Source organism: Methanosarcina baltica, assembly GCF_055394095.1.
The window spans coordinates 1038083-1095753 of the sequence record NZ_AP042463.1; the positions used below are offsets into that span (position 1 = coordinate 1038083).

Genomic DNA, 57671 nt, shown 5'->3' on the forward strand with positions numbered 1-57671 from the left:
CAATATCAACAGGATCCGCGAGGAAGTGGGGATGGTTTTCCAGCGCTTCAACCTCTTCCCCCACATGACCGCCCTTAAAAACGTGGCAATTGCTCCCATGAGAGTAAGGGGCCTCCCCGAAAAGGAGGCTTACGAAAGGGCCCACGACCTTCTCAAAAAAGTGGGCCTGGAAGACAAGGCCAACGTTTACCCGAGCTCCCTTTCAGGCGGGCAGCAGCAGAGGGTAGCCATAGCAAGAGCCCTTGCCATGCGCCCGAAGGTTATGCTCTTCGACGAACCAACCTCGGCCCTTGACCCCGAAATGGTGGGAGAAGTCTTAAACGTCATGAAGGACCTGGCCAGGGAAGGTATGACCATGGTTGTCGTGACCCACGAAATGGGCTTTGCCCGGGAAGTAGGCGACCGGGTGCTCTTCATGGACGGAGGCGTAATTGTCGAAAAAGGCACCCCGAACGAGATTTTCAGCAACGCCAAAAACGAGAGGACAAAGGCTTTCTTAGGAAAGATTTTATAATTCTGATGCATTTTTCCCCTACTCATTTTTATCCGGAATCCACCACTCCCACCACCACTCGTTTTTTATAAATATATGGTGCTGAAAATATGAAAGAAACCCTGAAAGCCTACATCGACCTCACGCGGGCCCACTTCTTTTTAGCCTGGCCCCTCCTCTTCTGTTCAGGCCTTGTGCTTGCCTTTGAAAACTACGGGGGCTTTTCCTGGCTCCTTCTGCTGAAGGCATCCTTAATCGCCCTTCTGGGTTTCGAGGCCGGGCTTGTCTTAAACGATTACGTGGACCGGGACCGGGACAAAAAAGGCTTCAGACCGAAAGACCCCTTCAATAAATACTGGAGACTTTTTAGCAGGAGACCGGTGGCCGAGGGGCTGATTTCCCCTAAAAGGGCCCTTATGCTCTTTCTCGGGCTTGCGGGCCTTGCAGCAGCCCTGATTTTCACCCTGCCTTCCCCTAACTCCTATTACGTCTTTGCAATAATGCTCTACTCCTACGGGATCGAGGCCTTTTACCAGATGAAAAAGAGAAAACAAACCCTCCCTATAGCCCAGCTTGCAGGGCGGACGGATTTAACCCTCTTTCCAGTGGCGGGCTACCTCTGCTATGGGCAGCCGGATATGACCGCACTCCTTTATGCCCTTTTCTTTTACCCCTGGACCATGGCCCACCTTGGGACAAACGACCTTATAGAAATAAAAAACGACAGAGCCAGGGGCCTGAAGACCATTGCCGTACTCTATGGCCTGAAAGGGTGCGTGTACTGGACATTAGGTTTTACACTACTTCATTTCCTTATGGCCGGTTTTTTCCTGAAAGAGTTAGGAGATATAGCCCTCTACGGTTTTGCCCTGGCCTTCCTGATACTTATAGGGGCAAACCTTTACCTGCGGGAAGAAAAGAGTCCCGAAGCCGGAATGAAGGTGCTTCCGTTCTTCCATGGGACCATGGTGATTTACGCGCTTTCGATCATTCTTGATTTCTTTTGCTGAGTTTTTCCTCTTTTTTAAGATTTTAATATTTTAAGACTTTCTTCAGTTTTTGTCAATTTTTCTTTTTTGCGAGGATTATGGTGTTTGTCCCATCCCCGCTCAGGATTGCCTTCAGGATTTCAAAACCCCGGGCTCCCAGATAAGTTTTGAGCTGATCAAATGAATATTTGTAGGTAAAGCCCATGCGGATGCAGTCCCCTTCTTTGAAAGCCACGGCCCTCGATCCGACCTCAAACCTGGTGTCCTTCAGGATATAGAGGGTCTTTTTAGTCCTGTAGAGCTGGCCTGCGATATTGGATTCCACCGGAGCAAGCAAAAGCTCGAAATCGAAGTCTTCCGGGACCATGCCGTGCTGGAGCAGGGGATACATGTTAAAGAGCGCATTTTCCCTTGAGGCGTAGGCGCCAACAATGGACCTTTTTGCGGACCAGAGAGCTTCTTCGTCGTCTGAGGAGGGGAGAATATGGGCGTCAAAAAGGAAGAGGTCCCCTGATTCCAGGTTTTCGCAGATAAGGTTCAGGATGAAATCCGGTTCGTAGTTGCAGAATGTATTTCCGAGAATGCAGAAAAGGAGAGGCGGATGCAAATATTTTTTCAGAAGGGACAGGTCCTCGAGAAAACCCACGATTCCCTTTGTTTCAACGGGCAAGTCCCGGACTTTTTCAAGGGCCATCTCCACGAACTGCTTATTTACATCAAGAGGATAATACAGAAGGAGGTGCCTTCTTGCAGAGGCCGGAGTTTCGGCCAAATTTTTTTGGAGAAGCCCTTCGATAAGGACCCTTTCCTTATCTCCGCTCCCGACCCCCACACTCACCAGATTCATGTTCGAGGGGATGAATTTTACCAGTGGGGCAATATTTTCCTCAAGCAGAATTTTCAGGCACCTGGCCACGGGAAATGTGCTGGACCTGTCAAGGGTAAGCCAGTTTTTGGCCCCTTCGGCCCCCATGTAAAGGAGGTAATCAGGCAGTTCATGCCTTTTGAGGTTTTTATACAGCTTTTCTTTAAGAACGTTTTCGGTGATGAGTTCGATTTTGCCACCGGTTGCCTGAGCGTGCTCAAGGCCCTGTTTCAATCCTGTGTCCCGTATTATTTTACCACCTCCTCTGGTTTACCAAAATTAGCATTCCCTTCTCAGTCTTTTAAGCCGGGACGTATCCCGAGCTTCATAGGCATCCCGAGGACCTCTCCCCCGTACAGATATCTTTTGAGAACAGGCGGTGGGGAAAAAAGCTTTTTTTTGTCCGGATTTATATACTAGATCCCCAGAATTTCAAAAAACCGAAGAATATTATAAGATAGTTGGAGGGCATTATTTAATAAATATTGCTTTTTGAAAGCTGAATTTTAAAGATGCCGGGCACTTATGAAGTTATAAGAAATTGAGGGCCCTTAAATATAATTATACTGTTCTGCGATTATTTCCATAGCTGATCCCACAATTTTTAAAAAAAGTGGAGGAGTCTCAATAAATAAATGGCTAAAATTGACAGGCGGATTTGTATTATTATTAACCATAGTTCTTGTCCTGCTTGCAGCCTTATGGGGGCAACATACCGATAAAATGTATGATAATCACCTTGAGAGCAATTACGGATACGAAATCAGCATAACGGGTAGTTCCGAGCTGCAAAACGCGACCTTTTACCTGCCAGTCCCAGTTTTTGAAAATGAGTCCGAGAAAGGCCTGGCATTTGTGGAGAAGGACTTTTACGGCAGACCTCCTGACTGGAATTTTAGCATTGAGGAGACCGAACATGGCCCTATGCTCAAAATCGAAGCTGAAAAAATCCAGCCGGTTTTCCATTCCCTGCCTGTAGCTATTTCGGAATCCGAAGTGATTGAAGAGGAGGTCATGGAAGAGGAAATGGGACCAGAGCCCCCGGCGCCTCGACACTTTAAAGAATCCGACGAATATTCAGAAGAATTCCCGGTTCTGATCTCGTTTTATTTCGAGGATTACCAGGAAGCAAGCAAGCCCATTAACACAAGAAATCCGGTAGGCAACGAGTTTCTGCTTCTCCCAAAATATGACCTGAAAGAATCCGAAAAAGGCTCTATAGCCCCCAACTCCAAACATATCGGCCCCCGGTATTATGATTACGAAAGCCGCGTCTATGCAAGCTATGAGAGCTCTTCCGAAACTATAGTGGAGATATACGTCTGTTTTGGAGGGTCGAATGAGTGGTGGATTTACGGCTGGAAAGGAAATAGTTACGATGACTGGTTATCCGTCAGGCTGACAGGCCCACAGGAGGGCTGGACCCCGGCAGAAGGAGAACTTATTACGGCCGATGGGGTATATAGAAACTAAATTATTATAATGGGTTGCCGGCTTTTTGTACAGGGGGAGATATTTCAGGAAGCCAGCCACCTTCGTCTGATTTCAGGGTTTCAGGATGTTTTCCGAATTTGATTATAAAAATGCCCGACATCCTCACCGGCCACATGCCGGCCTTTTCGTAACTGAAATGGAAAAAATGTATCTCAAAAGTACAGACCTGTTTTTTGAAGAATGTAATGCTCCAACCAGATGCATAGACCCATATTAACAAATGCTAAATACAGGCCAATTCAAATAAAAGACGGGGAGATAGAATTGGTTTCGGTCACAATTATCCTTGTTTTCTGTCTGGTGGCATTTGCAGCCATTCACAGTCTTACGGCAAGCCTGCCCTTCAAACGCTTCGTCTTGAGAAAGGCAGGGGGGATTTCCAGGGTAGAAAAACTGTATATGCCGATATACAGCCTGATCGCATTTGTAACAATTGCGCCTCTTGTCTACCTGCTCATCAAAAACCCAGGGCCAGTCCTTTATGTGGTGCCTTCCCCCTGGCGCTGGCTGATGGTCGGGGTACAGGTAATTACGGCAATCGTTTCTTCGAGAGCCATGCGGGACGCCCCTCACAGGTTCAAACTACACTCACAGCTTGCCGCTTCGAAGACTCCCGAAGCCGGCCCCCTGGATATAAAGGGGATTTACCGCTGGATAAGGGACCCCTTTTTGTTCTCGGGCCTGATCATTATCTGGCTCACCTTCTTTATGACGGTCAACCTGCTCGTAATATACGTTCTGACCAGCATCTATCTGTATCTGGGGTCCCTGCACTGGGAAAAAAGACTGGAGTCGCAGTTCGGGGACGAATACCGGGAATACCAAAAAAAGGTCCACAGGATAATTCCCCATTCGGGAGGATATCGTTAAAAACCTATAATGTTCTTCAACCACTCCCCAGCCAGTTCCGCCAAAGCAGGAACTGTTGAGGAAGAGGTATTCTGCTACTTTAGATAAAAGAAAAGTTAAAAGCCGCCGGAGAGATTTGAACCCTCGACCTGCTGATTACGAATCAGCCGCTATACCGCTAAGCCACGACGGCGCTAAAGAATGGAAAAATGATGTAGACCTTAAAATATCAATTAAGGATATAACTATTTCGCTTGTCAGGCAGACACACCCCAGTTTTGGGCCACAAATCCGGAGAAAATCCGGATTACTTCCCTATTTTATTGAAATGTCTGAAATAAAACCAGAGAAAGATAAGCATTACCAGAATGGAAATAGCTATTGCAACGTAGACAAAGGAAGACACCTGAAACTCACTCCTGCAACATAAATCAAATTATTAAGAAACAAAAAGAAACCTTCTCCTGAAAGGTCCCGGAATTATCATTACATACCCTTAATGTTTAAACATTTCCATTTTTGTCAGTCCTTTATTTGCCGAAAGCGGCCACCCATTGAAGGAAGAGCCGGAATACATAATTTCCGGCCCCTTCAGCCCTTTTTCTCAGCCCACAAAAACCCGGGCCCGCCCAAAATTAAAGAATCCGCACCTCGATACAGATATTGTACTGATGGGGCGCATACGAACGCACGGTCCGCGTTTCCAGAACCTCGATTTTTCGGCCGGCCCTCGTAGCCGCGGCCCGGATAAGTTCGATGGAGCTCTCAAAAAGGTCGTCTTCCGGAGTCATCCCGTAGTAATGGATGATGCCACCGGGTTTTGTGAGGAGAACGGCCGAATCAAGGAACTCGTGAGCACTGTGGGGGAGGTTCATGAGCACATGGTCGGCCAGGCCCGCAAACTTCAGAGCCTCTTCCCGGGCATCTCCCTCGATTGCCTCGATGTTCCGCACGGAATTGAGAGCAATGTTTTCCCTGAGATAGTGAACAGCCTCCGGGTTTTTGTCGATTGCGAGGACCTTTTCAGGCCTGGCTTTTTTCGCGATCAGTATACTGTAAGGCCCCACGCCCGCAAACATGTCAACGACCGTCTCCCCTTCCCGGACCCAATCCAGGACCCGAATGCGCTCGGTGGAGAGGCGGGGAGTAAAATAGGCCTTCGCAAGGTCCACCATATAACGGGAACCGTGCTCCCTGTGAACAGTCTCGGTCCTTTGCTCTCCGGCCAGGATCTCAAACTCCCGGACCCTGAACTCCCCTATAACCGGGGTCAGAGGCATCATAACGGTCTTTACGCGGGGATGAGTCTCAAGGATGGCTCCGGCAGCCTTTCGGGCCTCGGCAGGTTCAAGCTCTTCTTCTTCCAGAAGAGCAATGTCCCCGATGACCTCAAAGCGAGGGAAAAAACCCAGAATTTCTTCAAGGGTAGGCTTTCTCTCCAGGGGCTCAAATTCGAATTCCGCAAGCTCAAACCCGACATTTTCCGGAAGTCCTGCAAGTTCTGAAGCTTCCGGCTCCCCTGAAAGGGGGAGGTAGAGATAGGAAGCATCCGAAGCTATCCTTACGGAATGGTCAAGCAATTCAAACTCAAGTAAAACCTTTCTTACGGATTCACCTTTCTTTTTGGGGACCTTAATACATCTATTTTTCATGGATTTGACACCTTTCCTGACCGATAAACCGCGTTTTTGGATTTTAAGTTTTCTCGAGATTCCGAAACTCTGGCAGTGAAACCTGAATCCGGACTGAAGTTTTGCAATCGCTTCTTTTTAGACCCTACCAAAAAAAACGGCATCCTGCTTAGGAATGGTCGAACTATAACTTCAAGTTTTCAGTTTGGGAATAGCCCTATATTTTGGTGTGTGAATTCAAACCACGGAATACACGGAACACACGGAAAAAGAACGAACGGAAGACGACAAGTACGGTTGCTCTGGCGTTTTTCGTCCTCTTGAGGGAGCGTAGCTCCCGAAAAGGACCCCGTGCTGTTGCACTTGCAGTGCAACTCCCAGGAAATCTTCGATTTCCTGTGATCCCGAAGCGGAACTCGGGTGCCGAAGCGGAACTCGGGTGCCGAAGCGGAACTCGGGTGCCGAAGCGGAACTCGGGTGCCGAAGCGGAACTCGGGCTACGAGAGCAGAACCGGATTATTGTAGTTCAGGGCAAACCAGGCCCCGAAAAGCACCAGGAAAATTCCGCAGGCGTAAAGGACCTTTTCGTGCATTCCACGGGAGAGCAGGGTTTTTCCCCGGCTGAAGGATGCGGAAATCGCGGTGAACCAGCTGAGGTCCGCAAGCCAGTGTCCGAGCACGTAAGAGACTGCAATAAAGGCCCCCAGACAGTACTCCTGAAGCACCAGAGCACTTCCCGCGGTCAGCCACCAGATCCAGAAATAGGGATTGGAAACCGAGGTCAGAAAACCCGCAAGAGCGGGGCTGGAGGCAAAGTCCTTCCCGCCTGTAGAGGAAGAAAGGCCCGCAGAAGCAGCGGCTTTTGCGTCTTTGATTGTCAGCAGGCCGAAGGCCACGAGCACGAGACCCCCGAGGAGGGAGACTGTGGAAATCGTACCACTTCCGACAAGAGAGGCCGCTCCGTAGAGGATCAGGACACAGAGCACGACTTCAATCAGCATATGCCCGAGGACGACCTCGGGACCGGCCTTCCAGCCTTTTTTAAGCGAGGCCTCTATGGTTGCAAAGAGCATGGGACCGGGGACAAGGGCACCTGTGAGCCCGACCGTGAACCCGAGGAGGAGGGCTTTGAAAACATCAAGAGAAAACATAAGCACCAACTTTTTTTAAGAAATTAATCAAGATATGGAAAGTTAAGCTGAAAAACTCAAATTACAGGAAACGAAACCATGAAAAATTAATCCGAAGAGCTGGCTGAACAAAAGCCTGCCCAAAAAATCGGCCTGAAAAAAAAAGGAAAAAGGTGAAGAAACTTTAAAATGAAGAATCCTTAAACCTTAGAGGATAATCTCGATATCCAGTTCTTCAGCAAGTTCCTTGTACCTGTTCCTGATGGTAACTTCCGTTACCCCGGCCACATCCGCAACTTCCCTCTGGGTCCTGCGTTCTCCGCAGAGAATGGACGCGATATAGATTGCGGCCGCAGCCACTCCGGTAGGCCCTCTTCCACTTGTAAGTTCCTTTTCGGAAGCCTGTCTCAGGATTTCAACGCTCTTGGACTGGACTTCCCCTTTCAAATTGAGCCCTGAGCAGAATCTGGGCACGTAGTCGATAGGAGAGGTCGGCATGAGCTTTAAGGAAAGTTCCCTTGAAATAAAGCGATATGTCCTTCCGATTTCTTTCCGACTTACCCTGGACACTTCTTCGATTTCATCAAGGGTACGGGGCACACTGCACTGCCTGCACGCAGCGTAAAGGGCAGCAGCCGCAACCCCTTCAATACTCCGGCCCCGGATAAGGTTCTTATCCACAGCCTTTCTGTAAACAACGGCCGCAGTCTCACGGACAGTCCTCGGAAGACCTAAAGCTGAAGCCATCCTGTCCAGTTCGGATAAGGCGAAAGCCAGGTTTCTTTCCGTTGCGTTGCTGACCCTGATTCTGCGCTGCCACTTTCTTAACCTGTAAAGCTGAGCACGGTTTTTGGAGGAGATAGACTTTCCGTAAGAGTCCCGGTTCCTCCAGTCAATCATTGTGGAAAGCCCTTTATCGTGGATCGTATAGGTCATGGGTGCGCCCACACGGGAACGCTTCATGCGCTGGTCGTGGTCAAACGCCCTCCACTCAGGCCCTTCGTCCACGAAGTCGGCATCAATGACAAGTCCGCAGTCCCCGCACACGAGTTCGGCCCGCTCGTAGTCGTGTACAAGATTCCTGCTGCCGCATTCCGGACACACTACCTTTTCTTTCTCGAAATTTTGTTCATTTTGTTTTTCTTTGCGAGCTTTAATCATGGCCCTGATTTTTTCTCGCTCAAGAGTGTCCGAATAGCGAACTCTTTCGACTTCTACCATTTCATATCACCTTTTACCATAAAGTAAATAAACATAAATACATAAACACCGATACACAGACACGATCAGTCAGGCAGAATGCTCGTGACTTTATTCGTGGGAGAAATGCCGTTAACTTTCAGGCATGTCGTTCCACGTTTGGATTTTTTCAATCTGCTTTTGAAACGAGTTCGTGGCAGATAACGCAGTTTTTAACTGTCTCCCCTCGCCAATGTTGGATTGCTTATCATGTGTAGCACACGGCCCCTGGTTCTCAGGACTTTTAATACCACACGAGAGGGAATTGGACTGAGGAAACATCCAAAGGCATCATGACATATCCAGGCCGGTCAATCAGGACTTGCCGAAGCAAGCCCCCCACTTTAGTGGAGGGTTATCGACACAACAGCAGAAACAAATTGGCACTGTTTTTATATAAACATAGTCGTCCAGTCACCCAGTCTCACAATCATAACACATTTACACAGTTTTAAACGCCGCCATACACATCAGGTATTTATAGAAATTGAAGTAGACTTCGGCCCTGAAAAAACACTGCCCGTTTTAAAATGCAGTTTCGAAAAAGATGAATATTCCCGAATATCAGAGATTTTACCGAACATAAATCCGTTCATTAACCAGACCCCGAAATTCAGAATCCGGAATTTTTTTAAAACCTTTTACTAAAAAATACGGATGATCCACAGGACCAAAAATACTGGCGATCGTACCAATGTTATTCAGGGTTCTGTCCATAACAGCCGAATTCATTTTAGGAATATCGCCTGAGATCTTACTGGATTTGACCTCATCTCCTCTAACAATAAGATTTTTGTTACCTGATCTGTGTAACACAATACCGAGTCTTTTCATAGTAGCCACAAATGAACAGCCTTCCTGGCTTCAAAAATTCAGAGCTTTAAGCCCTGCCTTGCGTTATATAAACCCCCAGCCCGAATAAATAATACATACCCCGGACTGAGAAGCATACGTACTTCACAGTTATAGTATATAAATATATCGCAAGACCTATATTACACATACCATTTAGATCGACAGATATATAAAAAGAAAAAGAGTGAAAGGTAAACCACAAGCTTATATATGAAATAGACATTGTTGGCAACGACCAGGCCATATAAATGGTTTGATTTTAGACGACAATAATCCATTAATAATCCATTGATAGATCTCGTTTTCCAGGGAGGAGATTTATTGTCCAAATTTGTATATTTTTTCGGAAATAATGACACTGATGGCAAAAGTAGTATGAAAGACCTGCTTGGAGGCAAGGGTGCAAACCTGGCTGAAATGGCCAATTTAGGGATCCCCGTGCCACCTGGCTTTACAATCACAACCGAAGTCTGTGTACTGTACCTCAAAAACAAAGAGTATTCAGAAGAAGTAACAAGACAGGTAAACAAAGCAATCGAAAAGCTTGAAAAAGCAAACAACAAAAAGCTTGGAGACCCGGAAGACCCACTACTCGTATCCGTACGTTCAGGGGCAAGAGTATCCATGCCAGGAATGATGGATACTGTTTTGAATCTGGGCCTTACCGATATATCCGTTGAAGGGATTGCGAAGAAGGTAAACGATAAAAGGTTTGCCTATGACTGTTACCGCAGATTCATTGCAATGTTCGGAGACGTGGTGCTCGGGATCGAATTCAGGAAGTTCGATGCGCTGATCGGAGACAAGAAAAAGCAACTTGGAGTAAAATACGACACCGATCTGACTGCGAAAGACCTTAAAGAGCTGGCTGAGAAGTTCAAGGAAGTAATCAAACTCGAAAAAGGGATAGAGTTCCCCCAGGACCCGAAAGTTCAGCTTCAAATGGCAATAGACGCTGTTTTTGATTCATGGAACAACTCGAGAGCCATCAAGTACAGGGAAATCAACGACATCGCCGACACCTGGGGAACAGCCGTTAGCGTCCAGACCATGGTCTACGGAAACATGGGTGAGACTTCCGGTACAGGAGTTGCTTTTACTAGAAACCCCTCGACCGGAGAAAAGCGTTTCTTCGGAGAATACCTGCTCAACGCCCAGGGCGAAGACGTGGTTGCCGGAATCAGGACTCCGAACCAGATACAGAAACTCGGAGAACAGATCCCTGAAGCTTACGAGCAGCTCGTGGACATTTGCCAGAAAATGGAAGCCCACTTCATGGACATGCAGGATATTGAGTTTACCATTCAAGAAGGCAAACTCTACATGCTGCAGACCAGGACCGGAAAGCGAACCGCCGCTGCTGCCGTAAAGGTTGCAAGGGATATGGTTGAAGAAAATCTGATCGACAAAGAAACAGCGGTTACCCGTGTACATGCCGACCAGATAGACCAGCTCCTCCACCCGAGAATCAACCCTGAAGCCAAACTGGAAATTATCGCAAACGGGCTTCCCGCATCTCCGGGAGCAGCTGTCGGAAAGGTCGTGTTTACCGCGGAAGAGGCGGAACTGAGGGCCGAACTTGGCGAAAAGACCATCCTTGTAAGAGGCGAGACTTCCCCCGAAGATATCGGTGGAATGGCAGCCGCTCGGGGAGTCCTGACCGTCCGGGGAGGCATGACCTCACACGCCGCAGTCGTCGGAAGAGGCATGGGTAAACCCTGTGTTGTTGGTTGCGGAGAAATCGCAATTGACACGAAAAACGCCCTCTTCAGGGTAAACGGCTACACAATAAAAGAAAACGATCACCTCACCATCGACGGCAGCACAGGAAACGTAATTCTGGGAGAAGTCGAGCTTATTGAAGCCGAACTTAACGAGGACCTCCATGCCGTCCTTGTCTGGGCTGACGAGATCCGCGAACTCGGAGTCAGGACAAACGCTGATAATCCGGCCGACGCAAGCCTCGCCCGCGAACTCGGAGCTGAAGGGATCGGACTTTGCCGGACCGAACACATGTTCTTCGGGGAAGACAGGATTCCCGCAGTCAGGGACATGATCATGGCAGAGGACGAGAAAGCCAGGAAAAAAGCCCTGAAAAAGCTGCTCCCCATGCAAAAAGAAGACTTCATCGGAATCTTCCGCAGCATGGAAGGTCTGCCCGTGACCATCAGGCTGCTTGACCCACCTCTCCACGAGTTCCTGCCCTCCAGAGAAGAACTTGAAGAAAAACTCAAGGAATTCCAGGCCGCGTCTGACCTTGACGGAATAGAAAGTATCAACATGATGCTCCAGCGCGTGGACGCTCTCAAGGAACTCAACCCCATGCTCGGGCACAGGGGCTGTCGTCTTGGGGTCACCTACCCTGAAATCTACGACATGCAGGTAAAAGCCATCATGGAAGCTGCCTGCGAACTCGCAGCCGAGGGCGCAAAGGTCGTACCTGAAATCATGATCCCCCTCGTGGGCCTTGTAACGGAACTTGCCTTCTCCAAACAGAAGGTCATTGAAATGGCCGAAGCCGTCATGGAAGAAATGGGCACGAAGGTCAACTATAAAATAGGAACCATGATCGAGCTCCCAAGAGCCGTGATCACCGCAGACAAAATCGCCATGGAAGCGGAGTTCTTTTCCTTCGGGACAAACGACCTGACCCAGACAACCTTCGGTTTCAGCCGGGACGACGTGGGCAAATTTATTCCAATCTACAAAAAAGAGGAAATTCTCAAAAACGATCCCTTCGCGGTCCTCGACCAGGAAGGCGTTGGCGAACTCATGAAGATCGGAATAGAGAAAGGCCGCTCAGTCAAGCCCGACCTTAAAATAGGCATCTGCGGAGAACACGGCGGTGAACCCTCATCAATCAGGTTCGCCCACAGCATAGGAATCGACTATGTAAGCTGTTCCCCTTACAGAATCCCTATCGCAAGGCTCGTGGCCGCTCAGAGCACCATCGAATCCAGGAAAAAATAACCTCATTAAAAATTCAACCCGGTGGGACCAAAAAGTCCCACCACCCGAGTTCCGCTTCGTCACCCGAGTTCCGCTTTGGAGCACGGGGTCCGTTTCGCTCGCTGTGCGAGCTCAAGCGGACAAATATCCCCGTCAATCTTTTTTGGGTAAGTCGGGAGGATTACTTCTCCTCGGACTTTTCCATGATCTCTTTTTCAGAAAAACTTAGCGGAAAACCAGCCCTCTTTTTAGAAAAAACGACCGGAAAATCCGACCCTCTTTTTCAGAAAAACCCACATTTCGATTTCTGGCATTTCTGTACAAATTCATGATACAAATGTGATATTTAGTTGATTTCGTATCAATTAAATAACCAATATACATGAATTATTTTCCCCTATTGGCAGGGGGTCGAAATGTCGAGAAAAACGAAACCAGAAACCGGCTCCCATCGAATTTCGGCGCAGCCCCCGAAAATATCGAATCCAGAAACCGGGGGGTACAAGCTGAAAATCTAATCTGAAAAAAACAGGCCCCACAGAGAACTGAGAGCTAAAAAGAAAAAACAGGCCCGTTTCTTGAATAGAAAATTCAACGAAACGAACGCGTTTGGCCCTAGTGTCGCGTCAATCCTCAAGTGTCGGATAAAGACGCGATAATTTTATTCTTGCATCCTCGGTTGTGAATTGCCAATTAACCTTCGAGTTTTTGTTGTTTCTGAATTTTTGCCAAGCCAATACCTCTTTCCTAACAAACTCGATGTTGTCAATTCTCCTTTTTAAGCACTGACCTGTAAGCACATTCAATTCAATCTCTGCCATATTCAACCAGCTTCCATGTTTTGGGGTGTACACAAACTCAAACCGATCCCATAGTGCCTTCGCCTTCTCTGGCGAAAACTGTTCATAAAGAGATCCAGGAATGTGTGTGTTTAGATTATCCATTACCAGCGTTATTTTGTATGCGTATTCATATTGAGCCGCGATTTCTTCCAGAAAACAAGCCCAATCTCGCTTGGTTCTACTTTCGGTAATTTTTACCATGCGTTTTCCTGCCAATGGTTCACAGGCAAGGAATATATTGCACGTTCCACAACGCTTGTATTCGTAATCATACCTGGCTGGTTTCCCGGGTGAACCCGGGACAGGAATTCTTGTTTCTGCAATCAGTTGTTTTGGAGATTCGTCCATACATACAACAGGATTTAGTGGATCAAATGGACGCTTATAAACATCAAGCACCATTTCCATATTTGCAACAAAGCTACTGTTTTGTTTCGGTGGAATTAACCATCCTTTTTGTTGCCAGGGTTTAATTTCGTTTTTTTTAAAACACGTCGAACGGTTTCATGAGAAATATTATCAATATAGCCAAGCTCTACAACCTGATCAGCTAACAACCTCAAAGACCATATTGCAAAACCTTCGGGTGGTTCGCTGCAACTTAAGGCGAGTAAATGGGCTTCAAAATCACCATCAACTTTTTTTTTGTAAATGCGGCTTCCTTTTTTTCCGTTAAGGGTAGCTTCAAGACCCTCTTCAACAAACCGCTTCTTAACTCGATCAATTTTTCTCATGCTTATATTCAGGACACGTGAGATTTCTTCGTTGGTTGAATGTTTGTCATTCCATTCACCTTTGTCGCAACCAAGCAAGATAAGAGCGTTGATAATTTTATGTGAGTTATGGTTGCCCTTTGAGGCAAGTTCACAAAGATCTTTACGTTCATCTTCAGCAAGTGTCACAGTGTATTTATTCATAAGAAATCCTCTGGGATTCATATGAACAACATGCAATATATCTGTTACGTCATTTTACGCATGACGCGACACTAGTGTCGAGTCAATCCTCAATGATTAAATGATTCTGAATAGTCGTAATCGATTATATACGACATTTTATTGCTGACGCGACACTAGATCATATATTATAATCCAAAGCTACGAAATAGTCCGCTTGAGCTCGCGAAGCGGGCGAAACGGACCTCGTGCTGTTGCACTTGCAGTGCAACTCCCAGTAAATCTTCGATTTACTGCGATCCCGAAGCGAAACTCGGGTGCCGAAGCAGAATTAGGGCTGTTAGGGAAATTAATAGTTCCTGTCAATCATATAATCGGCAATCTGAAGGAGAATTTCCTTCTCGGGGCAGTCGGCAAGAGCATCGAGCTCTGCCTTGCCCTGTTCAACATATGAGATTGCGAGATCCTTGACATAATCAATGGAACCGGCCTCAGTAAGGAGTTTTACTGCCTCTTTGATTTCCTCGTCGCTGGCTTTACCTTTGCCGAAGATCTCGAGCTGCACACCCTTTTTGAAAGCGTCGATTACAATAAGAGTATGTTTGCCTTCCATGAGATCGCTGCCGTGCACCTTGCCGAGCACTTCCTCGGGTGCAGTCATATCCAGGAAATCGTCATACATCTGGAAACCGACTCCAATCAGGCGGCCAAACTCGGAAAAGGCTTCGGCAAGCTCATCGGAGGCCCCGCCGAGGATGGCCCCGATTTTAGCGGCTGCGGCGTAGAGCACCGAGGTCTTTTTTTCGACCATCTCAAGATACTCGGCCTCCTCGACCCGGTCCCTGGTCTCGAAGTCCATGTCCATCCACTGGCCCTCACAGATTTCTGTGCAGGTCTTTGAGAGGACACCCATGCATTTCAAAATTTTTTCCGGCTCATTATCGATCCTGGCAAGGATCTCAAAGGCTTTGGAGTAAAGGGTATCGCCCGCAAGGATTGCACCCGCTTCACCCCATTTCACATGGACGGCCGGCATTCCTCGCCGGACATCGTCCCTGTCCATTATATCATCATGAACAAGCGTGAAATTATGAACGAGCTCCACCGCAACAGCTGCAGGGAGCACGGACTCAACGTTTGAGCCAAGGGCCTCGGCGACAAGGATGAGGACCGCTGGCCGGAGGCGTTTACCTCCGGCGTCCACGAGATAGCGGGAGGCTTTGTAAAGCTCCTCGGGCTCTGATAGAGGAAGCATTTCATCAATGGCGGCATCCACGTGGACAGTTCTTTTTTTAATTTCATCGATCAGCGTCATAATCATCACAAAAACGGAATTGTTTTTCTTATACAATTACTCTTCGATATATAACACTTCACCGTTTCTGAGAAGGTGGACGGTGTCCCCGAGCACGTAACCCGCATCTTCCGCCATCTCGATGTACTCACCGTGCATAACAATGTTTCCGTGGGCCGGGATGACATGTTCCGGGTTCACCATACGCAGGAGTTCCCAGTGGTCTTCCCTGTAAGCGTGACCTGAGACGTGCACATCATCGTAGATCCTGGCGCCCCTCATCCTGAGCTTTGTCTCAAGGGCAAAGCGGTTGGCCTGGGTCATGGGAGTGGGAATAATGTTTGCGGAAAATATTACGCGGTCTCCGGGCTCGATCTCGTAGGCGGTCTCCCCATTTGCGATCCTGGTAAGAATGGACCCGGGTTCACCCTGGTGGCCCGTGACTATGGGCAGATACTTGTTCTTGCCTGCCTGCATGATCCGCTTAAAGGCCTTGTCAATGTCTTTCCTGTGCCCGTAAACCTCTACATTGGCAGGAAGGGTAATGTAATTGAGGTCCCTTGCGGCCCCGACGTAGCGCTCCATGGAGCGGCCCATAAGCACAGGGATCCGACCCATTTCTACCGTGGCCTCAACGATCGCATTGATCCGGGCGATATGGGAAGCAAAGGTCGTGATGATCATACCCACATCGGTCTCTTCGGTCCCGAGCAGCACGTCCCTTACCATGTCCTTTGCAATCTTTTCGGAGGGAGTCTTTCCGGAACGTCCGGCGTTTGTACTCTCCGTAATCATTGCAATGACCCCTTCCCGGCCAAGGGCCTTGAGGCGTTCGAAGTCCGGGGCTTCTCCCATAGTGGGGGTCCGGTCAAGCTTGAAGTCACAGGCATAGAGCACGGCCCCTTCCGGGGTATGGACGGCCGCAAGTACACAGTCGATAATACTGTGCTGGACCCGGATGAACTCAATGGAAATATCGTCCGTAACCTGATAGGTCCCGCCTGCCTTGAGGGGGATAATCCTGTTGCAGACCTCAAACTTACGCTCGGACTCGATCTGCTGTTTTATGATGGCGGCAGTGTAGGGGGTCGCAAGAATAGGCGCATTGTAACGGTGGGCAAGTTTGGGAATTGCCCCAATGTGGTCAAGGTGCCCGTGGGTACATACAATGGCCCGGACAGTCCCGTTGATCTCCTTCATGATGGTGTCATCCGGAATGGCCCCCATCTGAATAAGCTCAAGAGAATGCATTCTATCAACTTCAACGTCCTCGTGGATCTGGACCCTATCGAGCCGCAGTCCCATATCAAGGATAATAATATCTTCACCAACGATTATCGCAGTCATATTGCGACCCATTTCATTGTAGCCGCCAACTGCGACAATTCCTATTTCAGTCATGTTTTAAACCTCTTATTTGATCTTATTTGATTTTATTCGATCTGAATCGATCCCTGATCCCGATTATATCGGAACCTGAAATTTAGAAACTATGATACCTTTGAGAGATAACCTGGATTTGAAAGCATAATTATGGAAATCTGAACGCATAATTATGGAAATTGGACTATGGAAATAACATTCCCGGAGATGAATTACAAAACCTGATTACGGTAATGAGAAACCGGACATAAGAATACATGAAATCAAATGCCCATTAAATAAGCTGTAAATAAGCCCTTCAAATAATTCTGTAAATAATTCTGTAAATAATTCTGTAAATAAGGCTCATACCCTGGATGACTGCCCACATGTGATAGGCAGAAAGCCCAACTGTTTAGCGTGAGGTAGTTGACAAAGAGTTTCCTGGATACAGACATATCACTTATAATATATATTTGTTTACGTATACAAATCGGAGCCATCAAATCTTATCCAGACAAATCATCAGGCCAATAGTCTCAGGCCCGAATAAGCCTGCTAACTCTTTTTTCCGGTGATATAATCCTTAAATACTGATTTTTCTGCTTCTTTTACTTACACTATTTTACTCGCTCATTAGAGATTTACACTTCAGGCATTCTGGCCTTAAGTCCTCAGGCAAGCCTGCATATATTTCCCAGCTTGAAATCTTATTTGACGAATAATGGTTTCCTCCACCACCCGTTCAAATAACCGGGGAATTCCCTTACACTTAGTATCCGGAAGGATATCAGTTTCCTTTGTACATCCAGAACCGGCAACGGTTCAAGCTTCTCAATGATTCCATTTCCTCGAGAGTTCCAGCTTTGGTGGAACTGGAAGATGTGGGAGAAATGCACCCACTTTCTGAAATTACCTGCTTTAAGGGATATGCAAGCCCCTTATACTAAAATCAAAGATTTTAGGGAGGGGAAGTTGACATGATAAGATGACATTGACCAAATAATGATTCAGGCCCCGGATATTCACAGTATATCCCGGAGCGCCGAGTAGTCCTTTACGTTAAACCCACGCTGAGTCAGGTATTCGAGAGTCCAGCCCGTGATAACCGCAGGAGCACCATGCAAATCCGAAATGTTTCCGCATCCGCAGAGGAACATGGCGGTTCTGAATTCGGCCAGCATACAGGAGAGCACCTGAACCACAGCGGCTTTGCCCTCCAAAGCAGGCCCTACGAAAGGCAGGGCTGCGCTGGCCACGCTTGCCCCGAGAACAATCGATTTTGCAATATCTACCCCGGTCCGGACTCCACCTGTGGCAATGATAGGGAGGGAAACTTTTGACTCAATAATGCTTGCGACCGTGGGGATTCCGAAGTCCCAGAAAAGGTCGCCCAGGTGTCCAGAGAGGCTGTCTCCCTGGTCCCGGGTCCGGTAAACCTCGACCCCGGCCCAGCTTGTGCCGCCCACGCCGCCTACATCAATTGCCGAAACTCCGGCATCCAGGAATTTCAAAGCGTCTTCCCTTGAAATCCCGGCTCCGGTTTCCTTTACTATCACCGGGACGTCCAGCATGGAACAGATCTCGGAAATCATTGCAAGGCAGCCGGTCGCATCTCTGTCGCCTTCGGGCTGGATTGCTTCCTGTAAGAAATTAAGATGAATTGCAAGGGCATCGGCATCGATCATCTCGACAAGTTTTTCCATGCCTTCGATCCCGTACTCCCTGATCTGGGCGGCCCCCACGTTGCCATAGACAAAAGCGTTTGGGGCTTTATCCCGTACGACCCGGAAAGATTCCTCCTGAGCCGGGTCGTCTATCGCAGCCCTCTGGCTGCCCACGCCTATCCCGAGCCCAAGCTCCTCGACAGCTTCGGCCAGTGCGGCATTTACCGGCAGGGTGTCCGGATGCCCGCCTGTGACGGAGGCAATCAGGAAGGGGGCCTGCAAGTGTTTACCCAGAAAATCCACTGAAAGATCAAGCTCATCCATATTGAGCTCGGGAAGAGCCCTGTGAACAAGGGTAACGTCTTCAAAACCCGCAGTCACATTCCGGGCTTCCACCGGGCTTTCCGCACATAATTTTAAATGTTCGATCTTTCGCTTCGAGGTAATGTTTATCATATTCAATTCCCTTTGTCCGGAGAGATCCTGGTCCCTATGGCTTCTCCAGCTAAGAACCTGTGTATGTTATCTGCCTTTCCTGCATTGAATATATGTGAAGTAATACATGATGTTTTGCACAGGTCCAGGAGTTCCCGGACTTTTCCGAGCATCCCACCGGTCACATCGGTGTTTTCCGAGGCCCCGATATAACGCCTGAACTCCTCAAAGGTCCCGGGAGTGATCTCAGGCACGGCTTTTCCGTCCATTCCGAGCACCCCGTCCTCCGCCGAACCAAGCCCGAGCCTCGAGGCTTTCAGGGCCTTTGCGAGGTAGGATACTATCTGGTCCCCGGAGAGGACGCAGCCCCCTATTTCGGAGTCCATAACAACATCCCCGTGCAGGACAGGTACAAGTCCGTTTTCAAGCATGAGCCTAAGGTTTTCCAGGTACATGCTCTCAATCCGTCCGTTTTTACAGACCGTACAGCCCATGGGGTGCACCGCCACGGCCCGAATCCCGAAGCGGTTCAGAGAGTTCACTACCGCTTCTGAAAGCTTTTTTACGGACTGGTGGGTAACTATGCCCCCTTCCGGATCAAACTGCCTGTCAAGCCCGTATTTTTTCGCGTAGGTGTGCCCGAAAGACCCGGCTCCGTGGACCACTATCAATTTACCCCTGTATTCCGAAACTTCCCGGGCTATGCGGAGGAGTTCGGTTTCCCTGACAACTCCGGCGTCCGCGCCTTTGTCGGTAATCACACTCCCGCCAAGTTTCAGTATAACAAGTTCGGATGAAGCACTCATAATATATCTCCAGTGAAATGCAAGAAATTCATGAAACAGATTTCATGAACTGAATATAAATTTTGAAATTAAATTAAATTAAATTAACATTGGATCACAGGAAGCAGGAAAATGCCATTCAGCCCCGGAAGAAACCCAGACTTTGGGCACTTTTGTTTCCTGTAGACCTTTATTCAATCCTCAGGCCCTGCTCCGTTGCTTTTGTAACAATAACCTTTCCACCTGCTTTCCGAATAGCTTCAGCCACAGGCCCACAGTTTTCCGGAGCCGTAAGAGCGACCATGCAGCCTCCTCCTCCGGCCCCGGTGATCTTTGCCCCAAAGGCGCCCGCGTCCCGGGCGACGTATATGAGCTTTGAAAGTTCGAGGCTGCTTACCCCGAGGGCATCAAGCAGCCCATGGTTCACGTTCATCAGTTTCCCGACAGATGCATAGTCCCCTTTCCCAACCAGGGCCTCTCCCAGTCCGGAAATTTTGCCAATCGAGGACATGAGAGGCACTATAAGCTCCGGATAACTTTCCTTTAGTCTGCGCACGTTTGCCACAAGCTCTTTTGTGGAAGAGAAAACTCCGGTATCCCCGATCACAATTCCACAATCGGGAGTTGCCAGTTTCCGCCGGTCGGGAATGGTAACCACCCCTCCAAAGGTTGAAACATAGGTATCGGTAGGGCTTGCGGCCCCCTGGACTTTGATCTCGATTTCATGCCCCAGCTTTGCTATTTCTTCAGGCCCGAGCCCGCAGCCGAAGAGTTCGTTAAGAGCCCCTATAGTCGCAATAGTCACAGCCGCAGAAGAGCCAAGCCCCGAGCCTACGGGAATGTCTGACTCCACTTTTATGGAAACCCCATCAATCGGAGCAAATTCTCGCATCCTTTCAATAACCGCAGACACGTAAGGGTGTTTTTCAAAATCAAGGCCAGTGACGGCAATCTGTGACTCGATTCGCAGAGAATCCGCCAGCTCCGCCCTGACCCGGGTCCGAAGGTCAACAGCGCAGGCAATGGCAGCTTCTCCATAGACAACCGCATGTTCTCCAAAAAGGTAAACTTTCCCGGGGACAGAGCATAAGACCATGAATTATTCCTCTTCAAATTAACGAACTTCAAATTAACGAACTTCAAATTAAAGAATTTCAAACTAAGGAATGAGTCAAATATAATATCAAGTATTTTCGTTTACCATTCATTAACCACGGAACACACGGAAGGACACGGAAACCGGCCTTTGGCCGGTGAGTAAGTTGGACTTTATATAATCAGATTCAAAAACACTCCCTGATTTCTGAAAGAGGACTAAAAAAGGTCATAATAACCTTAATTATCGTCTTCCGGTCGTTCTTTTTCCGTGTGTTCCGTGTATTCCGTGGTTTGAATTTACACACCAAAATATAGGGCAATTCCCAAACTGAATATATGAAGTTATTTTTCAGCTATTCTTAAGTATTATCCAGAAATCCATCAAACATTAACGATAAATGTAGTGAATGTTTTGGAGTTTCCTGATAAATAAAAAGAAAACTCATAAAAAAAATGTTGCTGAAGTTCCCACTTATATTACAAAACTTTTTTCGGAAAATTTCGCATATATTGCAAGATTTATAAAACTTATTTCAAAAACCGAATTTCTGAATTAAATTTCCAAAAACTCAGCTTCATTCCACGAGCATTGCAGCGTATCCGACAACAGCGTCCATATCTCCGGACACGTCTCCGCTATTTGCGTATTTGAGAAGAGTTCCGTGAGTGGCCCCTAACTTTTTAGAAGCCGTAAGCATCGTCGCAATAGGCCCATAGCCGCAGACAGAGGCATTTTTCCTGTACAGGTATTCATACATGCCGGAAACGTCCATTTTCAGGATGGCTTCGATCATGTGCCTGTCTGTCTCCCAGGCGGCCTCAGCCGACTGGTAATGCGTAAAATCACTGGAAGCGATAATAAGCACCTTTTTATCGCTTTTTGAAAGGAGTTCGGCAATCAACTCTCCGAGTTCAATGGCCGTTTCCTCATCCTGCATACCCATGCAAATAGGAAGGATCTTAAAGTCCTTTCCGAAACGGTACTGTAGAAAAGGGAGCTGAACCTCTATGGAATGTTCGTACCTGTGCCCCAGCTCATCGAGGTCGGCAATACTGCCCAGAAAACCTTTTCCCAGATCCAGGTCAGGTTCAATAACCCCGAGAGGAGTTACCCACGTTTCCTGAGATACGGAAACCGGAGAACCGTAGCCTGTATGGTTCGGTCCGATTAAAATATAGGTATCGGCTTTCGGAAGGGCCGCATAGACATGGGCCGCCACTTTCCCGGAATATACGTATCCGGCATGAGGGCACACCGCCCCGAATACCTTTCGTTCCCGGAACTCAAGGCCTTCAAAACAAATATCCAGTTCCTGTTTCAGATCATCAGGGCGTAAAGGATAGAACTGCCCTGCAACCGATGGCTGTCTCATCGAATCACATATGATAAAAACCCCATTGCTTTAGCAAGGGGTAGTTTGTTACGGAAAACTTGCGTTATTACAATAACAAATCATATAACTTTCATCAATTCTTACTGGTTTTTTTACCTGTAATACAGGTCAAGAATTCGATGAAAATAGAAGAAATATCCACCTTTGGTAATATAAAATTTATTATATATAAATGGGAATAGAAAGTCGAAAACTTTTAGCCCCCACCTGCCAGCTTTTGGCTGTTGAGGAAGGGACAAAAGTTTCCGGCCTTAGAGCGGAGTCTCGAAATCGGCCATTTCGTAATTGAAAGGAATACTATTGGACTTAGCGACTTCCCGCGCAAGCAGCCAGTAAATCAGGGAAAGAGCTTTTCTACCCTTGTTGTTTGTGGGGATCACAAGATCCACGTTGGAAACAAGGTTGTTGGTGTCACAGAGTGCGACAACAGGCACACCAATACTGGAAGCTTCCTTCAGCACCTGTGCATCTCCCGCAGGATCCGTTAAGACCACGACTTCGGGCTCACAGAAGCTTTCGATCTTGGGATTTGTAAGGGAGCCAGGGATAAACCTGCCAAGCACTGACTTTGTCCCGAGTGATTTTGCGAACATCCTTGCGGGGTGCTGCCCGTACTGCCTGGAAGATACAACCAGAATCCTGGAAGTGTCGTATTTGGAAAGAAGTTTTGAGGCGGTCCTGACCTTTGCGTCCGTGGACTGAATGTCAAGCACATATAAACCGTCGGTTCTGACACGGTATACGAAACGCATCATGTCCTGGGTCTTCTGCTGGGTCCCGATGTGAACACCTGCTGCAAGATACTCATCAATGGTAACAAGAGATGCGGATTCGTCCCTTACGGGAGTTACAGGCTCTGCTTCAGCTACAGGTTCTGCTTCAGCTACAGGCTCTGCTTCAGCTACAGGTTCTGCTTCAGCTACAGGTTCTGCTTCAGCTACAGGTTCTGCTTCAGCTACAGGTTCTGCTTCAGCTACAGGTTCTGCTTCTGCTACAGGTTCTGCTTCTACTACAGGTTCTGCTTCTGCTACAGGCTCTGCTTCTGCTACAGGCTCTGCTTCAACGGGATTGTTCTCTGCTACAACGGGCTCGGTCTCTACTACAACTTCTTCCTCAGACACAGACTTGGTTTCGGGCTGTGCTTCGGTTTCTTCCTGCCCTGTTTGCTCAATTTCCGACATAAAGTCACCTCATAAATCGAATACAAAATAAAATATGTTCAGTCAAGAAAGATATCCTGCGGCGTTTTCAAACGCATACGAACAGGTCTATCATTAATTAATGAGCTATTCGTTTAACTGTAATAGGAATAACGCCGGATTCCAATTCAGCAATGGCGACGTCCAACGGGGTACCTCTCCCGTCATCTTCAACAAGGACCGGGGCCCCCATTGCAATCTGGAGCGCTCTGGCACCTATGATCCGAGCACGCTCGAACCTTGTATAATTCTCCTCGCCCAACTGATCACCCTGAAAAGTAAAAATTCTCCGATGTAATTCCAGATGAATTGAAAATCATGATAAATCGTTCTTAATGCTGCCTATGTAACCCTGAACCAGCACACCCGTATAAAAAATAGGGAGTGGGACCGCTGAGATTTGAACTCAGGTACCGGCGTCCCGAACGCCGAAGGATGGACCAGGCTACCCTACGGTCCCTTACTGGTATGGTGAAAGCACGTCAACAAGTTCAACATGACTGAGGAGCATCCTGCGGCAGCAATAACGGGTGATCCCTAGATCATCCATTACAGCCGCCGGGTTTTCCCCGGCTTCGACGCGCTTTTTGTAGTCGATCCAATAATTTGAGACGACTTTTCCACATGAGAAACATCGGACTGGAATCATGGTGTCTTAACCTTATATGTTTACCTGTAAGATTTCTGGAATTTAGCCCTTGCGCCAGGTCCACCGAAATTCTTGGATTCCTTCTGCCTGGAATCGCTCACAAGGAGATTGCGGTCATAGGCTGTGAAGGTATCCCTGAGCACCGTGTCGTTTGTCCATTCCACGATACCTCTGGCGATAGCGGTTCTCACCGCGTTTGCCTGCCCAATAATTCCGCCACCCCGGACCTCTACATTGATGTCAAACCCGGATGCAATTTCCTCCCCTGCGATAAGAAGAGGTTCGAATATTTTTAATCTTGCAAGCTCAGGGGTAATGATTTCGATAGGGGTCTTGTTGACTCTGATTTTGCCAGACCCTTTCTTAACCGTTGCCCTTGCAGTTGCAGTTTTATGCTTACCTGATGAATTGACTACTTTGACCATGAAGAATCACCCTTAATACTTTAGAACTTTGCTCCCAGCTTCAGGCAGATTTCTCCGAGCTGCACATACTTTGGAGAGCTCAACCGGTTCATGCTTGCTTCCTCAATGGAAACTACTTCGGCACCCTTTAATTCAATGGGAACGCCAACATAGACCTTAAGCCTGGACATTGCGTCTCTGCCCCTTGCCCGCTTGTAGGGCAGCATCCCACGGACCGTCCTTTTCAGGATACGGTCAGGACGCTTGGGGTAGGAAGGACCTAATTGTTTTTCGCCTCTTTCCCGGGAGACTCTGTACTCATCAAGCGTTGTTTTCTTTGAGCCGGAGAGTATAACCTTTTCGGCATTTACGATACAGATCTTTTCGTCTCCGGAAAGCAGCTGTTTTGCAACCTTGCTCGCAAGACGCCCCAGAATAAGCCTATTAGCATCGATAACAATCATTTTAAACACCTCAGCGGAAAATCCTGATTCCTGAACCTTTAGGATTTGCTTCAATGATCTCTTCGATACTCAGGCACTTCCCACCGGCTTCTGTAATTTTTACTTCGGCAGAAGTACTGAAGTTAAGCGCAGCAACTGTTACCGCATGATCCAGGAGGCCTGCGCCCAGGACTTTCCCCGCGACAAGAATAACATCATTCTCAGTCGCATGCCTGTTGATCTTGCTTATGTTAACAGCCGCGTAGTTCCCGGCAGGAGACTCAAGGCGTTTCGCAATATCTCCCCAGATGGGGGCGTTGCCCGTATAAGCCCTGTCTTTGAGAGTGAGAATCAGGGAAACGATTCTTGGATTGGTCTTTCTTGTAAGTTTTTGTAGTGATTTCTTGCCCATGATGTCCCTCCGCAAGATTTGCTTTAGAAACCTCACTCACGCGGAACCAGAAGATTTCGCGTTCGAACAATCTTAAATTACCACCTGCCGACCGTCAATCCGAAAAAAGAAAGCCCTGCACAGGAAAGCAAATCAAGAATTATTTGATAAATGATTCAATTAAGCGTGATAAGGTAAGATCAAAATAACACTTCTAGTACATAAAGATTATGCGTTATCCGGAGGCAAGCGAAAGAGCCTCTGCACAGAGCCGCTCAGCCCAAGGCAGGAGTCCCGAAAACAGCCTCTGAAACCCTGACACTGAGATCTTCAGTACCGCAGCCCATTTTACCTGCCACAATCAAAGCGACAATTCGGATGTCAACGAGATAAGAAAGCCGGTCCTGCGTAGAATTAATTTCGGAGACCACAGCCTGCTTATTCAGACCTGAGTTTCCAGCAATGAAGTTTATTATATTTTCAAAGGAGATTGCCCCGGCAGAAGCCTCAGAAAGAGACCCTACAAAACCATTATCCCCGGAAAGCGGCCTTTCCAACCCCCCCTCAAAACCTTCCGAAGGCCTGAATACCTGGGGAAGCCGGATGCCGTCCAGATCAAAAGCCGGGACCAAAAGCTCCCCCTTAAGATCCAGAAACCCCACGGCAAGCCCCCTCTCCCTTACCTTTGAAGCGACCCTCGGAGAAAACCATTTAAAATCAAAAGCAAGCGATAATTCAAAATCCTTTCCTGAAAGAGAAGAAACAAGGTTTTTCTTAAAAGGAGCGGATACAATACGTTTGAGTTCTTCCATTAATACTGACCCCTAAATAAAATATCATAAATAAGAACATAATAAGGAAAAAAAGAGGGAAATGTCCGGAAAACGGACAGTTCCTGCCCCGCAGAGAACTTACCATCCCGCCTTCGAACAAAATCCTATTCCAGTCGTTTTTCACAGCACAACAAGTTTTGCGTCGAGGATACCCGGCACCTGTCTGAGCTCTTCGAGGATGGCCTCTGGAACATCAGAATCGACATTTAGAGCCATCATTGTGGTCCCGCCGACTTCTACCCTTCCGACCTGCATGCCGGAGATGTTGATGTTGTTTGCCCCGAGGGCCATACAACAGGGCCCGATCACGTTCGGCCTGTTGATGTGCTTTGCAAAGATCATGCGCCCGGCCGGGAAAATGTCCACTCTGTCCCCGTCAAGGGCAACGATCTTGGGCTCTTCCCCGACAACGGTTCCGGAAACCAGCTTTGTTTCGTCGGCCCTGGTCATGCGGATGGTGATGGTGGATGCGTATTCCTCCGCGGACTCGGACTTGCTCTCAACGACTGCGATCTTTCTGGCCTTGGCAAGGGCAGGGGCGTTGACGTAGTTGACTCCGGACCCGAGCGCCATTTCCAGAAGGCCCTTGAGGGCGGAAACGGTAAGGGGTCTTGTGTCCTTTCCGGAGATTTCCCCATTGTACCCGATTTCAACCTTCTCGTAGCTCCTGTCCATGAGCTGGCCTGCAATCTTGCCCATGATTTCCGCAAGCCTGAGATAAGGAGCGAGCACAGCCATGGCTTCCGGCCTGACTGAAGGGATATTGATTGCGCTTTTGGCAGGACCGTCCCCCAGAACGGAGATGATTTCGTTGGCGATATCAACTGCCACGTTAACCTGAGCTTCTTCTGTGGAGGCCCCGAGGTGGGGAGTCACAATAACATTGTCAAAGTCCAGAAGCGGGTTATCAAATGGAGGTTCGCTAACAAAGACATCCAGAGCCGCGCCTCCGACCTTACCGCTTTTGACGGCTCTTGCAAGGGCTTCTTCATTGATAATGCCGCCTCTTGCACAGTTGATGACCCTGACTCCGTCCTTCATGAGGGCGAACTGTTCATCGTCAAGGATGTTCCGGGTTTCCTTGATAAGGGGGGTATGCACCGTGATATAGTCCGCTTCCTCTGCGATCTCGTTTACCGTACAGAGCCTGACCCCGAGTTCCACGGCCCGCTTCTCGGAAATGAATGGGTCGTAGCCGAGCAGGTTCATCTCAAGCCCTGCGGCCCGCTTTGCGACCTCGGACCCGATTCTTCCGAGCCCGACGATTCCGAGAGTCTTGCCTTTGACCTCGACTCCCATGAACTTGCTCCTTTTCCATTCCCTGGCCTTGAGGGAGGCATTTGCCTGGGGGATGTTCCTCGACATTGCCATCATCATGGAAATGGTATGTTCCGCTGCCGAGATCATGTTCCCTTCGGGGGCATTGGACACGATGATCCCTTTTCTGGTGGCTGCGTCAACGTCGATATTATCGACCCCGACCCCGGCCCTTCCAATGATTTTGAGCTTGTCGGCCGCTTCGATTACCCGCTGCGTTACCTGGGTACTGCTGCGCACAACTAGAGCGTCAAAATCCTTGATCTTTTCCACCAGTTCATCCTCGGAAAGCCCGGTGGAAACATCAACGGTAAAATGCTGCTTTAGAATCTTCACACCTTCGGTAGAAAGTGAATCACTTACCAATACTTTCATACTAATATTCTCCAGATTAAGATATTCAAGATATAAACGTGAAATAATTTAATTGTTATAGTGGATATCAATCGAGTTAATTACACTTAAACATTATCAAGCTTACCCGTTTTTTTACCTATACCGGGGCTTTCAGGAACGTCCCCTATTTAAGTTTGATCCGCTCAGGCAAAAGCCCGGAACTTTTCAGCCGAAAAAGCCAGAAACCCGCTTTTCCAAAAGACCGTTTTTCAACCCACCGGCCGGATGACCCCTATCCTGGGTTCATAACACTGTCCATCGGCAAGCAGGGCCCGGACCGCCTCTTCCACGGTTTCTTCAGGAATTCCCCGGGAGACGGCTTCTCTGAGGAAAGTTCCATAGTCCACCCCTTTTCCTTCCCCCATTTCTCGCATGAGTTCGAGGGCAAACTCCTTAAGGTCAGCTTCAGCCCCTTCAGCCCCTTCCGCTCCCGCAGAATCGAGATCAAGGGCCCGAAGGCCCTCTTTCAGCGCCCCCTCCATCTGCCTTAAAAATTCACATGGATCTTGCTTCCTCCCTCCTTCTTGCTCAAGGGCCAGGGAAATCCCTTCGGCAAGTTCGGCCGGAACTCCGGTTTTTTCCAGGTATTTGGAAAGTTCGGGGCCGAAAAGGCTGCTCGAAAGGGCTCTGGAAAAGGCTTCAAGCCGCTCAACCGTCTGTTCCGCGGTATCCACCACCCAGCGGTTCCGGAGTCCCTCGTCCACAACATTGACCTCCTCGGCCCTTATAGAAACAAAGACAGCCCCCGCTTCCGGCTCATAAACCCTGGCCTTCCCGCTAAGCGCAACAAAAACCGGGGCCTCGACCGTTGAAAAGAAAATGGAAGCCTCGGGCTGGAACTGCCCCGCATACACGGTAAAAGCTCCGGTCGGGTCAACAACCCTGGCCTTCCACAGCTCGTTCTGTTCCCCCACACTGTCAACTTCGGTAAGGACGCCCACAACAAAAACCCTGTTAATAAGCAGCCCCAGGGGGCTTATAAGGAAATTGGGGGATTTGGAATCCTTTTCCTCCGCACTGTCCTCCGTTAAGGAAAGCCTTTCACCTCGGCCCGGAGCGTCAAGACTCCTGGCCGCTTCAAACTCTTTTGCAAAAACCCTTTTTGCAACTTCCCGCTTAAGCATCTTCCACCTCCCTTTCCTTCCCGACCTTCGGGAGACTCCCACCACTGCCACTTGCCCGGACTTCCTCTATCAAATCAAGCCTGTGCAAAAGTTCCACGGCCCGGACCGCAAGGTCGTCTCCAGGCACCCGGACACTTTCCGCAACAAAGGATACCCCGTACTCGGTCCTTGAGGCATTACCCCGGACGGAAAGTACGCGGCCCGTAATAATCCTCCGGAGGTCTTCGAAGACCGCGTCCTTTGATATATCGGAGTACATGAGGGCTTCGGCTTCCTCCAGGGTCTTGCCGTAGATCAGCTCAGAAAGTTCTCTGTTAAACATCACTGGGACCGTGCCCGTGCCGTCGTCAAGGATTGCCTTAATGCGCATGTCCCGGACGCCAGTGACCTTGCCGTGCACCCTACAGCTCCCTTTCTGGACCACCCTGCCGCATTCCGGGCAACGGGAGATGACCCCCGATCCGGGCCGGATCGACACGACGTTTCCGGAAGTTACAACATCAAATAGCCCGTCTCTGGCCTCTACCTCCCTCATTTTCAGGGGAGCAGGGTCTTTTTTTACGGACTCGAAAGAAAAAGCAAGCTCTCCGGCCTCAGGCCCTTCGATAAGAGAAATCCGGGCCCCTGCCAGGAATTCCACGGAAGGCACCCCTCGAAACATCCGGACAACTGCGGCTTCAAACCGGATTATACTCCCTATATCAACCCCCGGAAGCGCCACCCAGGAAGTGAAGGGCAGCCTTGCGGTCTCGTCCGCAAGCACCCCGCTGATTACGGTAGCCTGCCTGCCCTTTGCGACCACTTCCCTGTGGGAGAGCTGGAGCACAGAAACTGTGGCACTTACCGAGAGGTCCAGGGAACTGATATCCCTAAGTTTCTTTACGGGGCTTTTCGAAAGTTCCTTCAGAGAAGGCAATGGAGACCCCTTTCCCTCATCAGGAAGTTTTGAAACAAAAGAGCGTTCCTTGATAGAGAGCCTGACCCGGTTTTTCCAGACCCGGGTATGGGCATTCTTTACGTTAATAACTTCCCCAACCTGGCAGGGGATTTCCTGCCAGGAAGAAAAGGGGACCGAACCCGTTTCGTCCGCAAGCACCCCGATGTAGAGGGTCGTGGGCCTGCCCTTCGAAGCCCCTTCGGCCTGTTGAAGAGCTTTTTCGGAAAGCTCAAGGATTCTGCCGTGAATCTCAAAGTTTTTCAGGTTAGGGGCGAGGTCCTTTACCTTCAGCTTCTTTCTCCCGGTTTGCTGTCCTCTCCCGAACTTCCGGAGGAGGCTCTGCTTTGCAACTTCAGGCGGTACCCGGAAAGCGAGCAGTTTTTCAAACTCTGCCCGGATCCCTGTTGCCTCTATATCTCCAAGCGCCCTGGTTAACTCCTCCAGGTGGGGCGCAATTTTTTCATCCATCTTAAGGCCTCCATACGTGAGACAGTTTTAAAAATTAATTTGAACTGGTATGACAGCTTGCAGAAAGTTCTGCAAAACATGTGGAATTCCAGAAAATGTAGATCCTATTTACGAATAAATATCCAGAAGCTATTAAAAATTAATTATCATCCGAACCCTCTTATATTAAACATTATCAGTAATCACCTGAGAAACATTAATACCATTAAAAATTAATAAACGATGTTGACCCCTGAGTTGCCCTCCTCGGGCTGCCAGGCCGACGACCGGGAAAAACGGGAATATAAAAGGAGGAGATTTAAAAATGAAGAGAAAAGAAAGAAAAGGGATGAAAATTGCAGCTAAAATCCTGTTTTTAATAATCGTTTTAGGGCTTACCTGGCCCACGGCATCCGCCGCAACAATCACAGTAGACCCCCTGGGAGAAGGGGACTATACCAGTATACAGGCCGCCATAGATGCCGCAAACCCGGAAGACACGATCCTTGTAAACAGCGGGACCTATACTGAGAACCTTAAAATCGACAAGTTACTGAAGCTCTGGTCCGACTCAAGAAACCCGGGAGACACCCTGATACGGGCTGCAAACTCTGCTGAACCCGTTATTGCAATCAGTTCAAGCCGCACAACCTTAAACGGGTTTGGAATAAGCGGGTCCGATGAAGCAGGGATTTACCTTGAGGGAGTTGAAAAGTGTGAGGTGAGCAACAATGAAATATCAGGAGCGAAAACGGGCCTCATTCTCAAAGATTCCAGGGAAAATATCCTGAACAATAACGTAATGTCCCTGAACGAAAAAGGAATCTTGCTGGAAAACTCAAACGAAAACAAGATCTGGAAAAACACCCTCGCTTACAACTACGAATACGGGATATCCCTTGAGGAAAGCACCGGGAACAAGATTTACAACAACTACCTGAAAAACACAGAAAATGTTGAGAAAAGGTCCGAAAACCTTGAAAACACCTGGGGCCTTTCCATATCAAGAGATAAAAACGTGGTCGGTGGTCCCTACATATCCGGCAACTTCTGGGCCAACCCCGAAGGCACAGGCTTTTCCGAGACCGGCGTGGATGAAGACGGAAACGGGCTCTGTGACAGCCAGTACGAAATAATGGAAGGACTGTTTGATGAATACCCGCTCTACCCGAAATACCCGACAGGCGTTGAAGCCCTCGAAAACCGGCTTGATGCAGAAAGCTATGAAGCAGGGCTTGCCGGAAGAGAAGGAATGAATACGGAAGAGGGAACCGGGGACGAAGTGGAAACCACGGAAGTAAATGAAACCGAAGTGGAAGTTCCGGAAGAAGATGAAACCGAAGCAGAAGCTCAGACCCCTGAAGGCGAAGAGGGAGATGAAACGGCTACGGAAGAAAATGGAGCTCCGGCCCCTGGCTTTATGATTACGGCCGCCGTTCTTGGAACTGTGTATTTGCTGAAAAGAAGAAGAAACTGAGCCTTACGGAAGGTTAAAAAAGAAGTAGGGGGAAAAATATTCCCCCGCCCGAAAAAAGAAAATTCAGAAAAAAATCACTTGTGGGAAAAGTAAGCCACAATCTCTTTTTCACTGACGGAATCGATCCTGCAGAAGCCGAACCTTTCGAACTGCACGACCTTATCCAGCTCGTTCTTAATTCCGCGTTCTCCGATCCCCTCGATGAAGCCCCCGGGCCCGAGCACTTTTACGGATATCCCGTCTAAGGGAGCCCAGTGGAGGATCCTGCCCTTTGCCTCACGGAGCTGCTCAATGGAGTTGCCGGTGTACTTTGCCTGTAGCGGGGAAAGCGAGGAAATTTCCACGTTGTAGAGGTCCTTTAAGCGAAGCACGCTTCCGACTTCCAGTTTCTCGACATCGTCTCCTGCAAGGAGCACCCTGTCCTCAACCGGGATTTCCCTCATACCCCTTGTGGTGTCGGTCGGGTGGAGAGGGACTTTTGCCACGGTGGACTCGGCCCCAATGATTTCCAGCTCCACGGGGTCCCGGACAAAGAAGTAGCGGTTGGCTATGGGGTCCACGAGTTTCCGGTTCTCGGCATAGAGGGACTCCATGCTGATACTCACGTCCGTCATCCCGAGCCCCATTTCGATCATGAACTTTTTGAGGGCTTCGGCCCGGATACCCCGACGGCGAATGGCCCTTATAGTGGGAAGACGCGGGTCGTCCCAGCCGGAATAGACCCCGCCTTCGATGTCTTTTCGAAGCGTGCTTGTGCTGAACTTCCCGAACTCGTGGATCTTGATCCGGCCCCAGTGGGAGGTCTTCGGGTAATCCCAGCCCAGGTATTTGTAAATGTAGCCCTGACGTTTTTCACTGTCCATGAGGTCTTTTCCCCGGATGATGTGAGTCATGCCAAGTTCGTGGTCCTCGATTGCCCCCGCAAAGTCCAGAAGGGGCCAGACAATGTACTTTTCCCCGATCTCCACCCTTGGATGGGACATCTTGCGGATACGGAAGGCTCCCCAGTCCCGAAGCGCGGGGTCCTTGTGCTCGATATCGGTCTTTATGCGGAGCACGGCCTCCTGGTCTTCGAAGCCTCCTGCAAGCATCTTTTCCCAGTATTCCAGGTTGAGCTCGGGGCTCTGGTCCCTGTGAGGACAGGGCTGTTTGGCGTCCTTGAAGGTTTTGAAATCCCCGCCCTGGCAGAAACAGACATAGGCCTTGCCCATTTCAATAAGTTTCTTTGCGTAATCGTAATAGAGGGGGAAACGGTCCGAGGCATAGACCACCCTATCAGGCTCAACCCCGAGCCATTTGAAATCGTCCAGATACCATTCATAGGCCTTGAGCATGGGCCGCTTTTTGTCAGGGTCCGTGTCGTCAAAACGCAGGATGAATTTGCCCCCGTACATCTTCACGTACTCGGAATTGACAATCATCCCGCGGGAACTGCCAAGAGTCGCAGGCCCGTTAGGGTTCGGGGCAAAGCGCATGACGACTTTACCTTCTTCGGCTCCCTCAAGGGGTTTAAGGCCTTTTTCAGGCACCTTTTTCACACTCAGGGCCTCGATAAGCTCGGGCGCGATTTCCGAAAGCCGGGCTTCCCAGATTTCGGGGTTTCCCTTCGCAAGCTCTGAACAGACTTCTGAAAGCCCGACCGAGACGGCCTTCGGGTCCTGCCGGAGCTGAGGGCATTCTCCCATAACCTTGCCCATAACGGCTTTCGGCTGGGGGGCTTTTCCATATTTCACGGCATTTTGAAGTGCGTATTTTTCGATTGTTTTAAGGTCTTCAGGATTCAGACTCATAAATGACTCTCCGGATAAGAAAAAACGGTATGATGAAAATAAAGGAACTCAGCAAAAAGGCTGATTATTCCAGAATAATTTCGGCGAATAATAGAAAGAAGGATAGAAAAAGGATTATAAAAAGTAAACGTATCCACAGTATCCAGGAAAAATAGGGAACAGAGAAAGTTAAAATAAAGGAAGTTATTTCGGAATCAATGCCTCTATGCTATGAAAAGTCCTAATTAGTATCACAAACTATTATGAATTTGTGATATAAACTGTTCTTTGTATAGTGGATTAACACTAACAGGGTGAAGCACAACACCCTCTATCCCCTCTGCAAAGGCATTAGGGATTGCTTTTCTAATCATATTATATGCTGCATTGACATCAGCGTTAAGAAGAACTCCCGTGGCACTTCGGAAAAGCCCTCTTTTGACCCGTTTTCCGAGATATTCTTCATGGTGTTCCATTAGCTCATTATCAAGGAAAGAGCATTTGCTTGTATAGGACTCTTCGATCCGTTCAACCGAAATTCCAACCTCTCCAGCCTTGTACTCGACCATTGAAATAAAGGTACTGTGAGGGATCTGAGCAAAATTCTGATTATTTTTCTTGCCCATGTTGGTTTTCTGTTTCCAGAAAGGGTTGCTTCCGATAATGATATTCTCCACGTTCATTTCCAGAGCATAGTTGACTATTGCCCTGCTCAGTTTGTGGAGTACGTCTTTAATCCGTGAGTTTCGTTTATGGGTAAGTACTTCTATACTCTTTCCGGTCTTGATCCCATGCTTTTCATAAGTGCTCTGTAGCTTTGCTTTCTGCTTGTTGTAAAATTGATTTACTGACTTGGCAACCCCGCCCTTAACAATAATTGGGTTTTCACCAAAATTGTTTGCAATAGTTGCAAGGTTGACAACTCCAAGATCAATTCCCAGGACTCGACCAGAAGTAAGAGGTATGGGATCTTCGATTTCCTTTTCAAAAACAATTTCACAGGTGTATCCTGCGTGTTTTGGAATGATCCTGACTTCTCTCAAATTAGTATCATCAGGAAGTCTTGTCTGGATGGATAACGGAACTACTTTGGGAAACTTGAGCTCCCCGTCTTTGATACTGACCTGTTGATTTGTAAAAATTAACGTAACTATTCAGCCATACTTTGAACAAAGGCAATTTTTCCTCGTTTCGAGGAAAAATTGCATATAAAATAACTCTATCTCTTCAGTATCATGCTTACACGTGAAGAGATTCTTGAAATCTATGAAGAAGGCCCTGAAGCAGTCGTTGCTGTAATTCAGAGACTTGAGACTATCATAGAGAAACAGGCTTCTCAAATTGCTGAACTTGAGGAACGTGTAAGGGTTTTAGAGGCTCGTCTAAATCAAAACAGCCAAAACAGCAGTAAACCTCCTTCTACTGACGTTTTTGTGAATGAAAAACCTAAACCTAAGAGTAGCCGCACAAGAAGTGGGAAAAAACCTGGTGGTCAAAAAGGTCATTCTGGAAGTACTTTCGAAATGGTTGGGGATCCTGACCATATAATATTTCATTCCCCTCACTGCTGTGAAAATTGTGGTCATGATCTTGAAGATACTGAAGTTCGGGACTGTGAACGCAGGCAAGAAGCTGATATTCCTCCTGTGAACATCATATTTACCGAACATCGTGCTGAGTCCAAGAAATGCCCTCACTGTGGGAAAATAAACAAAGGTACTTTTCCAGACTCTATAAAATTCCCTATTCAATATGGACCTCGCCTTTTATCCTCTCTTGTATATTTAAGGAACTTTCAATTGATTCCTTATAAACGGATTTGTGATTTGTCAGAGGACTTTTATGGAATACGTATCAGCCCTGCTACCATAAAAAGAGCTGAAAAGGAATTATTCCAGAAATTGGAACCTTTCGAAAAAGCTGTTTTCGAACATCTACGGGTAGCCTATTCTGTACATTGTGATGAAACAGGAATGAGGGTTTTAGGGACAAAATGGTGGCTCCATGTTGTTTCAAACAGTCTGTGGACATACTATTTTGTACATCCAAAAAGAGGATCAGAGGCAATGAATGCTTTGGGTTTTCTTCCAGAATACAAGGGGGTAGTAGTTCATGATGGTTGGGCATCATACAACAAATATGGATGTGAACATGCTCTCTGCAATGCTCATCTTAAGAGGGACCTCACTGGAGTTGAAGAGAATTTTGAGCAGCAATGGGCTAAAAAAGTAAATGAACTTCTGAGTGAAGTAAAAAAATATACCGACGAATGCAGAGAAATGGAAATTCCAATAGATCCAATAAAAGTCAGGGCATTCGAGGAAATATACGATAAAATAATTAAAGAGGGAATTGAAGAAAATCCACCTCCTGACCTCTCAAAACAGGTTAAAAAAAGAGGAAGACCAGCACAAACAAAAGCAAAGAATCTCCTTGATAGGTTCATAAAATACAAGGATAGGATTCTGAAATTCCTCAATGACCTGAGAGTTCCATTTGATAATAATCAAGCAGAGCGAGACATCAGAATGATGAAGCTACAACAGAAGATTTCGGGAACTTTCCGAAGCATCGAAGGAGCGGTAGCTTTCTGCAGAATTCGGGGATACATATCCACTATTAGAAAGAATAGCTTGAATGTCATGGATGCTATTCGAGCGGCGCTCAATGGAGCGCCGCTATTATCCGATAGTTGCAACATTAGCTGAAACTATGCTTTTTTTATCAGTAGGCTGAATAGTTACAAATTAACAAGTATTCCCCGTTTTTTTCCAGATACTTTGGAGGCTTTGGTTTGCCTGTGAAAAGTTCAGGATTATTTTTGTAAGATTTTAAAGCTTCGAAAAAAGATTTCCAGTTACGGTCAAGTACTTTCAGAGTCTGTTGAGCAGATTTAGCAGGAAGCTCTTTGTAAGGCTCAGAGGCCTTCACAAGCCCATAAAGTTTATTGTACCTGATCCATTTTCCGTTATTGAAGAACTCCTGTCTGATAATATAATCAGAGAAATTGTACAGGTTTTTGGACTTATGGCACAAATCCCCTATTTCCCTGGAATGAAACTGGATTTGCTCAACACGTTTAATTATCAATTTGGCTCGACCTCGATTTCTAACCTTTTTTCTTTCTTTTCTTTTGTTATAATGTTTCACAGAATAATAATGAAGCATTGAAATTATTTCGTCAAATATTTCTGATGCTTAATGTATTTCTTGATACCTTTAGCAGATTGAGCACTTCTTTTGCATTTATGGTGGATATTATATAATATAATCTGGATACTAATTATGTCTATTGGGTGTTTTTACGTACTATACCCCTTATCCGGGCAAGTTTTTCATTAAGCTTTTCGAGTACCCCATCAAACGTCCGCAGGAAATCTGGCACGTTGTCCCCGGGAACCGCGCCCTGGGCCGAGGCTTTTATCAAGCCGGACTGTTCCAGCACCCTGAGGGAGTAGCGAACCTTGTGGTTCTGCATCCCGGTCTCTTCAGCGAGTTTCAGAATTCCGATCGGGCTTTCTTCAATTACTTTTTTTAAAACGGTCAGGTGGCGCTCGGTAAGCTCAAGTTCCGTTTCAATCTGGTCAAGCAGCATCAAATAACCTCATTTCTTAATGTCCCGATCCCCTCGATCTCCACTTCAACACAGTCGCCTCTCTGCATTTCCCCGACTCCTGGAGGGGTTCCGGTAGCGATTACGTCTCCAACTTCGAGGGTCATTATCCCGGATATGAACTCAAGCAGATAGGGGATGTTAAAAATCAGTTTGGACGTACTGGACTCCTGCCTGAGTTCCCCATTTACCCGGCAGAAAATTTTAGCATCCGAGAGGTTTATTTCTTCAGGAGAAGCCAGGTAGGGGCCGAAAGCCGCAAAGGTATCGAAACTCTTGGCCCGGGTCCACTGCCCGTCCTGCTGCTGGAGGTCCCGGGCGGTCACATCATTAAAACAGGTATAACCCGCAACAATATCCCCGGCCCGGCTGGCTTCTACGTTCTTGCAGCGTTTCCCGATAACAACTGCAAGTTCGGCCTCGTAGTCCACGCGGGAACTGCACGCCGGATAAAGGATTTTGCCCCCGTGCCCGATAACGGCCGAGGGGGGTTTTAAAAAAATTAGAGGGGTTTCGGGGACTTCCATGGAAAGTTCTTCCGCATGGTCCCTGTAATTAAGGCCAACGCAAATAATTTTAGAAGGGTTTGAAGGGGGAAGGACCCGGAGTTCCGAAAGCTCAAAAGTCCCCGGAGGACCGTCTGCTGTCGGATATACCCGACCGTCATCAATTTCCCCGTAAAAGACCTCATCACCTGATCTAAACCTGCCGATCATAAAATATCCTTCCTTTTTGTCCGCTTTTTTTAGTATATCGATTCCAAAATATGAGAATTTACTGGAAATTCGTTGATCTATGGATTGTTCTCCAAAATTAAGATTTGTGAACGTACATTGGAATCGCAGTATTAGTTCAATCTTTCTTATTTTTTTAAAACATATATGCGCCCTTAAATTTTAACTCTTCGCCCGCTGGCATCCCGGGTATATTTCCCGAACTCGGATTCAAGGAGCTTTTCCCCGGAAAAAACCGGTCCGTCCTTGCAGACCCGAAGCCCATAAGGATCCAGGCAACAGGCCCCACAGACTCCGATTGCACACTTGAAATAACGGTGAAGGCTGAACTCGGCCCGCTCAACCTCGCCTTTTCCTTTGAGCACATTAAAGACCGCGGCCATCATGGGCTCAGGCCCGCAGACCGCAATTTTTCCGTATTCAGAGACATCCAGGCCCTCGAGGACAGTCGTAACAAAGCCCTTTGTGCCTTCGGTCCCGTCGTCCGTAGTGATATCGAGAATACCGGCTTCAGAAAACCTTTCCTTTAAAACCAGTTCTTGAGCTGACCTGGCCCCGAGAATGGTATGGACCTCAGCCCCGGATTCCCGGCAGGCTTCAGCATAGGGAGCAAGCGGGGCGACTCCGACTCCTCCCGCAACAATCAGGACCTTCTCGTCCGGAGAAGGAAGAGTAAAACCGTGTCCAAAGGGCCCCCGGAGCCCGAAAGAATCTCCCTCATTTAACTCAAATAGTTTCGAGGTAGCTTCCCCGATCTTCTGGACCGTTATCGAGTTTTTGCTCGACAGGCCCATTGGCACCTCATCAACGCCCCGGACCCAGACCATCACAAACTGCCCGGGCTCCGCGGCCTCAAAGCAGTGATCGAAAACAAAAGTCCTGGTCGAGGGAGACTCCTCGATAATCCCTTCTATAGTAACATTAAGCGGACGCATCAGACCATCTCATGGGCAAGCCCTATAATATCCTTTACATCCCCGTAGCCTTTCCGGCCGAGGAATGCCTCAATTCCCGCACTTATTTTGGAAAAGATGTCCAGCCTCTCGTAGACGGCCGAGCCAACCTGTACGGCGGATGCTCCCGCCAGCATCATTTCCACGGCATCTTCCCAGGTTGAAACTCCTCCAACCCCGATGACCGGGACCTCAAGGGCCGCATAGAGGTCGTAGACACACTTTACAGCAACCGGTTTTACGGCAGGGCCGGATAGCCCCCCGGAACGGTTCCCAAGGATGGGATAGCCGGACTCGATGTCAATTGCCATCCCTTTCAAAGTATTGATGGCAACGACCGCGTCCGCGCCCCCGGCTTCGGCGGCTTTTCCGATAACCGTGATATCGCTGACATTCGGGGTCAGCTTGACCCAGACCGGCAGGTCCGAAACTTCCTTAACCGCAGCCGTGATGGCCTCCACCAGGCAGGGGTTTGACCCGACCGCCGCCCCGTAGCCTTCCGCATGAGGACAGCTCACGTTTAATTCGAAAGCGTCAGGTTTTCCGGGGAGAAGCCCTTCCGCAACCTCCGCAAACTCTTCAGCACTGCCCCCGAAGATGCTCGCAATCACAGGAACATCCGCAGAAGCCTTTGCGATTTCAAGTTCTCCCGTAAATTCGGAGTAAGAGGGGTTCGGGAGCCCCATGGCATTTAAGAACCCGCATTCCAGCTTTATCATGCTGGGGTTCGGGTGCCCTTTCTTGGGTTCCGGGCCGATTGACTTGCTGACCACGGCTCCGGCTCCCCCCTCAAGCGCAACCCTCTGCAAAGAAGCTCCGGTTGTGCCGAGAACCCCGGCAGCGAGGATGATAGGGTTTTTCAGTTCAAGACCGGTGAGTGAATACATGCTTACTCCTTAATTTCCCTTAATTATTCCTTAATTATTCCTTAACTTTCCCTTAATTATTCCTTAACTTTCCCTTAATTATTCCTTAATTATTCCTTAATTTCCTCTGAAAATTCAACAGTCCCAGTTTTCTCTAGAAATAACCAGTAACGCGGCTTCGGCAAGTTCCTTGCCACCCATATCTGCAAGTTCCTGCCCGAGTTCCCTGGCTTTTTCCAAACAACCGAGCATGGGGATAACCTCATCGACCTTTATGGTTTCCGTGCCGTCCAGGGAAAGGACCTCGGCCCTGACCCTTATGGTTTCCCCGGCTTCGAGGAAAGTGGCATAGGAAGCAACCGGTGTCGTGCAGCCTCCTCCGAGTTCCATGATAAGGAGCCGCTCAAGCTCGGTCTCGATCCGGGTCTGCGCATGGTCAAGGGCAGAGACCGCTTTTTCGGCCTCAGTCCCGGCCAGCGTGGACATGGCGATGGTGCCCTGGTTGGGGGAAGGACAGAAAAAGTCGGGGTTTAAGATTTCCCCTTTAATTTCGTCCACCCAGCCCATGCGCTCAAGCCCCGCCCTTGCAAGCAGGATGCCGTCGTACTGGCCGTCCCTTAACTTCTGAAGCCTTGTATTGATATTGCCCCGGAGTTCCTGGATAACCAGATCAGGCCTGTACCTGCGCATCTGGGCAGCCCTCCGAAGAGAACTTGTGCCAATAATTGCCCCCGTGGGAAGCTCGTCCAGTTCGGTCCCGTCGTAGGTGATCAGGACGTCAAAGGGAGAATCGCGAGCAAGCACCGCAGCTGTCGGAAGTTCCTCGGGCCGGATGGTGGGCATATCCTTCATGGAATTAACGGCAATATCGATTTCTCCCGCAAGCATCACGTCGTCAAGCTCGCGCACAAAGGCTCCCACGCCTGAAACAGCGTGCAGGGGTCGGTCTGTGAAACGGTCCCCTATCGTTTTTATAACCTGCCTGGTCGTATCAACACCCCGCTCTTTTAAGAGGCGTTCAACGGTTTCAGCCTGTGCAAGCGCTAATGCGCTGCCTCTTGTTCCTATGATCATGATGCAGTCCTCAAATTTCTCGAATATATCGGAAGTTGGGCGTTTTCAAATAAAATCCTTAGAGGTTTTCCTTATAGGCCTCAAGCGTTTTTTCGAGGTCCTCTTCCGTGTGGGCGCTCGATATGAAGTTGGTCTCGAACTGGGAAGGAGGCAGGAAAATTCCACTCGCAAGCATCCTGTGGAAGAAGGTCAGATACCCTTCCTTATCGCATTTCAGGACGTCCTGGTAATTTTTGGGTTCGGCTCCGAAGAAGACCTTGAACATGGAAGCAATCCCGGACACGTAATAGTCAAGCCCTTCGTCTGCGACGATATCCGAAAGGGCTTTTCGGAGGAAGTCTCCCGTTGCGTTCAGTTTTGCGTGCAGGTCTTCCTTTTTCATATAATCGAGGACGGCAATTCCCGCGGCAACCGAGCAGGGACTTCCGCTGAAGGTCCCGGCCTGGTAAACGGGACCGGAGGGGGCAATCATTTCCATGATTTCGCTTTTCCCTCCGAAGACCCCGATGGGAAGGCCTCCGCCCACGATCTTGCCGAGGGTGGTCATGTCAGGCACGACTCCGTAGTATTCCTGGGCCCCGCCCATGGCAAGCCTGAAGCCGGTGATTACCTCGTCAAAAATAAGGAGGACGTCGTTTTCTTCTGTGAGTTTCCGAACTTCCTGAAGATAGCCGGGCTCCGGCAGGATAGGACCAACGTTGCCCTGCACAGGCTCCAGGATCACGGCCGCAAGGTCGTCCCTGTTCTGTTCCACAAGAGAGGTCATGGTCTCAAGGTCGTTGAAAGGTGTCTGGAGGGTGTACTTCGTAAAGTCAGTCGGGATGCCCTGGGAATCAGGTTCCCCGAGTGTGCTCGCCCCGGAACCTGCCTTTACCAGGACCGCGTCGTGGGCCCCGTGGAAGCCCCCTTCAATCTTGACGAACTTATTTTTCCCGGAATAGCCTCTGGCCAGGCGGATGGCGCTCATCGTAGCTTCCGTGCCCGTGGACACAAAGCGGAGCATGTCGATGCTCGGATAGTAGCCAGTAATCTTTTCGGCAAGGGTGACCTCAAGTTCGGTCGGGGTGCCATAGAGCCAGCCCTTATCCAGCTGGGAAACGATAGCCTCCTTTATGACCGGGTTGTTGTGCCCGAGAATCTCAGGGCCGTAGGCCAGGCAGTAGTCAATATACTCGTTTCCGTCAAGGTCCCTTATTTTCGAGCCGTTGCCCGAGGTCGTGTAAAAGGGGAAGGGCTTGATCGCACGTACCGGGCTGCTAACCCCGCCCGGAATCAGGGCCTTTGCCTTTTCGTACATCTGTTCGGATTTTTCAAGTGTCATGAAATTCACTCCGGATTTTTCAGAAAAAATAATTCAAAATTTGTAGGTATGTAGGTCTGTAAATCTGAAATCAGTAAATCAGTAAGATTTGTAAGGTATGTAAATCGGTAAATCGGTACGTAACATAGAAGACTTCCTATTTTTATCTTCCACTGCCTTTCCCTATAAAGAAGTTACCGGGAAAGCTGAAAATCAAAAATGAAAAGAAAGGGCCCGAAAAGCAGCAGGAAAAAAGAAAAAAACCTGCCGCCGGAGAGGTGTCCCGTGGTCCTTCTGGATTATTTCGGGAATCTACCATGGGCTCATGGGCTCTGTCAGCTCGGAAAGGATACGCACGCCTCACCTGAGCCTGCGGGCGATATCCTTTGCGAAATAGGTGATGATAATGTCCGCCCCGGCCCGCTTTATTGAAAGAAGGGCCTCGTAGACGGTCTTTTCCTCATCGAGCCAGCCTTTTTCCGCGGCCGCTTTGAGCATGGAGTACTCTCCGCTTACGGCGTAGGCAGCAGTCGGCATTTCAAGCTCGTGCTTTACCCGGTACACGATGTCCAGATAGGGAAGAGCGGGCTTGACCATGAGGATGTCCGCGCCCTCGGCAACGTCAAGGACAGCTTCCCGGAGGGCCTCGTCACTGTTTGCCGGGTCCATCTGGTAGCTTGAACGATCCCCAAAGGAATAACCGGAATCAGCCGCTTCCCTAAAGGGGCCGTAGAAAGAGGAATGGAACTTTGCGGCATAGGACATGATTGGGATGTCTTCGAAGCCCTGTTCGTCCAGGGCTTTTCGGATTGCGGCAACCATGCCATCCATCATCCCCGAGGGAGCCAACATATCGGCTCCGGCTCTTGCGTGGCTTAACGCGATTTTGCCCAAGATTTCAAGGGTAGGATCGTTCAGGACTTCTTCGGCTGCGAAGTCCACGATCCCACAGTGCCCGTGGTCCGTGTACTCGCACATGCAGATATCGGTGATTACGACAAGTTCGTCTCCGACCTCGGCCTTGATCCTCCGGACAGCTTCCTGGATTACGTCGTGTTCCCCGTAAGCGGAACTGCCTCCCGCGTCCTTGTGCCCCGGGATCCCGAAAAGAATAACCGCGGGAATTCCAAGGTCTACGACTTCCCTAGCTTCCTTTGCAATTTCCGAGAGTGGGAACCTGCATACCCCAGGCATGGAGGAAATTTCCTGAACCTGGTCAATGGTCTCATCCACGAAAATGGGGTGTACAAGGTCGTCGAGGGAGAGTGAATTCTCCCTTACAAGGTCCTTGATCTTTCCTTTTCTTAATCTTCGCATCCTTATTTCCGGAAACATAGGCATCACTCGTTTCAAATAATTAGTATTATTCTTCCATATTCAGGGGTTTTCCACCCATATCCAGAGATTTTCCACCCATATTCAGGGGTTTTCCATCCAGTTTGAAGACCCTGGAAACCGCATCAAGGAGTTCCTCATTTTCAAGTTCCGCGGCCTGTCTGAGGATTTTGGTGGGCTCGGCCAGGATCTTGTTTGCGATGGAATGGGTAAGGTCGTCCAGGACCTCTGTCTCGATTTCCCCGATGGTGTGGTAGGCGCTCAGACGGTTTACGGCTTTTTCCCGCTCCTGGCGCCGGACATCGTAGACCCGCTTGTAGAGCTTTGAGATAAGATCATCAGCCCTGCTGCGCTTGTACTGAAGTTTCAGGTTCAAAAACTCTTCTTCGATTATGGCTTCCACCTTTTTGGCTTCTTCCTTCCTCATCTTCAGCGTCTTTTCACTGATGACCCTGAGGTTATCTATATTGCAGAGTTCCACGTTTTCAAGTTCCCCTGCAGCTTCCTCGATATCCCTGGGGTTTGCGATGTCCACCAGAAGGAGTTTGTTCATCCTCCCCTCCGTCACCCTTTCAATATCGGCCTTCGTGAGGATCAGGTGGGGGGCGCCGGTTGCACTGATCACGACATCGGCATCTTTCAGGTAGCTGTCAATGTCGTCCAGCCTGACCGCATGTCCCCCGAGTTCGAAAGCGAGTTCCTCGGCGGTTTTGAAGGTCCGGTTCGCGATGTAAATGCCCTCGATGTCCCTTTCAGCAAGGGCCTTTGCAACCAGGATACCCATTTCTCCGGCCCCGATAACGAGCACGTTCTTTCCCTTAAGGTCTCCGAAAATGGCTTCGGAAAGCTCGACAGCGGCCGATCCAATGGAAACAGAACCCTCGTTAATCCGGGTCTCGGTCCGGACCCTTTTTCCGAGCTGGATTGCCTTTTTAAAGGCCAGGTCAAGGGTTTTGCCTGCCGTCCCTTTTTCTTTCGCAAAGGCGTACATCTCCTTGATCTGTCCCAGGATCTGATCTTCTCCCATGATCATGGACTCAAGCCCACAGGAGAGCCTGAGGAGGTGGATCAGGGACTCATCGTGCCCGTAAAATTCGACAATGTTGGAGGAGACACCCTTTTCTTTTGCAAAGTTAAAGAGCACGCTGCTACCTCTGGGGGAAAGGACATAGATCTCGGCCCTGTTACAGGTCTTCATTATAACACATTCGTAAACCGAGTCTTTGGAATATAAGTATTGAAGTAAGCTCTCAAGATCCCCCCCATGCCACAGACATTCCATTTCTTCAACTTTCGCTTTTTTGTGAGAGATGATCATGCTAGAGATTTCAGTCAAGAGAGAGGCCTCCGAATAAATGATTTCTAAGCAGTTTAAACGGTGAATTTGACGGTTGTAAGCAAGCTGTAAATTAAATGTAAATTAATGTAGATTAAATGTAAATTAATGTATATTAAATACGAATTAAATATGAATTAAGCAAGCTGTAAATTAAAGTTTCTTACCGAAAGTAATTGATATACGATTGATGCACCTCTGTTTACCAGGCACAAATCAACTAAACCCGATTAAATGAGAATACATATTATTAATACGTATTTGTTAACCGATAGCTCCCGGGCTTATATAAGAATCAGTTCCTATTTTTAAAGGCTGCCCCCCGTGGGGACTTCATTCAGTCAGAGAAAATGGACTCAGGATTAAGATGTCCGGCAACAAGAGTATACGCAAAACGAACCGCTTCTTCGTATGATTCGGCGAGTTTTTCCCAGACCTCTTCATTGTCAAGGACCTTCCAGAGGATTAGCTGCCTTCTTTTCTGTTCCGCAACATGCTCTTTGAGGTAGGCCCGGAGTTCGGCCTGAAGCCTTATCATCCCCTCGTACTCCGGGGTGATGACGCTTTCTATATTTTTACGAGTGAACTTCGAAACCGCAGGGCTCTGCCCGAATGTCGAGATCCCGATCATCAGTGGGCCCCTCCGGATAATCGAGGGCACAACCGCAGGCCCCGCAAATTCCACGCGGTTTACAAGGCTTCCGCCCCCTTCCGCAAGGGCTGCGATCCTGTCGTTTAAGGAGAGGCTGCTGGTTGCCGGGATAACTAAAAAAGCCCCGTCCATCAGGGCGAGGAGGTTTTCATCCGGGACCCCGGAAAGGTCCAGCTCAAAGAGTTTTACCATTCCGGCCTCCTCAAGTTCATGCAATTTTTCAGAAAAACCCAGGCTTGCGACTATCGTGTCCGCAACTTCGGAAAAGAGGGCGGCCTTTCGTTCCCCGACCGAGCCCCCTCCGAAAATAACGACCTTCCGGCCTGAAAAATCAATCATAAGAGGAAGATAACGTTCTGGCTCCTGCACGACTTTTTCACCCCTCAAAATCCCAGAAAGATTATGAAAAATATTATGAAAATGTTATAAAAACGTTGCGGAAATATTTTTATAAATATAATGGAAATATTATAAGGGGGCAGCCGGCTCTTTCAGAGCCTGACCCCGGTTTTCTTAAATTCCCATTCACTGAAAAGCAGCTTGTATTCCTTTATGCCCGTAGCCTCCGAGATCCGGGCGGCCACTTCCTCACACTCGGCTTCGGTGTAAGAATGCACCATGGTAAAGAGGTTATACGGCCAGTCAGGAAAACGCGGGCGCTGGTAGCAGTGGCTGACCTCCGCAAAATCGGCCATGATCAGCCCGACTTCTTCGACTCGCTCGTCGGGTACGTTCCAGACACACATGGCATTTGCCGTAATCCCTATGAGCCTGTGCCCGAGAGAGGCTCCGAAACGCCGGATCTTTCCTTCTTCCTGGAGCTTTTGGAGACGCTCCACAACTTCTTTTTCAGTCAGGCCCAGTTCCTTTGCGACCCCCGCAAAGGGAGAACGGGTAAGGGGGATACCGTCCTGTGTGAGTTTGAGAAGCTTTATGTCTATTTCATCCATTTTTGTTACCCTGGTTTCCAGGCCCTGCCCGAAAAAGTAAATTAATTTGATATTGAAAAATTACCGGATACTGAACGTATCGAATATTGAAAAATTGCTATACCACTTACCTGATATTAAACTTCACCCTGATCTTGAACTGCTGTAGGGTGGGAAGGTCCAGCATCGGACAGCCGGATTTTGTTTTTATGCGTTCTATTATAAAATCGAGTTCCTCCTTGCTGTGGGCCGAGAGGGTGAACCAGAGGTTGTAATCGCCTTGCCGCTGGTAGTTATGGGAGACTTCGGGGAAACTGCTTATGAAATCCGCGACTATTTCGATTCGTTCTTCCGGCACCCTGAGAGCGACAAGCGTACTTACACTTCCCAGTTTCCTGGAGTTCAGAACAGGCCCTATGCGCCGGACAGCTCCTTTATTGTTCAGGGCGTTCAGCCTCCTTAAAAGCTCTTCCTCGGAAAAACCAAGCTGCCCTGCAAGGGCTCTGAAGGGTTCTTCCTCAAGAGGAAAATCGGGTTGAATCGCGTTCAGAATGGCTTTATCGACTTCATCGAGCTTCAGACCTGTTTTCCCCTCTCCGCCGCAGAGGGGCGAAAAAGAGGTGTCGGATTTTACAAAGACCGCATTATTTTTATCAAGTTCAATCATCCAATCCCTGTCCTTTTTTTCGTGGGGTATAGACACAGTAGGGTTCCGCCTCAAGGTAGTCCCCGGTAGCCGCATAAGCCCGGGCCCGGCACCCTCCGCAGACGAGTTTATACTCACAGACCCCGCACTTTCCTTTTAGCTCCTCCGGGGCCCTGAGTTTCTTAAAGACCTCGGCCTCCTCCCAGACTTCCCTGAAAGGCTGCTCCTTAATGTTTCCTGCAAGAACTGGCAGGTAGCCGCAGGGGAAGACCTCCCCTACACTTGACACAAAGCAAAATCCGGTCCCACCGAGGCAACCTTTGGTCATAGCCTCATAGCCGTGGGTCTTTACCGTGATCTCGATTCCTTCCTTTTTCGCCCTCTGGCGCATGATCCTGAAATAGTGGGGGGCGCAGGTCGCTTTTAACTGGATATCCGTAGTTTTCTGCTGATCGTATAACCAGTTAAGGACCCTTTCGTATTCCACAGGGGAAACTTCATCCGAGTCCTGTCCTCTTCCCGTAGGCACCAGGAAAAAGACGTGATAGGCAACGGCCCCTATTTCCTTTGCAAACTCGAAGGTGGCCGGGATTTCCTCAAGGTTGTGCTTTGAAATCGTGGTATTGATCTGGAAGGGAATCCCTGCGGCTTTCAGGACTTCTATCCCGGCAAGGGAACGAGAAAACGCTCCGGGAACTCCCCTAAAACTATCATGGGTCTCAGCTATTGCCCCGTCAAGGCTAACGCTAACCCGCTGGACTCCGGAGTTTTTAAGTTTTTCTGCAATCTCAGGAGTCAGAAGAGTGGCATTTGTCGCAAGCACGACCCTGAGCCCCACCTCTGTGCCATACCTGGCAATCTCAAAGACGTCAGACCTTGTGAGGGGTTCGCCTCCGGTTATTATGAGTATGGGGTTTCCGAATTCCACGACCTCATCAATGAAATGCTTTGCTTCTTCGGTTGAAAGTTCCCCTTCGGGGACCCGGGATGTGGAAGAGCCCCTGCAGTGCACACAATTCAGGTTGCAACCCGAAGTAATCTCCCATGCGATAAGCCTTGGTGCTTTAGTCATGATGATCAGTATATTTAAAAAGAAACTTTGGATCTGAATAATAATTAGAATAATCTAGAGTTTGTTTATACCTGAGAGGTAATATTAATATCCTGTCATTTAGAAAAACGGACAGGAAAGAATACCGTAATTATTCTGCCATGCTAATAATACAGGAAGTAAGAGGTCATATTAATATCATTTCATTTAAGAATATGTTGAAAGTTAAGAAAAATACCGAGTTGGAAAAGGGAAAATGAAGAAAATGGAAAAGAAAGAGAAGGAAGGAAAGGAAAACTTCAGAAATCACTTTCCTCAAGCAGAGTTCTCGCGTTTATAAAACCGCTCCTGAGCATGTGGTCCGCAAGTACGAGCGCGACCATGGCTTCGGCCACGGGCACCATCCTGGGGGGGATTGTGGGGTCGTGCCTGCCTTTGATTGCGATTTCCGTGTCCTTTCCTGCCAGAAGGTCCACACTCTGCTGCGCTTTTGAAATGGAGGGCGTGGGTTTTACCGCAGCCCTACATACTATGTCAAGACCTGTGGAAATCCCGCCGAGGACTCCTCCGGCCCTGTTCCGGGCACAGCCCACGGAACCTTCTTCCATACGGAAGGGGTCGTTCATCTCACTTCCCCGGAGCTTTGCGGCCTCAAAGCCCGCCCCGATCTCAAAACCCTTGACCGCAGGGATGCTCATGATGGCTTTTGCAAGGTCCGCGTCAAGCCTGTCAAACACCGGTTCCCCGAGCCCTGCGGGCACGCCTCTTGCAAGGACCTCCACAATGCCCCCTATGCTGTCCCCATCTTCTCTGGCCCGGGCGACTGCCTCAAGCATCTTTTCGGAAGCTTCAAGGTCGGCACAGCGGACCGGCGTTTTTTCAACGTTTTCAAGCAGCTCTTCAAAGGTAGCAGGCCGGGCCCGGATGCCCCCGAGTTCGAGGACGTGAGCCGCGACCTGAATTCCTGAGCGGGCAAGGAGTAATTTCGCAAGGGCTCCGCCTGCAACCCTTCCGATTGTTTCCCGGGCCGAAGCCCTGCCCCCGCCACGATGGTCCCGGACCCCGTACCGGGCCTGGTAGGTAAAATCGGCATGTCCGGGCCTCGGGGTATTTTTAATCGCATCATACGAGGAAGAAAGGGCGTCTGCGTTCCAGACGAGCATGGATACGGGAGTACCGGTACTCAGTCCCTCAAAAATACCGGAAAGGATTTCCACCCTGTCCTTTTCCTGTCTCGGGGTGGAGATCGCGCTCTGCCCCGGCCGCCGCCTGTCCAGTTCCTTCTGCACGTCCGCTTCGGAAAAAGGGAGCCCTGCCGGAAGCCCGTCCACGACGACCCCTACGGCTCTGCCGTGGGACTCACCCCAGGTTGTGATCCTGAATATCTGCCCAAAACTGCTGCCAGCCATGGTCTTTAACTCTTTTTTTTGCTATTTGATTCTTGGGGTGAACCTGAGTCCTGATGAGAATTTGAGGGGGAAGAATCCGATTTCCAGGGGGAATTCGAGGGCGGGTAAACAGGCCCATGAGTCAGGGAAGTTGCGGGTTCGATGTGCACTATTACCTCGGAAACCCCGTCGAGCCGGGTTTTTAAGTATCTGCTGACCTGATGGGAAATAAGGTGCGCGTCTTCCACGGACATCCCGGGGTTGACAAGGAGATGCATATCGATCCTTATATCACCCATACTCCCCCGGGTCCGGATCTTATGGCAGCTTTCCACCCCTTTCACCTCGAGGGCCAGGCCGCATATATCTTCTTCATCCAGGCGGGCCATATCAAGGAGGGTCTCAGAACTCTGTTTTATGATAGACCAGCCGGCCCTGAGGATTAAGACCGAAATAAAAAGGGCGATTATCGGGTCCAGAAAGGGAAAACCAAACTTTGAGGCAAGCAGGCCCAGGATTACGGAAACCGATACGAAAATGTCACTTTTCGTATGCAGGGAATCCGCGATCAGGACCTGGCTATTTAAAGCGATTCCCCTTCCGGACTCGTAGCGGGTGACCAGGATATTGATGCCCATGGTCCCAAGCATGACAATAAAACTGATCAAAGTTACCTCGGGTACGGTTTCGGAATAAAAGCGCCCCAGGGACCCCATAAAGATCTCGAACCCCACAAAAATAAGGAGGAAAGCGATGAAAACCGAGGCAACAGACTCGTACTTCTGGTGCCCGTAAGGGTGCTCCTTATCGGGAGGTCTGGAAGCTACAAAGCTACCGGCAAGCCCCACGATATTCGAGACCCCATCAAAAAGAGAGTGATAACCGTCCGCCTGCATACTGAGGGTATTCGTAAGAGTCCCGTAGGCGAGTTTAGCAAAGGCCACAACAAAGTTCAGGAAAAGCACATAGAGAAGAACCCGCTGAATTTGCCTGAACCTGTGTATCATATGAAACCCTCATTAATGCAACTATCCTGCTGATGATGTCCTGAAAATCGGTTGAAATATATGAGTCCTGCCTTTTATAATATCCGGGCCTGCGGGGATAAAAAAGGACAGGATGAAAGGAAAAAAGAAAGAGACGGAAAAAAATTAAAGAAAATTCCAGAAAAGTTCCCGAAAAGTCCCCAAAAAGTCACGGAAAACAATATGGAAAAAAGGGACTGAACCCTTTTTACTCAGAGAGTCCTTCCCATTTCATATAGGCATCGACGATTTCCTGTCCTTCCAGGAAGACGAGCCCGTGCTTTTCTCCATATGCTTTCGAATCTTCCTTGGAAAGGGCCTTTCCGTTATTATCGTCGAGCATCTCGCAGACCACCATGACCGGAGTAATCCCGGCCATCCGGGCGAGAGCCACGGAAAGTTCGGTCTGGCCCCTGCGCTCGTCCAGGAGACCTGCGGCAGCCCGCAGGAGGGCAACGTGTCCGGGAGTACGGAACTCGTCCCCGAAATGTGGCGCGGCCCCATCAAGGGCTTTTTCCGCAATTTCCCCGATCTTCCGGATGGTGAACGCCCGTTCCTCGTCAGGGATCCCGGTCCGGGTATCCCTGTGGTTTACCCAGATAGAAAAAGAGGATTTGGAATCGTACTGGAGGTCTCCGACCTTTTCAACAACCTGACCAAGGTCCTCGTCCTGTTTGCTTGCGGCCCGGACAAGGTCCACCATGAAGGGCAGACCGAGCTGCTTTGAAGCGACCGGGTCCACGGCAACGCACATAAGACCTCCCGCATCTTTTCGCATCCACCGCACGTCCCTGAAACCAACAGCTTTTGCAGGGATTACAAAATCGGTTTCCCCTTCCCTGGAATCCGAATCGTAGATCAGGACCATTCCACCCGAACGCACAGCTTCCAGCGCACGGTTGATTTGTTCGTTCTCATATACCATACAGTTACATTCCGGGTGGTCGCAAACCTCATTTCCGTTCATTGTTGGGCCTCTATTCCCTGTTTTTCTATCAGGATATTTACTCTATCCCCGTCTTTCAGGCACAGGGTTTCCCTGAGCTTGACGGGGGAAATAATTTCGATTAATTCGCTGGGGTAGTGTGTCCTGTCAGGCACGATAAGCGCGGCTTTTTTTCCGCAGACCGTTACCCTGTAACATTTGCCGCCCCCATAAGTACGCTCCCCGTCATTGAAACCATTGATCTGCATGGCGAAGACTTCACTCAGGCGTTCCCGGCGGGAGGCGTTCTCCCCATCCAGCTGCAAATTCAGGGTTCCGGGAAACGGTTTAAAGTTCAGTTTTTCCTCGAACTGCTTATTATAGCCGGGGATGCCTATGTAGTACTGCCCCTCCCCGAGGCCTGTTAGCACCGTGCCCTCAAGTTCGAAGACTTCGGGGTCCGGGGAAAAAATCTGCCTGTATTCGGCATATTCGTTTTTGAGAATCTCAATCCCTTTATCTGTCATTTTTATCAACTGTCCGCCGGGCACGAGCTTGCGTTCGATCAGTCTTTTATCCTCCAGCCGTTTTAGTTTTCTGGAAACGGTCTGGGAACTACTCCCCACATGGGCCTTAAACTCAGTTGAAGAGACCTTAAGGGGTTTTTGCACTGCCCCCATGAGGGCAAGTTTCTTCAGATACTGGACATCCGGCACTCTCTGCACCTCGTTACCTTAATTTTGAGACGCGTCTCATATATGAGATGTAAGGGTATGAATGCAGAGATAATAAAGCTTTTCATATGGAGAGGCCGCAGGGGAAAAAACAAAAAATGAATGAAGGTGACAGGACACTTTAAAAAACAGCCTAAAAACACCCTCCCGGGGGAGATAAATATATAGTCCTTTGAATGCATGTACGGTTTGACTATGAAAAAGGAAATAGAAGTTGAATGTCCCTCATGCTCTCCTAAAGAAGAAGTTCTGCATGAGGTCCTGAAAGGTGGGCAGAGCCCTGTGGTCCGCTGCGAGGAATGCGGACAGGTGCACGCTGCGACGATTAAAAACCCCAAAATGCTGAAGGTAAATGTAGTTGTCAGCAAGAGGCAAATGTCCTTTACCTGCCAGACGGAACTTGATTCCGAGGCTGTTCTTTACGTGGACGACGAGATGGTGGTGGACGACGTGGAAGCCGACATTGTCTACCCGGTCCTCATAACCTCCCTTGAGATCGGGGAAAAACGTGTGGATTCCGCAAAGGCAGGAGAAGTAGGCACGATCTGGGCCAGGGCCATTGACGAGCTCACAATTAAATTCTCCGTGCAGTCCGGGGTCGAAAAGACGGAAGTTCTGGAAAAGAGAGTTTCCGGAGACCATGAATTTGTGGTAGGATTTCTAGAAAAAATAGGCAATGATAGCGTTCTAATTACAAAAATAAAGATAAGGGGCGGAGGTTTCAGGTCCATGAAAGGAGACGCTGTGGCCGCCAAATACATAAAAAGAATATTTGCTAAAAAGGGAAGAAGAAGGGCATGGGGAAGTGACTCGAAAAACGGCCCCTGGTGAGAAAAAAAGCGAAGAAAAAACGAAAGAAACCGACATCAGGGAAGAAAAGATCCGGGAAGAAGCAGAGGAACTTGAGGCCAAACGAAGAGGGCTTGTAAATTCCCTTGCGTACCTGGGGATATCTGAGGACGTCCTGACCGCCATGCTCCGGGTGCCAAGGCACGAGTTTGTCCCGGCCCACCTGCAAAGCGCGGCCTATGTGGACACCCCCTTAGAGATTGGCTGCAGGCAGACAATCTCCGCCCCCCACATGGTCGCCATCATGTGCGACCTCCTGGAACTTACCGAAGGGCAGAAAGTGCTTGAAATCGGGGCAGGCTCAGGATATAATGCGGCCGTCATGGCCGAACTGATAGGCAAAAGCGGGCATGTGTACACGGTCGAAAGGCATGAGGCCCTTGCAGAGTTCGCAAAAGCCAACCTGGAAAAAACGGGCTACAAAAATGTGACCGTCCTTCTGGAAGACGGCTCCCTTGGCTATCCCGACTTTGCACTCTACGACCGGATCTCGGTTACCTGTACCGCACCGGAAGTCCCGGAACCCCTGCTCGAACAACTTAAACCCGGGGGACTTATGGTAATCCCGGTGGGGGAATACATTCAGGAACTTGTCCTGATAAAAAAGGATGAGAACGGAAGAATATTCAGGGAAGAGAAAGGAAAAGTGGTTTTTGTACCTCTTATCGGGAAATACGGCTTCAAAAGCCGGTAAAAGCCATAAAATGAAAAAAACGGAAGCGTAAAAAATCCCTGATAATAAAATTAAGATACATAATAAGTAAGAAATAATTAGCTGTTTTTAACCTCTTTTTTAATAAATTAAGCAATAGATTTAATAACATTTTAATACAGGATAAACATACAAACAAATATGAGTGAGTATGAGGATTTTGAGGAAATTCATGTCAAAGAAGTCTATATAATCGACACCTTGAGCGACCCGACTCCCGTAGTCCTTCTGGAAAATGAAAAGGGAGAAATGCTCCCCATCTACATAGGACACCTTGAGGCCATGTCTATTAGCAATGTTCTCAAAAACGTATCTCATCCCCGGCCCATGTCCCATGACCTCCTGATTGATATTTTTAAGCGCACGAACATGAAGGTCGAAGGCGTGCTCATTGACGACAAGGTGGATAAAATCTATTACGCCCGCCTTCTTTTAAGGAAAGGAAAAAAAATCCTGCAGTTTGACGCAAGGCCCAGCGACTGCATCGCCCTAGCCCTCCGGACCAACGCCCCTATAAGGATCAGAAAAAATGTGCTTGAAAGCTCCGAAATCGAGGCCTCAAGGCTTGAAGGGGCTAGAGTAATGACCCTTTTCTAAAACCCAGATTCTGAGCCCGAGTTGCACTTCCCGAATTCCGATTCGGGAGCCCGAGTTGCATTTCCCGAGTTGCGCTTCGGGAGCACGCGTCCGTTTCGCTCGCTGCGCGAGCTCAAGTGGACTATAAACATTATTTTGGAGAAGAGACCTGAAAAACGCCAGAGCAACCTTAATGGCGTATCTTCATCGTTCTTCTTTCCGTGGTTTAACTTATTTTTAAATTAGTTAAAGAATTTTGACACCTGACGATATTCCTGTTCTGCTTTTCTCCTCATCGGCGTTTTTTTGATAGCTTAAGGCACGGCCGAGAAAATTGTGATAAGCTTTTAATAAGAATTGAATTCATTAATCCATAGATGCTCACAAAAAGAATTATACCATGCCTTGACGTGACCCTTGACAGAGCCGGCGGCTCGGTTGTCAAGGGCGTGGAATTCGTGAACCTGAAAGAAGCCGGTGACCCTGTTGAGATGGCGAAGCGCTACAACGAGGAAGGGGCGGACGAACTTGTTTTCCTGGATATCACGGCCTCGGTCCATGGTAGGGGAAACATGATCGATGTGATCGAAAGGACCGCAGACGAGGTGTTCATTCCCCTGACAGTTGGCGGAGGAATCAACAGCATCGAGGCTATACGGCAGACCCTGCGGGCGGGGGCGGACAAGGTTTCGGTCAATACGGCTGCGGTCAAGAACCCTGATTTTATCAGGGAAGGGTCCGAGATCTTTGGGGCTCAGTGTATCGTGACCGCCATAGACTGCAGGCGCAACACCAATGTCAAAGACAACCCCGACAGGACCATCCTTGAACTCGAAGATGGGACACCTGCCTGGTACGAGGTAGTTATTTACGGGGGCCGGGAGGGCACGGGAATCGATGCAGTCCAGTGGGCCAAAAAAGTGGAAGAACTGGGTTCCGGAGAAATCCTGCTCACCAGTATGGACCGGGACGGGACCTACACCGGATATGACATCCCGATCACAAGGAAGCTTTCCGAGGAACTGGACGTCCCCATTATCGCCTCGGGAGGAGTCGGAAACCCGGAACACATATATGAAGGTTTCTCTGCCGGTAAAGCTGATGCGGCCCTTGCGGCAAGTATTTTCCACTTCAGGGAATACTCAATCCCGGAAGTAAAGGGATACCTGAAGGAAAGAGACATCCCGGTCAGGCTCTGAAAAAAAAGCCCCCGGTTTTTTCTATTTTTTGACTCCGGGCCGGATTTGGAATTTAGTCCGACTTACAGGTACTTATTTATTTTTAGAGATTCAACCTATTAGTATAGATTTATTATCTGTAGTACATAATAAATAATGTTAGTTGCAAGGGGGAATCGAAAATGAGCGAAGCTGAGACATTGGAGTACTTTGAAGGACTCCAGATTCATATACTCAACAACACCAGCGATAACCTGATCCTGCACTCTCAGAAACTTGAAAAGGGGATGTTCAAAAAAGGCTGCAAATCCCCTGATAAAATTTCACCGGGAGAAGAGGTAAACTGCGAACTCGTAGCCTGCGAGGGGCGCTGTGAAGGTGGGGCCGACATTGAAGGCTGGATTAAATACTCATTTGAGAAACACGGAGGGGCCTGCAAACTCCACTTCAAATACCGCGGAAAGGAAGGACAGGTAACCCATTCCTGCACCTGCGTGGAAGAACACGGTGGAACAGTGATCTGCGAGCACGTGCCCGACAAACGGAACCAGAGGAAAATAAACTGGATAATCAACCAAAAAAGTTGAAAACCGGATGATAAGTTCAAAATTGATCGGTTAAAATCCAAAAAATGGTTGTCAGGTTATTTTCCTTACATTACCTTACCTTTACCTATTTTTTTCTTTTTTTATCATTCATTTTTCCTTCTGCACGACCCGGATTTTTTCGGACAGGGCAGGGCGGAGCAAACATTAATTAGACGGCAAGCTCTGTACCCTTTCCAATGACGTTTACAAAACCGGAACTGCTGGCTCCTGCCGGCAGCCTGGAAGCCCTCCGGGCCGCCGTGGAAAACGGAGCAGATGCCGTATACCTGGGAGCCAGGGCCTTCAGCGCCCGTGGGTATGCGACCAATTTTTCAGATAAGGAACTTGAAGAGGCAATTGACTACGCCCACCTGCGGGGAGTCAAGGTCTATGTCACCGTAAACACGCTTATCAAGGACGGGGAAATGGAAGAGGCCTTAAAACTCCTCTGCCGCCTGCACGAAATTGGTGCGGACGCCGTCCTTATCCAGGATCTGGGCCTCATTTCCCTGGCCGGGAAATACCTGCCCGACTTACCCCTGCACGCAAGCACCCAGATGACGCTGCACAACAGCGAAGGGGCTCTATTCGCAAAGGAGATGGGAATGGAAAGGGTCGTGCTTTCCCGGGAGTGTTCCCTGGAAGAACTTCGCCAGGTCCGGGAAACAACAGGGCTTGAAGTCGAGGCCTTCATGCACGGGGCACTCTGTATCTCTTACTCCGGCCAGTGCCTCATGAGCAGCCTGATCGGGGGCCGGAGCGGAAACCGGGGCTACTGCGCCCAGCCCTGCCGGAAAAAGTATCGCCTGAAAAAAGACGGGAAAACAGTTGATTTTGGAGAGAAGAAAAGGAGAAGAGGGGAGGAAAAAAGGAGAGAAGGGGAGGGAAAGAAGGTAAAAGAAACTTCAGGCCCCTACCTCCTGAGCCCGAAAGACCTCTGCACCGCGCCCTTCCTGCCCGCTCTGGTCGAGGCCGGGGTCGCGTCCTTCAAGCTTGAAGGCCGGATGAAGCGCCCGGAGTATGTGGCAGGGGTCGTCGGGACTTACCGCCGCCTGCTCGATTGCTGCCTTAACTCCCCAGAAAGCTATTCGGTCAAACCGGAGGAAGCCGAAACCCTTGAACAGCTTTTCAACCGGGGTTTTACGGATGGCTACTTTTTCAAAAACCCCCGCGGAGCCCTCATGAGCCGGGAAAGGCCCCATAACCGGGGAGTTTTCACGGGCAGGGTCCTCGACTACGACCGGAAGAGAAAAAGCGCCACCGTGGAACTTGCGGCCACTCTTTCTGTGGGAGACGGTATTCTTTTTACCGAAAGCCACCCGACGGGAAAAGCGGATGCTGAAGCAAAAGAAGAAGGCTGGGTAATCCACCGCATGTACCGGGGAAGAGAGGCCGTAAAGGAAGCCGGGGCCGGAGATGTTGTGGAAATTCCCTTCGAGAAGGAAATCCCTGCGGATAGCGCCGTGTACCGGACCTTTGCAAAGGCCCTTATGGAGGCCCTTGAAAAAAGTTTTACAGCGGAAAGCCCCCTCAGGCAGGTGCCCGTAAGCCTGAA

The 57671-nt window shown here is 49.0% G+C and carries 54 protein-coding genes, 2 tRNA genes and 1 pseudogene (2 of these 57 running past the window's edge); 14 read left to right on the forward strand and 43 right to left on the reverse strand.

The features are described 5' to 3' along the window. A protein-coding gene (locus tag ACZ5QV_RS04515) for an amino acid ABC transporter ATP-binding protein (RefSeq protein WP_464601419.1) crosses the window boundary here: on the forward strand, nucleotides 1-514 show its 3' portion. 209 nt of this gene lie to the left of the window's left edge; the window shows 514 of its 723 coding nt (coding positions 210-723); its start codon lies off the left edge, out of view; its stop codon occupies nucleotides 512-514. A gap of 89 nt (nucleotides 515-603) precedes the next feature. Then, nucleotides 604-1503, forward strand: coding sequence for a UbiA family prenyltransferase (locus ACZ5QV_RS04520; protein ID WP_464601420.1), 900 nt, complete (start codon nucleotides 604-606; stop codon nucleotides 1501-1503). Nucleotides 1504-1555: 52 nt separating this feature from the next. Here the strand turns inward: ACZ5QV_RS04520 and ACZ5QV_RS04525 are convergent, their stop codons facing one another. After that, the gene (locus ACZ5QV_RS04525) at nucleotides 1556-2581 is read right to left on the reverse strand and encodes an L-histidine N(alpha)-methyltransferase (RefSeq protein ID WP_464601421.1); all 1026 of its coding nucleotides are present in this window, start codon (nucleotides 2579-2581) and stop codon (nucleotides 1556-1558) included. Between the two features lie 489 nt (nucleotides 2582-3070). On the opposite strand from ACZ5QV_RS04525, the gene ACZ5QV_RS04530 reads away from it, so the two are divergent. Both ACZ5QV_RS04530 and ACZ5QV_RS04535 read left to right on the forward strand, forming a co-directional pair. Then, on the forward strand, nucleotides 3071-3820 hold the full coding sequence (locus ACZ5QV_RS04530) for a hypothetical protein (RefSeq protein WP_464601422.1): 750 nt from the start codon (nucleotides 3071-3073) through the stop codon (nucleotides 3818-3820). A 285-nt stretch (nucleotides 3821-4105) separates the two neighbouring features. Beyond that, nucleotides 4106-4711, forward strand: coding sequence for a methyltransferase family protein (locus ACZ5QV_RS04535; protein WP_464601423.1), 606 nt, complete (start codon nucleotides 4106-4108; stop codon nucleotides 4709-4711). A gap of 100 nt (nucleotides 4712-4811) precedes the next feature. Here ACZ5QV_RS04535 and ACZ5QV_RS04540 read toward each other — a convergent pair. The 5 genes from ACZ5QV_RS04540 to ACZ5QV_RS04560 all read right to left on the reverse strand — a co-directional run bounded on the left by ACZ5QV_RS04540 (nucleotide 4812) and on the right by ACZ5QV_RS04560 (nucleotide 9524). After that, nucleotides 4812-4883 (reverse strand) — tRNA-Thr (locus ACZ5QV_RS04540). Nucleotides 4884-5325: 442 nt separating this feature from the next. Next, nucleotides 5326-6342, reverse strand: a complete 1017-nt coding sequence (locus tag ACZ5QV_RS04545; RefSeq protein ID WP_464601424.1) for a class I SAM-dependent methyltransferase — start codon at nucleotides 6340-6342, stop codon at nucleotides 5326-5328. Nucleotides 6343-6818: 476 nt separating this feature from the next. Further along, nucleotides 6819-7472 (reverse strand): LysE family translocator, encoded by a 654-nt coding sequence (locus ACZ5QV_RS04550; RefSeq protein WP_464601425.1) that lies wholly within the window; start codon nucleotides 7470-7472, stop codon nucleotides 6819-6821. A gap of 186 nt (nucleotides 7473-7658) precedes the next feature. Beyond that, nucleotides 7659-8672, reverse strand: coding sequence for a transcription initiation factor IIB (locus ACZ5QV_RS04555; protein WP_464601426.1), 1014 nt, complete (start codon nucleotides 8670-8672; stop codon nucleotides 7659-7661). Nucleotides 8673-9263: 591 nt separating this feature from the next. After that, nucleotides 9264-9524: an H/ACA ribonucleoprotein complex subunit GAR1 gene (locus ACZ5QV_RS04560; RefSeq protein WP_464602029.1), complete on the reverse strand. Its 261-nt coding sequence runs from the start codon at nucleotides 9522-9524 to the stop codon at nucleotides 9264-9266. Between the two features lie 342 nt (nucleotides 9525-9866). Between ACZ5QV_RS04560 and ppdK the strand changes: the two genes are divergently transcribed. Then, the gene (ppdK, locus tag ACZ5QV_RS04565) at nucleotides 9867-12515 is read left to right on the forward strand and encodes a pyruvate, phosphate dikinase (RefSeq protein WP_464601427.1); all 2649 of its coding nucleotides are present in this window, start codon (nucleotides 9867-9869) and stop codon (nucleotides 12513-12515) included. 605 nt (nucleotides 12516-13120) lie between these two features. On the opposite strand, the gene ACZ5QV_RS04570 is transcribed toward ppdK, so the two are convergent. The 18 genes and pseudogenes from ACZ5QV_RS04570 to ACZ5QV_RS04655 all read right to left on the reverse strand — a co-directional run bounded on the left by ACZ5QV_RS04570 (nucleotide 13121) and on the right by ACZ5QV_RS04655 (nucleotide 30428). After that, a protein-coding gene (locus tag ACZ5QV_RS04570; RefSeq protein ID WP_464600625.1) for an IS630 family transposase occupies nucleotides 13121-14253 on the reverse strand; the annotation gives its coding sequence in 2 pieces (ribosomal slippage) (nucleotides 13121-13827 and nucleotides 13827-14253; 1134 coding nt in all). 328 nt (nucleotides 14254-14581) lie between these two features. Continuing rightward, a complete protein-coding gene (locus ACZ5QV_RS04575) occupies nucleotides 14582-15547 on the reverse strand; it encodes a polyprenyl synthetase family protein (RefSeq protein WP_464601428.1) in 966 nt (321 codons plus the stop codon). A 36-nt stretch (nucleotides 15548-15583) separates the two neighbouring features. Then, the gene (locus ACZ5QV_RS04580) at nucleotides 15584-16927 is read right to left on the reverse strand and encodes an RNase J family beta-CASP ribonuclease (protein WP_464601429.1); all 1344 of its coding nucleotides are present in this window, start codon (nucleotides 16925-16927) and stop codon (nucleotides 15584-15586) included. Nucleotides 16928-17913: 986 nt separating this feature from the next. Continuing rightward, nucleotides 17914-19011 carry a type 2 isopentenyl-diphosphate Delta-isomerase gene (gene fni / locus ACZ5QV_RS04585; RefSeq protein ID WP_464601430.1) on the reverse strand — a complete coding sequence of 366 codons (1098 nt, stop codon included), beginning with the start codon at nucleotides 19009-19011 and terminating at the stop codon, nucleotides 17914-17916. A 2-nt stretch (nucleotides 19012-19013) separates the two neighbouring features. Further along, nucleotides 19014-19796, reverse strand: a complete 783-nt coding sequence (locus ACZ5QV_RS04590; protein ID WP_464601431.1) for an isopentenyl phosphate kinase — start codon at nucleotides 19794-19796, stop codon at nucleotides 19014-19016. A gap of 169 nt (nucleotides 19797-19965) precedes the next feature. Then, nucleotides 19966-20871 (reverse strand): mevalonate kinase, encoded by a 906-nt coding sequence (locus tag ACZ5QV_RS04595; RefSeq protein WP_464601432.1) that lies wholly within the window; start codon nucleotides 20869-20871, stop codon nucleotides 19966-19968. A gap of 577 nt (nucleotides 20872-21448) precedes the next feature. Beyond that, nucleotides 21449-22246, reverse strand: coding sequence for an MEMO1 family protein (locus tag ACZ5QV_RS04600; RefSeq protein ID WP_464601433.1), 798 nt, complete (start codon nucleotides 22244-22246; stop codon nucleotides 21449-21451). A 272-nt stretch (nucleotides 22247-22518) separates the two neighbouring features. Further along, nucleotides 22519-23214, reverse strand: a pseudogene (gene rpsB, locus ACZ5QV_RS04605) (30S ribosomal protein S2); the annotation flags it as partial. Nucleotides 23215-23545: 331 nt separating this feature from the next. Further along, entirely contained in the window at nucleotides 23546-23728 is a 183-nt protein-coding gene (locus ACZ5QV_RS04610) for a DNA-directed RNA polymerase subunit K (protein ID WP_464601434.1), read from the reverse strand. Between the two features lie 123 nt (nucleotides 23729-23851). Next, nucleotides 23852-23926, reverse strand: a tRNA-Pro gene (locus ACZ5QV_RS04615). Beyond that, nucleotides 23927-24115, reverse strand: coding sequence for a DNA-directed RNA polymerase subunit N (locus ACZ5QV_RS04620; protein ID WP_464601435.1), 189 nt, complete (start codon nucleotides 24113-24115; stop codon nucleotides 23927-23929). A 20-nt stretch (nucleotides 24116-24135) separates the two neighbouring features. Then, a complete protein-coding gene (locus tag ACZ5QV_RS04625; protein WP_464601436.1) occupies nucleotides 24136-24540 on the reverse strand; it encodes a 30S ribosomal protein S9 in 405 nt (134 codons plus the stop codon). A gap of 20 nt (nucleotides 24541-24560) precedes the next feature. Beyond that, a complete protein-coding gene (locus ACZ5QV_RS04630; RefSeq protein ID WP_464601437.1) occupies nucleotides 24561-24983 on the reverse strand; it encodes a 50S ribosomal protein L13 in 423 nt (140 codons plus the stop codon). Between the two features lie 10 nt (nucleotides 24984-24993). Further along, the gene (locus ACZ5QV_RS04635; RefSeq protein ID WP_464601438.1) at nucleotides 24994-25374 is read right to left on the reverse strand and encodes a 50S ribosomal protein L18e; all 381 of its coding nucleotides are present in this window, start codon (nucleotides 25372-25374) and stop codon (nucleotides 24994-24996) included. A 254-nt stretch (nucleotides 25375-25628) separates the two neighbouring features. Further along, nucleotides 25629-26165 carry a DUF2240 family protein gene (locus ACZ5QV_RS04640; protein ID WP_464601439.1) on the reverse strand — a complete coding sequence of 179 codons (537 nt, stop codon included), beginning with the start codon at nucleotides 26163-26165 and terminating at the stop codon, nucleotides 25629-25631. A gap of 141 nt (nucleotides 26166-26306) precedes the next feature. Further along, nucleotides 26307-27878: a phosphoglycerate dehydrogenase gene (gene serA / locus ACZ5QV_RS04645; RefSeq protein ID WP_464601440.1), complete on the reverse strand. Its 1572-nt coding sequence runs from the start codon at nucleotides 27876-27878 to the stop codon at nucleotides 26307-26309. 230 nt (nucleotides 27879-28108) lie between these two features. Next, nucleotides 28109-29023 carry an RPA family protein gene (locus ACZ5QV_RS04650; protein ID WP_464601441.1) on the reverse strand — a complete coding sequence of 305 codons (915 nt, stop codon included), beginning with the start codon at nucleotides 29021-29023 and terminating at the stop codon, nucleotides 28109-28111. After that, on the reverse strand, nucleotides 29016-30428 hold the full coding sequence (locus tag ACZ5QV_RS04655) for a Single-stranded DNA binding protein (protein ID WP_464601442.1): 1413 nt from the start codon (nucleotides 30426-30428) through the stop codon (nucleotides 29016-29018). Before ACZ5QV_RS04655 ends, ACZ5QV_RS04650 begins: the two co-directional genes overlap by 8 nt. Before the next feature lie 304 nt (nucleotides 30429-30732). Here ACZ5QV_RS04655 and ACZ5QV_RS04660 point away from each other — a divergent pair, with 304 nt between their 5' ends. Further along, entirely contained in the window at nucleotides 30733-31884 is a 1152-nt protein-coding gene (locus ACZ5QV_RS04660; protein ID WP_464601443.1) for a NosD domain-containing protein, read from the forward strand. A 74-nt stretch (nucleotides 31885-31958) separates the two neighbouring features. On the opposite strand, the gene ACZ5QV_RS04665 is transcribed toward ACZ5QV_RS04660, so the two are convergent. Both ACZ5QV_RS04665 and ACZ5QV_RS04670 read right to left on the reverse strand, forming a co-directional pair. Further along, on the reverse strand, nucleotides 31959-33674 hold the full coding sequence (locus ACZ5QV_RS04665; RefSeq protein ID WP_464601444.1) for a glutamate--tRNA ligase: 1716 nt from the start codon (nucleotides 33672-33674) through the stop codon (nucleotides 31959-31961). A 230-nt stretch (nucleotides 33675-33904) separates the two neighbouring features. Then, nucleotides 33905-34807 (reverse strand): RNA-guided endonuclease InsQ/TnpB family protein, encoded by a 903-nt coding sequence (locus tag ACZ5QV_RS04670; protein WP_464602030.1) that lies wholly within the window; start codon nucleotides 34805-34807, stop codon nucleotides 33905-33907. 81 nt (nucleotides 34808-34888) lie between these two features. On the opposite strand from ACZ5QV_RS04670, the gene tnpC reads away from it, so the two are divergent. Further along, nucleotides 34889-36361: an IS66 family transposase gene (gene tnpC, locus ACZ5QV_RS04675; RefSeq protein WP_464599339.1), complete on the forward strand. Its 1473-nt coding sequence runs from the start codon at nucleotides 34889-34891 to the stop codon at nucleotides 36359-36361. 16 nt (nucleotides 36362-36377) lie between these two features. Here tnpC and ACZ5QV_RS04680 read toward each other — a convergent pair whose 3' ends face one another. From ACZ5QV_RS04680 to ACZ5QV_RS04750, 15 genes are all read right to left on the reverse strand, one after another. Continuing rightward, nucleotides 36378-36743 (reverse strand): hypothetical protein, encoded by a 366-nt coding sequence (locus ACZ5QV_RS04680; RefSeq protein ID WP_464601445.1) that lies wholly within the window; start codon nucleotides 36741-36743, stop codon nucleotides 36378-36380. Between the two features lie 199 nt (nucleotides 36744-36942). Next, the gene (locus ACZ5QV_RS04685; RefSeq protein ID WP_464601446.1) at nucleotides 36943-37248 is read right to left on the reverse strand and encodes a hypothetical protein; all 306 of its coding nucleotides are present in this window, start codon (nucleotides 37246-37248) and stop codon (nucleotides 36943-36945) included. Then, entirely contained in the window at nucleotides 37248-37982 is a 735-nt protein-coding gene (locus ACZ5QV_RS04690; RefSeq protein ID WP_464601447.1) for a fumarylacetoacetate hydrolase family protein, read from the reverse strand. The genes ACZ5QV_RS04685 and ACZ5QV_RS04690 overlap by 1 nt, the downstream gene beginning before the upstream one ends. 173 nt (nucleotides 37983-38155) lie before the next feature. After that, nucleotides 38156-38935: a dihydroorotate dehydrogenase electron transfer subunit gene (locus ACZ5QV_RS04695; RefSeq protein WP_464601448.1), complete on the reverse strand. Its 780-nt coding sequence runs from the start codon at nucleotides 38933-38935 to the stop codon at nucleotides 38156-38158. Then, nucleotides 38935-39840: a dihydroorotate dehydrogenase gene (locus ACZ5QV_RS04700; protein WP_464601449.1), complete on the reverse strand. Its 906-nt coding sequence runs from the start codon at nucleotides 39838-39840 to the stop codon at nucleotides 38935-38937. Before ACZ5QV_RS04700 ends, ACZ5QV_RS04695 begins: the two co-directional genes overlap by 1 nt. Before the next feature lie 114 nt (nucleotides 39841-39954). After that, nucleotides 39955-40893, reverse strand: a complete 939-nt coding sequence (gene hemC / locus ACZ5QV_RS04705; RefSeq protein WP_464601450.1) for a hydroxymethylbilane synthase — start codon at nucleotides 40891-40893, stop codon at nucleotides 39955-39957. A gap of 58 nt (nucleotides 40894-40951) precedes the next feature. Beyond that, nucleotides 40952-42214: a glutamate-1-semialdehyde 2,1-aminomutase gene (hemL, locus tag ACZ5QV_RS04710; RefSeq protein WP_464601451.1), complete on the reverse strand. Its 1263-nt coding sequence runs from the start codon at nucleotides 42212-42214 to the stop codon at nucleotides 40952-40954. A gap of 339 nt (nucleotides 42215-42553) precedes the next feature. Then, nucleotides 42554-43528 (reverse strand): porphobilinogen synthase, encoded by a 975-nt coding sequence (gene hemB, locus ACZ5QV_RS04715; RefSeq protein WP_464601452.1) that lies wholly within the window; start codon nucleotides 43526-43528, stop codon nucleotides 42554-42556. A 28-nt stretch (nucleotides 43529-43556) separates the two neighbouring features. Beyond that, complete coding sequence (gene hemA, locus ACZ5QV_RS04720; RefSeq protein ID WP_464601453.1) at nucleotides 43557-44864, reverse strand: glutamyl-tRNA reductase; 1308 nt, start codon at nucleotides 44862-44864, stop codon at nucleotides 43557-43559. A gap of 337 nt (nucleotides 44865-45201) precedes the next feature. Continuing rightward, nucleotides 45202-45885, reverse strand: a complete 684-nt coding sequence (locus ACZ5QV_RS04725) for a precorrin-2 dehydrogenase/sirohydrochlorin ferrochelatase family protein (RefSeq protein WP_464601454.1) — start codon at nucleotides 45883-45885, stop codon at nucleotides 45202-45204. Nucleotides 45886-46007: 122 nt separating this feature from the next. Further along, nucleotides 46008-46466, reverse strand: a complete 459-nt coding sequence (ahbB, locus tag ACZ5QV_RS04730) for a siroheme decarboxylase subunit beta (RefSeq protein WP_464601455.1) — start codon at nucleotides 46464-46466, stop codon at nucleotides 46008-46010. Between the two features lie 106 nt (nucleotides 46467-46572). Next, nucleotides 46573-47112, reverse strand: coding sequence for a siroheme decarboxylase subunit alpha (ahbA, locus tag ACZ5QV_RS04735; protein ID WP_464601456.1), 540 nt, complete (start codon nucleotides 47110-47112; stop codon nucleotides 46573-46575). Then, entirely contained in the window at nucleotides 47105-48172 is a 1068-nt protein-coding gene (ahbD, locus tag ACZ5QV_RS04740; RefSeq protein ID WP_464602031.1) for a heme b synthase, read from the reverse strand. Before ahbD ends, ahbA begins: the two co-directional genes overlap by 8 nt. A gap of 269 nt (nucleotides 48173-48441) precedes the next feature. Continuing rightward, nucleotides 48442-49551, reverse strand: a complete 1110-nt coding sequence (aroC, locus tag ACZ5QV_RS04745; RefSeq protein WP_464601457.1) for a chorismate synthase — start codon at nucleotides 49549-49551, stop codon at nucleotides 48442-48444. A gap of 5 nt (nucleotides 49552-49556) precedes the next feature. After that, nucleotides 49557-50537 carry a cation diffusion facilitator family transporter gene (locus tag ACZ5QV_RS04750; protein ID WP_464601458.1) on the reverse strand — a complete coding sequence of 327 codons (981 nt, stop codon included), beginning with the start codon at nucleotides 50535-50537 and terminating at the stop codon, nucleotides 49557-49559. Between the two features lie 60 nt (nucleotides 50538-50597). Here ACZ5QV_RS04750 and ACZ5QV_RS04755 point away from each other — a divergent pair, with 60 nt between their 5' ends. Further along, complete coding sequence (locus ACZ5QV_RS04755; protein WP_464601459.1) at nucleotides 50598-50756, forward strand: hypothetical protein; 159 nt, start codon at nucleotides 50598-50600, stop codon at nucleotides 50754-50756. Between the two features lie 7 nt (nucleotides 50757-50763). On the opposite strand, the gene ribB is transcribed toward ACZ5QV_RS04755, so the two are convergent. Both ribB and ACZ5QV_RS04765 read right to left on the reverse strand, forming a co-directional pair. Continuing rightward, nucleotides 50764-51522 (reverse strand): 3,4-dihydroxy-2-butanone-4-phosphate synthase, encoded by a 759-nt coding sequence (gene ribB, locus ACZ5QV_RS04760; RefSeq protein WP_464601460.1) that lies wholly within the window; start codon nucleotides 51520-51522, stop codon nucleotides 50764-50766. Then, complete coding sequence (locus ACZ5QV_RS04765) at nucleotides 51519-52196, reverse strand: winged helix-turn-helix domain-containing protein/riboflavin kinase (protein ID WP_464602032.1); 678 nt, start codon at nucleotides 52194-52196, stop codon at nucleotides 51519-51521. The genes ribB and ACZ5QV_RS04765 overlap by 4 nt, the downstream gene beginning before the upstream one ends. 213 nt (nucleotides 52197-52409) lie before the next feature. On the opposite strand from ACZ5QV_RS04765, the gene ACZ5QV_RS04770 reads away from it, so the two are divergent. The 6 genes from ACZ5QV_RS04770 to ACZ5QV_RS04795 form a co-directional block, all read left to right on the forward strand. Further along, complete coding sequence (locus tag ACZ5QV_RS04770; RefSeq protein WP_464601461.1) at nucleotides 52410-53045, forward strand: HVO_0476 family zinc finger protein; 636 nt, start codon at nucleotides 52410-52412, stop codon at nucleotides 53043-53045. Continuing rightward, entirely contained in the window at nucleotides 53020-53757 is a 738-nt protein-coding gene (locus tag ACZ5QV_RS04775) for a protein-L-isoaspartate O-methyltransferase (protein WP_464601462.1), read from the forward strand. The genes ACZ5QV_RS04770 and ACZ5QV_RS04775 overlap by 26 nt, the downstream gene beginning before the upstream one ends. Before the next feature lie 159 nt (nucleotides 53758-53916). Then, complete coding sequence (locus ACZ5QV_RS04780) at nucleotides 53917-54372, forward strand: bifunctional nuclease family protein (RefSeq protein WP_464601463.1); 456 nt, start codon at nucleotides 53917-53919, stop codon at nucleotides 54370-54372. Nucleotides 54373-54728: 356 nt separating this feature from the next. Beyond that, on the forward strand, nucleotides 54729-55550 hold the full coding sequence (gene hisF, locus ACZ5QV_RS04785) for an imidazole glycerol phosphate synthase subunit HisF (protein ID WP_464601464.1): 822 nt from the start codon (nucleotides 54729-54731) through the stop codon (nucleotides 55548-55550). Nucleotides 55551-55711: 161 nt separating this feature from the next. Continuing rightward, a complete protein-coding gene (locus ACZ5QV_RS04790) occupies nucleotides 55712-56116 on the forward strand; it encodes a hypothetical protein (protein WP_464601465.1) in 405 nt (134 codons plus the stop codon). Between the two features lie 197 nt (nucleotides 56117-56313). Beyond that, on the forward strand, nucleotides 56314-57671 hold the 5' portion of the coding sequence (locus ACZ5QV_RS04795; protein WP_464601466.1) for a U32 family peptidase. Its footprint extends 1303 nt past the window's final position; only the first 1358 of its 2661 coding nucleotides appear in the window; it begins with the start codon at nucleotides 56314-56316; its stop codon lies off the right edge, out of view.

Excerpts from the sequence above, each read along its gene's own strand:
- ACZ5QV_RS04685 (WP_464601446.1), bottom strand. The coding sequence starts at position 37,248 with ATGCTGCTTGACCAGATTGAAACGGAACTTGAGCTTACCGAGCGCCAC.
- ACZ5QV_RS04635 (WP_464601438.1), bottom strand. The coding sequence starts at position 25,374 with ATGGGCAAGAAATCACTACAAAAACTTACAAGAAAGACCAATCCAAGA.
- ahbB (WP_464601455.1), bottom strand. The coding sequence starts at position 46,466 with ATGGATGAAATAGACATAAAGCTTCTCAAACTCACACAGGACGGTATC.
- hemC (WP_464601450.1), bottom strand. The coding sequence starts at position 40,893 with ATGATCATAGGAACAAGAGGCAGCGCATTAGCGCTTGCACAGGCTGAA.
- ACZ5QV_RS04660 (WP_464601443.1), top strand. The coding sequence starts at position 30,733 with ATGAAGAGAAAAGAAAGAAAAGGGATGAAAATTGCAGCTAAAATCCTG.
- ACZ5QV_RS04700 (WP_464601449.1), bottom strand. The coding sequence starts at position 39,840 with ATGTATTCACTCACCGGTCTTGAACTGAAAAACCCTATCATCCTCGCT.
- ACZ5QV_RS04695 (WP_464601448.1), bottom strand. The coding sequence starts at position 38,935 with ATGCGTCCGCTTAATGTTACTATAGAAGGGATTATCGAGGAGTCTCCC.
- ACZ5QV_RS04750 (WP_464601458.1), bottom strand. The coding sequence starts at position 50,537 with ATGATACACAGGTTCAGGCAAATTCAGCGGGTTCTTCTCTATGTGCTT.
- ACZ5QV_RS04575 (WP_464601428.1), bottom strand. The coding sequence starts at position 15,547 with ATGACGCTGATCGATGAAATTAAAAAAAGAACTGTCCACGTGGATGCC.
- aroC (WP_464601457.1), bottom strand. The coding sequence starts at position 49,551 with ATGGCTGGCAGCAGTTTTGGGCAGATATTCAGGATCACAACCTGGGGT.
- ACZ5QV_RS04555 (WP_464601426.1), bottom strand. The coding sequence starts at position 8,672 with ATGGTAGAAGTCGAAAGAGTTCGCTATTCGGACACTCTTGAGCGAGAA.
- ACZ5QV_RS04590 (WP_464601431.1), bottom strand. The coding sequence starts at position 19,796 with ATGAGTGCTTCATCCGAACTTGTTATACTGAAACTTGGCGGGAGTGTG.
- ACZ5QV_RS04665 (WP_464601444.1), bottom strand. The coding sequence starts at position 33,674 with ATGAGTCTGAATCCTGAAGACCTTAAAACAATCGAAAAATACGCACTT.
- ACZ5QV_RS04560 (WP_464602029.1), bottom strand. The coding sequence starts at position 9,524 with ATGAAAAGACTCGGTATTGTGTTACACAGATCAGGTAACAAAAATCTT.
- ACZ5QV_RS04790 (WP_464601465.1), top strand. The coding sequence starts at position 55,712 with ATGAGCGAAGCTGAGACATTGGAGTACTTTGAAGGACTCCAGATTCAT.
- hemB (WP_464601452.1), bottom strand. The coding sequence starts at position 43,528 with ATGTTTCCGGAAATAAGGATGCGAAGATTAAGAAAAGGAAAGATCAAG.
- ACZ5QV_RS04520 (WP_464601420.1), top strand. The coding sequence starts at position 604 with ATGAAAGAAACCCTGAAAGCCTACATCGACCTCACGCGGGCCCACTTC.
- ACZ5QV_RS04625 (WP_464601436.1), bottom strand. The coding sequence starts at position 24,540 with ATGGTCAAAGTAGTCAATTCATCAGGTAAGCATAAAACTGCAACTGCA.
- serA (WP_464601440.1), bottom strand. The coding sequence starts at position 27,878 with ATGAAAGTATTGGTAAGTGATTCACTTTCTACCGAAGGTGTGAAGATT.
- ACZ5QV_RS04650 (WP_464601441.1), bottom strand. The coding sequence starts at position 29,023 with ATGCTTAAGCGGGAAGTTGCAAAAAGGGTTTTTGCAAAAGAGTTTGAA.
- ACZ5QV_RS04630 (WP_464601437.1), bottom strand. The coding sequence starts at position 24,983 with ATGATTGTTATCGATGCTAATAGGCTTATTCTGGGGCGTCTTGCGAGC.
- fni (WP_464601430.1), bottom strand. The coding sequence starts at position 19,011 with ATGATAAACATTACCTCGAAGCGAAAGATCGAACATTTAAAATTATGT.
- ahbA (WP_464601456.1), bottom strand. The coding sequence starts at position 47,112 with ATGATTGAACTTGATAAAAATAATGCGGTCTTTGTAAAATCCGACACC.
- ACZ5QV_RS04595 (WP_464601432.1), bottom strand. The coding sequence starts at position 20,871 with ATGGTCTTATGCTCTGTCCCCGGGAAAGTTTACCTTTTTGGAGAACAT.
- hemL (WP_464601451.1), bottom strand. The coding sequence starts at position 42,214 with ATGACACTTGAAAAATCCGAACAGATGTACGAAAAGGCAAAGGCCCTG.
- ACZ5QV_RS04600 (WP_464601433.1), bottom strand. The coding sequence starts at position 22,246 with ATGAGACAGCCATCGGTTGCAGGGCAGTTCTATCCTTTACGCCCTGAT.
- ACZ5QV_RS04755 (WP_464601459.1), top strand. The coding sequence starts at position 50,598 with ATGAGTCCTGCCTTTTATAATATCCGGGCCTGCGGGGATAAAAAAGGA.
- ACZ5QV_RS04655 (WP_464601442.1), bottom strand. The coding sequence starts at position 30,428 with ATGGATGAAAAAATTGCGCCCCACCTGGAGGAGTTAACCAGGGCGCTT.
- ribB (WP_464601460.1), bottom strand. The coding sequence starts at position 51,522 with ATGAACGGAAATGAGGTTTGCGACCACCCGGAATGTAACTGTATGGTA.
- ACZ5QV_RS04530 (WP_464601422.1), top strand. The coding sequence starts at position 3,071 with ATGTATGATAATCACCTTGAGAGCAATTACGGATACGAAATCAGCATA.
- hisF (WP_464601464.1), top strand. The coding sequence starts at position 54,729 with ATGCTCACAAAAAGAATTATACCATGCCTTGACGTGACCCTTGACAGA.
- ACZ5QV_RS04580 (WP_464601429.1), bottom strand. The coding sequence starts at position 16,927 with ATGACTGAAATAGGAATTGTCGCAGTTGGCGGCTACAATGAAATGGGT.
- ACZ5QV_RS04690 (WP_464601447.1), bottom strand. The coding sequence starts at position 37,982 with ATGATCGGCAGGTTTAGATCAGGTGATGAGGTCTTTTACGGGGAAATT.
- tnpC (WP_464599339.1), top strand. The coding sequence starts at position 34,889 with ATGCTTACACGTGAAGAGATTCTTGAAATCTATGAAGAAGGCCCTGAA.
- ACZ5QV_RS04640 (WP_464601439.1), bottom strand. The coding sequence starts at position 26,165 with ATGGAAGAACTCAAACGTATTGTATCCGCTCCTTTTAAGAAAAACCTT.
- ACZ5QV_RS04780 (WP_464601463.1), top strand. The coding sequence starts at position 53,917 with ATGAGTGAGTATGAGGATTTTGAGGAAATTCATGTCAAAGAAGTCTAT.
- ACZ5QV_RS04620 (WP_464601435.1), bottom strand. The coding sequence starts at position 24,115 with ATGATTCCAGTCCGATGTTTCTCATGTGGAAAAGTCGTCTCAAATTAT.
- ACZ5QV_RS04770 (WP_464601461.1), top strand. The coding sequence starts at position 52,410 with ATGAAAAAGGAAATAGAAGTTGAATGTCCCTCATGCTCTCCTAAAGAA.
- ACZ5QV_RS04545 (WP_464601424.1), bottom strand. The coding sequence starts at position 6,342 with ATGAAAAATAGATGTATTAAGGTCCCCAAAAAGAAAGGTGAATCCGTA.
- ACZ5QV_RS04550 (WP_464601425.1), bottom strand. The coding sequence starts at position 7,472 with ATGTTTTCTCTTGATGTTTTCAAAGCCCTCCTCCTCGGGTTCACGGTC.